Genomic DNA, 52,448 nt, shown 5'->3' with positions numbered 1-52,448 from the left:
GTAGTGAAACGATGCATCGCCGATGGTAGTGTGGGGTTTCCCCATGTGAGAGTAGGTCATCGTCAAGATTAAATTCCGAAACCCCATTTGCGAAAGCAGATGGGGTTTTGTTTTGGGCGGTCGAAAAGCGTTGAATGGTTTATCGCTGCTCCCTTCAGTTCAGTCCTGTGTCCGGCCTTTCTATGCAATGACCTTACGCATGGCTATCATGCGTGCCTCATTGTGAGGCGATACTTGCATGCTGACGTTGTTGAAACTACTGAAAGATGGTCGATTCCATTCTGGAGAGGCGCTAGGTGCTGCCCTTGGTATCAGCCGCAGCGCTGTGTGGAAGCAGCTCCAGCATCTCGAGGCCGAGTTAAATCTACCTATTCATAAAGTCCGCGGTCGTGGGTATCAGTTGGCTTCGCCTTTGGTATTTTTGAATGCTGAAGATATCGTTCTGCATGCGGCCTCTTTGCCTTGGCCTGTCCATATTTTCGATTCCATTGACTCTACGAATGCTGAGGCCTTGCGCCTTGTTGAGGCGAACTGCGCGGCACCTTTTATAGTGCTTGCGGAGCAGCAAGCAGCAGGTAGGGGAAGGCGAGGTCGTAAGTGGGTTAGTCCGTTTGCGCAAAATATTTATTACAGTGTTGTGTTGCGTATTGAAGGTGGTCTGCGGCAGTTGGAGGGGCTGAGTCTCGTTGTAGGGTTGGCGGTCATGCAGGCTTTGCGTGACGCTGGCGTACAGGGCGCAGCCTTGAAGTGGCCGAATGACGTCTTGGTTGGACAGAAAAAAATTGCCGGCATCTTGCTCGAGTTGGTGGGGGATCCTGCTGATATCTGTCACGTCGTCGTGGGGATAGGCATCAATGTGAATATGCAGAAGGCCGTTGATGTCGATCAGCAATGGACTTCGGTGCAGCTCGAAACGGGTATTCCGATTAATCGTAATTATCTGGTGGCTCAACTGAGTCTGAGGCTGCAAGGCTATTTGCATAAACATATGACTCTTGGTTTTGCTGGGCTCCAGGAGGAGTGGGAGCAGAATCATGCGTGGCAAGGAAGAGCTGTGTCGCTGATCGCCGGTGTCAATCGAATCGAAGGCGTGGTATTAGGCGTCGACCACCAGGGTGCGTTGCGTTTGAGTGTTGATGGCGCTGAGAAAATCTATAGCGGTGGTGAGCTAAGCCTGAGGTTGCGTGATGATTCTTGAACTCGACTGTGGGAATAGCTTTATCAAGTGGCGCGTACTTGATGTGAATAAGGTGGGTGCCTCTGCAGAGGGGGTTGTTGGTTCGGATGTCGCGTTGATTGAGACGCTGGAAGCGCTTCCAGGGTTGTTGCTGACACGCTGTCGAATGGTGAGTGTACGGGCCCCAGAGGAAACCAATAAGCTGATAGCGGCGCTGGAGGAGGCATTCGGCGTTACCGTATGCTGCGCTGTTTCTTCGCGAGAGATGGCTGGAGTGCGTAATGGTTACGAAGATTTCGAGCGTCTCGGGCTTGATCGTTGGTTGGCTATGCTGGGGGGATTCAAATTAGCAGCTGGCCCTTGCCTGGTTCTGGACTTTGGTACTGCGGCTACCGCAGATTTTATCGCTGCGGATGGTGAGCATCTAGGTGGTTTCATTTGCCCGGGCATGCCGCTCATGCGCAACCAGTTGCGTACCCATACCCGCAAGATACGTTACGACGATGCCGCAGCTGAGAGGGCGCTTGAGCGGCTCTCTCCAGGGCGCACGACCGTAGAGGCGGTTGAGCGTGGCTGTACGTTGATGATCAGAGGGTTTGTGCTGACGCAGTTGGAGTTGGCTCGAGCTTATTGGGGTGATGATTTCACTGTGTTTCTCACTGGGGGGGATGCCGACCTGGTCTGGGATGCCGTGCCGCAGGCTCGACTCGTTCCGGACCTGGTGTTTGTCGGCCTTGCAATGGCATGTCCTTTATCCTGAGGTGTTTATGCGTTGGCTGTTTTTGCTATTGCTCGTACTCAATGCTTTCTATTACGTCTGGCATCAGCAGGAGGCTCCTTTGCGCGCAAAGGATGTCACGCCTTTGAGTCTCTACCGAGGCTCGCAGCAAGATATTCGACTACTGAGTGAGTCCGCTGATGCGATGGTCCGGCGTGACCGGGCAAAGACGCCGGATGCACAAAATACCTGTTTATACATAGGCGGTTTTTCTGATCTGCATCAGGCTCAGACTCTCGAGCAGCGTCTGACGAGTCTGGATATAAAGGTCAAGGTTCAATTGTTGAGCGCTTCTGACGCCTCAGGCTATTGGCTTCGGGTGGCCCCTGAGAGTCGTCGCCTGGCTGACGATCTGCCGTTTGAAAACCTTGCTAAGGAATTCAATGAGTTAAAACATAAAATAATGCTGTGCGAAGGCATTGCAACTAGCGAATAGTTTGCATAGAATGGCGCCCGCTTCGCAGTGAAGACCTTTTAGGTCAACAGGGTGAAGCGAACGTCAACGCAGCTAACCTCATATTTTTACTGAGAAAATGCTTGACAGAAGGTCGGCGTAATGTAAAATGCCGGCTCGCTTAGGAGGGGTTCCCGAGCGGCCAAAGGGATCAGACTGTAAATCTGACGTCTACGACTTCGAAGGTTCGAATCCTTCCCCCTCCACCATTTTTAGCGTGAGCTGCAAGCTCCGCGGGTATAGTTTAGTGGTAGAACCTCAGCCTTCCAAGCTGATGATGCGGGTTCGATTCCCGCTACCCGCTCCAAGTTTGCAGGTTGTGCAAGGTGTTTCGCTCTTGTAGCTCAGTTGGTAGAGCACACCCTTGGTAAGGGTGAGGTCAGCGGTTCAAATCCGCTCAAGAGCTCCATATAACAAGGCAGATATGAAAATATCTGCCTTTGTTTTAATGGCTGCCTCGGCTTGATGGCGTCTGGCCTGACCTGGTTTGGTTTTCTTGGTCATTTCAAGTCTCTTGGGGTTGGTTGTTGTAAAGTCTTTTTCAGGCCTGCATAATGGTCGGCCTGATTTTGTTTTAGGTCAGTAGCTCAATTGGCAGAGCGACGGTCTCCAAAACCGTAGGTTGGGGGTTCGATTCCCTCCTGACCTGCCAGATTCACGTGGTGTGTCTGGCTTTCTTTTCACAGGATCTTCATAGATGACTCCTAAGGCTGAAGCTCAAAGCTCTCGTTTCGATCTGGTCAAGTGGCTTGCTGTAGTCGCATTGGTGGTCGTAGGCGTTGTTGGCAATCAGTACTATTCTGCTTCGCCGATCCTGTACCGCGTACTCGCTTTGCTCGCCCTTGCTGCTGTAGCTGCCTTTGTAGGCCTGCAGACTGCCAAAGGCAAGTCTTTCGCGGTCTTGGTAAAGGAAGCTCGCACCGAAATTCGTAAAGTCGTTTGGCCGACTCGCCAAGAAACCACGCAGACCACGTTGATTGTTGTGGCTGTTGTTCTGGTTATGGCGTTGCTGTTGTGGGGGCTTGATTCCCTGCTCGGCTGGCTTGTTTCCTTGATTGTTGGCTAAGGGTGTCCCGTGGCTAAGCGTTGGTACGTTGTGCATGCTTACTCGGGTTACGAGAAGCATGTTATGCGCTCTTTGCTGGAGCGCGTAAAGCTGGCAGGCATGGAAGATGGCTTCGGCGAAATTCTGGTTCCCACTGAAGAAGTGGTTGAAATGCGGAATGGCCAGAAGCGCAAGAGTGAGCGCAAGTTCTTCCCTGGCTACGTGCTGGTTCAGATGGACATGAATGAAGGTACTTGGCACTTGGTCAAGGATACCCCTCGTGTCATGGGCTTTATTGGTGGTACTGCTGATAAGCCTGCTCCGATCACCGACAAAGAGGCAGAAGCGATTCTGCGTCGTGTTGCTGACGGTAGCGACAAGCCCAAGCCGAAGACATTGTTCGAGCCGGGCGAGGTTGTTCGTGTCACCGATGGTCCGTTTGCTGATTTCAACGGTACTGTCGAAGAAGTTAACTACGAAAAGAGCCGGATCCAAGTGGCGGTGCTCATTTTCGGACGCTCTACTCCGGTAGAGTTGGAGTTCAGTCAGGTCGAAAAGGTCTAACTGAGCAATCATCCCAACCCCGCAGCCTAGGCTGTGGGGTTTTGTCGTCACTGGGATAAACGCGCAAGTAACCGGGGAGCCTTTCGAGGCGTTCGAACCCGTAATTGGAGTGCCTCATGGCCAAGAAGATTACCGCTTACATCAAGCTGCAAGTGAAGGCCGCTCAGGCCAACCCTAGCCCACCCGTCGGTCCTGCTCTGGGTCAGCACGGCGTGAACATCATGGAATTCTGCAAGGCCTTCAACGCCCGTACTCAGGGTCTTGAGCCAGGTCTGCCGACTCCAGTGATCATCACTGTATACAGCGACCGTAGCTTCACCTTCGAAACCAAGTCGACCCCGGCTTCGGTTCTGTTGAAGAAAGCTGCTGGTCTGACTAGCGGTTCCGCTCGTCCGAACACCGTTAAGGTTGGCACCGTGACTCGTGCTCAGCTGGAAGAAATCGCGAAAACCAAAAACGCGGATCTGACAGCAGCTGATATGGATGCAGCCGTGCGTACCATCGCCGGTTCTGCTCGTAGCATGGGCCTTAACGTGGAGGGTGTGTAATGGCTAAGCTGACCAAGCGCCAAAAGGCTATCGCCGGCAAAATCGAAGCAGGCAAGGCCTACAACTTTGTAGACGCTGCTGCCCTGCTGACCGAGCTGTCGACTGTAAAGTTCAGCGAGTCTGTTGACGTTGCTGTGAACCTGGGTGTTGACCCACGTAAATCCGACCAGGTCGTTCGTAGCGCAACTGTGCTGCCACACGGTACTGGCAAGACTGTACGTGTAGCTGTCTTCACCCAAGGTCCGGCAGCTGAAGCTGCTCTGGCCGCTGGTGCCGATCGCGTTGGCATGGATGACCTGGCCGCCGAAATGAAAGGCGGCGACTTGAACTATGACGTCGTTATTGCCTCCCCGGATGCAATGCGCGTTGTAGGTCAGCTGGGTCAGATCCTCGGTCCACGTGGTCTGATGCCTAACCCTAAAGTCGGCACTGTAACGCCAGACGTAGCTACCGCGGTTAAAAACGCCAAGGCTGGTCAGGTTCGTTATCGCACCGACAAAAACGGCATCATTCACACCTCCGTTGGCAAAGTCGGTTTTGATGCCGTCAAGCTGAAGGAAAACGTTGAAGCCCTGATCGCTGATCTGAAGCGTATCAAGCCAGCTTCTTCGAAAGGTATCTACGTCAAGCGCGTTACCCTGAGCACAACTATGGGCCCAGGTCTGGTCATCGACCAAGGCTCGCTGGACGTATAAGACATAAATTGGCACGAGAGATCGTGCCAATTGAAAAATTGGGGTCCCTGCCTGGCGGGGGCTATCCAAGACCGTAGGCGACGCAAGTCTTAAACCTCAAGCCTACGCAGATGGTGCTCCCGGTTCCTTACCGAATCAGACACCAAAACGACATCCGGCTCCGGCCAGATGAAACGGTAACAAGCAGGAGTTAAACCCGTGGCAATTAATCTCGAAGACAAGAAGGCCATCGTCGCTGAAGTCAACGAGGCTGCCAAAGCTGCTCTGTCCGCTGTCGTGGCTGATGCCCGTGGTGTGACAGTAGGCGCTATGACCGGACTCCGTAAAGAGGCTCGTGAAGCTGGCGTATACGTACGTGTTGTACGTAACACCCTGCTCAAGCGCGCAGTTGCTGACACTGAATACAGTGTTCTCAATGACGTGTTCACCGGCCCGACTCTGATTGCGTTCTCCAAAGAGCATCCAGGCGCTGCTGCCCGTTTGTTCAAAGAGTTCGCCAAGAGTCAGGAAAAGTTCGAGATCAAGGCAGCTGCGTTCGAGGGCAAGTTCCTCGCAGCTAACCAAATCGACGTACTGGCAACACTGCCGACCCGCAACGAAGCTATTTCGCAGTTGATGAGCGTGATTCAAGGCGCCACCAGCAAGCTGGCTCGTACTCTGGCTGCAGTTCGCGAGCAAAAAGAAGCTGCCGCAGCCTAAGGCTGAGCATTTTCTCTCGCGTATTTTTGTTTATTTCGATGGCCGCGTAGGCCGTCCCCCAATTCAGGAAATACAGTAATGTCTATCTCCCAAGAAGATATCCTCAACGCCGTAGCTGAAATGTCGGTTCTGCAGGTTGTTGAGCTGATCAAAGCTTTCGAAGAAAAATTCGGCGTTTCCGCAGCTGCTGCTTCCGCTGGTCCAGCTGTTGCTGCTGTCGCTGCTGAAGAGCAAACCGAATTCAACGTCATGCTGCTGGAAGCTGGCGAGAAGAAAGTAAACGTGATCAAGGCAGTTCGTGAACTGACCGGTCTGGGCCTGAAAGAAGCCAAGGCTGTAGTTGACGGCGCTCCTGCAATGGTTCTGGAAGCTGTTGCTAAAGACGCAGCTGACAAAGCCAAAGCAGCACTGGAAGAAGCAGGCGCTAAAGTCGAGCTGAAGTAAGCATCGACCTTGCGTCTCCAGCCCAAGCGTTAAGCTGAAGGCTGATGGCTGGTGGCTCTTGCCACCGGCCTTTTTCCGTTCTTGGCTGTCGACTCGGTCGCCGCCATTAACGCGCTGTAGCCACCCGAAGCGGTGGTGCAAACCATGGGGTTTGCAAGATTTTCTGGCTGCTCCCGTCGGGAGGGGCCAAACAAGCAGGTGACCAAGCTGGGGAACGCTGATGGCTTACTCATATACTGAGAAAAAACGTATCCGCAAGGACTTTAGCAAGTTGCCGGACGTCATGGATGTCCCGTACCTTCTGGCTATCCAGCTGGATTCGTATCGTGAATTCTTGCAGGCGGGAGCGACCAAAGATCAGTTCCGCGACGTGGGCCTGCATGCGGCCTTCAAATCCGTTTTCCCGATCATCAGCTACTCCGGCAATGCTGCGCTGGAGTACGTGGGTTATCGCCTGGGCGAACCGGCATTTGATGTCAAAGAATGCGTGTTGCGCGGTGTTACGTACGCCGTACCTTTGCGGGTAAAAGTCCGTCTGATCATTTTCGACAAAGAATCGTCGAACAAAGCGATCAAGGACATCAAAGAGCAAGAAGTCTACATGGGCGAAATCCCATTGATGACTGAAAACGGTACCTTCGTTATCAACGGTACCGAGCGTGTTATCGTTTCCCAGCTGCACCGTTCTCCGGGCGTGTTCTTCGACCACGACCGCGGCAAGACGCACAGCTCCGGCAAACTCCTGTACTCCGCGCGGATCATTCCGTACCGCGGTTCGTGGTTGGACTTCGAGTTCGACCCGAAAGACTGCGTGTTCGTGCGTATCGACCGTCGTCGCAAGCTGCCAGCCTCGGTATTGCTGCGCGCGCTTGGCTACACCACTGAGCAAGTGCTGGACGCTTTCTACACCACCAACGTATTCAGCCTGAAGGATGAAACCCTCAGCCTGGAGCTGATTGCTTCGCGTCTGCGTGGTGAAATTGCTGTTCTGGACATCCAGGATGAAAAGGGCAAGGTCATTGTTGAGGCTGGCCGTCGTATTACTGCGCGCCACATCAACCAGATCGAAAAAGCCGGTATCAAGTCGCTGGACGTGCCTTTGGACTACGTCCTGGGTCGCACGACCGCCAAGGTCATCGTTCACCCAGCCACAGGCGAGATCCTGGCTGAGTGCAACACTGAGCTGAACACCGAAATCCTGGCAAAAATCGCCAAGGCCCAGGTCGTTCGCATCGAGACTTTGTACACCAACGATATCGACTGCGGTCCGTTCGTTTCCGACACCCTGAAGATCGACTCCACCAGCAACCAATTGGAAGCGCTGGTCGAGATCTATCGCATGATGCGTCCTGGCGAGCCACCAACCAAAGACGCTGCCGAAACCCTGTTCAACAACCTGTTCTTCAGCCCTGAGCGCTATGACCTGTCTGCGGTCGGCCGGATGAAGTTCAACCGTCGTATCGGTCGCACCGAAATCGAAGGTTCGGGCGTGCTGTGCAAGGAAGACATCGTTGCGGTCCTGAAGACTCTGGTCGACATCCGCAACGGTAAGGGCATCGTTGATGACATCGACCACCTGGGTAACCGTCGTGTTCGCTGCGTAGGCGAAATGGCCGAGAACCAGTTCCGCGTTGGCCTGGTGCGTGTTGAGCGTGCGGTCAAAGAGCGTCTGTCGATGGCTGAAAGCGAAGGCCTGATGCCGCAAGACCTGATCAACGCCAAGCCAGTGGCTGCGGCGGTGAAAGAGTTCTTCGGTTCCAGCCAGCTCTCGCAGTTCATGGACCAGAACAACCCGCTCTCCGAGATCACCCACAAGCGCCGTGTTTCCGCACTGGGCCCGGGCGGTCTGACCCGTGAGCGTGCAGGTTTTGAAGTTCGTGACGTACACCCGACTCACTATGGTCGTGTATGCCCGATCGAAACGCCGGAAGGTCCGAACATCGGTCTGATCAACTCCCTGGCAGCCTATGCGCGCACCAACCAGTACGGTTTCCTTGAAAGCCCGTACCGCGTGGTGAAAGACGCCCTGGTCACCGACGAGATCGTATTCCTGTCCGCCATCGAAGAAGCTGATCACGTGATCGCTCAGGCTTCGGCCACGATGAACGACAAGAAAGTACTGATTGACGAGTTGGTAGCTGTTCGTCACTTGAACGAGTTCACCGTCAAGGCGCCGGAAGACGTCACCTTGATGGACGTATCGCCGAAGCAGGTAGTCTCGGTTGCTGCGTCGCTGATCCCGTTCCTGGAGCACGATGACGCCAACCGTGCGTTGATGGGTTCTAACATGCAGCGTCAAGCTGTACCTACACTGCGTGCCGACAAGCCGCTGGTGGGTACCGGCATGGAGCGTAACGTAGCTCGTGACTCCGGCGTTTGCGTCGTGGCTCGTCGTGGCGGCGTGATCGACTCCGTTGATGCCAGCCGTATCGTGGTTCGTGTTGCTGATGACGAAGTTGAAACTGGCGAAGCCGGTGTCGACATCTACAACCTGACCAAATACACCCGCTCGAACCAGAACACCTGCATCAACCAGCGTCCGCTGGTGCGTAAGGGTGATCGCGTTCAGCGTAGCGACATCATGGCCGACGGCCCGTCCACCGACATGGGTGAACTGGCGCTGGGCCAGAACATGCGCATTGCGTTCATGGCATGGAACGGCTTCAACTTCGAAGACTCCATCTGCCTGTCCGAGCGTGTTGTTCAAGAAGACCGCTTCACCACGATCCACATCCAGGAACTGACCTGTGTGGCGCGTGATACCAAGCTTGGGCCAGAGGAAATCACTGCAGACATCCCGAACGTGGGTGAAGCTGCACTGAACAAACTGGACGAAGCCGGTATCGTTTATGTAGGTGCTGAAGTTGGCGCGGGCGACATCCTGGTTGGTAAGGTCACTCCGAAAGGCGAGACCCAACTGACTCCGGAAGAGAAGCTGTTGCGTGCCATCTTCGGTGAAAAAGCCAGCGACGTTAAAGACACTTCCCTGCGCGTACCGACCGGTACCAAGGGTACTGTCATCGACGTACAGGTCTTCACCCGTGACGGCGTTGAGCGTGATGCTCGTGCACTGTCCATCGAGAAGACCCAGCTCGACGAGATCCGCAAGGACCTGAACGAAGAGTTTCGTATCGTTGAAGGCGCAACCTTCGAGCGTCTGCGTTCCGCCCTGGTAGGTCACAAGGCTGAAGGCGGTGCGGGTCTTAAGAAAGGTCAGGACATCACCGACGAAGTGCTCGACGGTCTTGAGCACGGCCAGTGGTTCAAACTGCGCATGGCTGAAGATGCTCTGAACGAGCAGCTCGAGAAGGCCCAGGCCTATATCGTTGATCGCCGCCGTCTGCTGGACGACAAGTTCGAAGACAAGAAGCGCAAACTGCAGCAGGGCGATGACCTGGCTCCAGGTGTGCTGAAAATCGTCAAGGTTTACCTGGCAATCCGTCGTCGCATCCAGCCGGGCGACAAGATGGCCGGTCGTCACGGTAACAAGGGTGTGGTCTCCGTGATCATGCCGGTTGAAGACATGCCGCACGATGCCAATGGCACCCCGGTCGACGTCGTCCTCAACCCGTTGGGCGTACCATCGCGTATGAACGTTGGTCAGATCCTCGAAACCCACCTGGGCCTCGCGGCTAAAGGCCTGGGTGAGAAGATCAACCGTATGATCGAAGAGCAGCGCAAGGTTGCTGACCTGCGTAAGTTCCTGCACGAGATCTACAACGAGATCGGCGGTCGCAAAGAAGAGCTGGACACTTTCTCCGACCAGGAAATCCTGGATCTGGCGAAAAACCTGCGCGGCGGCGTTCCAATGGCTACCCCGGTGTTCGATGGTGCCAAGGAAAGCGAAATCAAGGCCATGCTCAAACTGGCAGACCTGCCAGAAAGCGGCCAGATGCAGCTGTTCGACGGCCGTACCGGCAACAAGTTTGAACGCCCGGTTACTGTTGGCTACATGTACATGCTGAAGCTGAACCACTTGGTAGACGACAAGATGCACGCTCGTTCTACCGGTTCGTACAGCCTGGTTACCCAGCAGCCGCTGGGTGGTAAGGCTCAGTTCGGTGGTCAGCGTTTCGGGGAGATGGAGGTCTGGGCACTGGAGGCATACGGTGCTGCTTACACTCTGCAAGAAATGCTCACAGTGAAGTCGGACGATGTGAACGGTCGGACCAAGATGTACAAAAACATCGTGGACGGCGATCACCGTATGGAGCCGGGCATGCCCGAGTCCTTCAACGTGTTGATCAAAGAAATTCGTTCCCTCGGCATCGATATCGATCTGGAAACCGAATAACACGTGACGCGAATCGAGAGCGGGGTTGTTTAGCCCGCTCTCTGCTCCGCCAGGAGGAAAGGCCTTGAAAGACCTACTGAATTTGCTGAAAAACCAGGGTCAAGTCGAAGAGTTCGACGCCATCCGTATTGGGTTGGCATCGCCTGAGATGATCCGTTCGTGGTCGTTCGGTGAAGTTAAAAAGCCGGAAACCATCAACTACCGTACGTTCAAACCTGAGCGTGACGGCCTGTTCTGCGCCAAGATCTTTGGCCCGGTAAAGGATTACGAGTGCCTGTGCGGTAAGTACAAGCGCTTGAAGCACCGTGGTGTGATCTGCGAGAAGTGCGGCGTTGAAGTTGCATTGGCCAAGGTTCGTCGTGAGCGCATGGCGCACATCGAGCTGGCTTCGCCGGTTGCCCACATCTGGTTCCTGAAATCGCTCCCGTCCCGTATCGGCTTGCTGATGGACATGACCCTGCGTGATATCGAACGCGTTCTCTACTTCGAGAGCTATGTCGTTATCGATCCAGGCATGACCACTCTTGAAAAAGGCCAACTGCTGAACGACGAGCAGTACTTCGAAGCGCTGGAAGAGTTCGGTGACGATTTCGATGCCCGCATGGGTGCCGAAGCGGTCCGTGAATTGCTGCACGCTATCGACTTGGAGCACGAGATTGGTCGCCTGCGTGAAGAAATTCCGCAAACCAACTCCGAAACCAAGATCAAGAAGCTGTCCAAGCGTCTGAAGTTGATGGAGGCCTTCCAAGGTTCCGGCAACTTGCCAGAGTGGATGGTGCTGACCGTTCTGCCGGTTCTGCCGCCAGACCTGCGTCCGCTGGTGCCGTTGGATGGTGGTCGTTTCGCGACGTCCGACCTCAACGATCTGTATCGCCGAGTGATCAACCGTAACAACCGCTTGAAGCGCCTGCTTGATCTGTCCGCTCCGGACATCATTGTGCGCAACGAAAAGCGTATGTTGCAGGAAGCGGTCGATGCCCTGCTGGACAACGGTCGTCGTGGCCGCGCTATCACCGGTTCCAACAAGCGTCCTCTGAAATCCTTGGCTGACATGATCAAGGGTAAGCAAGGTCGTTTCCGTCAGAACTTGCTCGGTAAGCGTGTTGACTACTCCGGTCGTTCGGTAATTACCGTAGGCCCGACCCTGCGTCTGCACCAGTGCGGTCTGCCTAAGAAGATGGCTCTCGAGCTGTTCAAGCCGTTCATTTTCGGCAAGCTGGAAATGCGCGGTCTCGCGACCACCATCAAAGCGGCCAAGAAAATGGTCGAGCGCGAACTGCCAGAGGTCTGGGACGTTCTTGCTGAAGTGATTCGCGAACACCCGGTTCTCCTCAACCGTGCACCGACCCTTCACCGTCTGGGTATCCAGGCGTTTGAACCGGTACTGATCGAAGGTAAGGCTATCCAGCTGCACCCTCTGGTCTGTGCTGCGTACAACGCCGACTTCGACGGTGACCAAATGGCCGTGCACGTACCGCTGACACTGGAAGCCCAGTTGGAAGCGCGTGCGTTGATGATGTCGACCAACAACATCCTGTCGCCAGCCAACGGTGAGCCAATCATCGTTCCGTCGCAGGACGTTGTATTGGGTCTGTACTACATGACGCGTGAAGCGATCAACGCCAAGGGCGAAGGTCGTGTGTTCGCTGACCTGCAGGAAGTTGACCGTGTGTTCCGTGCCGGCGAAGCCGCACTGCACGCCAAGGTCAAGGTGCGGATCAACGAAACCGTCAACGACCGTGACGGCGGCAGCGTGACCAACACCCGTATCGTCGACACCACTGTCGGTCGTGCGCTGTTGTATCAAGTTGTGCCAAAAGGTCTGTCGTACGACGTCGTCAACCTGCCGATGAAGAAAAAGGCGATCTCCAAGCTGATCAACCAGTGCTACCGCGTGGTTGGTTTGAAAGAGACCGTGATCTTCGCTGACCAGTTGATGTACACCGGTTTTGCTTACTCGACTATTTCCGGCGTTTCCATCGGTGTTAACGACTTCGTTATCCCGGATGAAAAAGCTCAGATCATCGGCGCTGCTACCGATGAAGTGAAAGAGATCGAAAGCCAATACGCCTCCGGCCTGGTAACCCAGGGCGAGAAGTACAACAAAGTGATCGACCTTTGGTCCAAAGCCAACGACGAAGTGTCGAAGGCAATGATGGCTAACCTCTCGAAAGAGAAGGTTATTGACCGTCATGGTGTGGAAGTCGACCAAGAGTCGTTCAACTCGATGTACATGATGGCCGACTCGGGTGCGCGGGGTTCTGCTGCGCAGATCCGTCAGCTCGCCGGTATGCGTGGCCTGATGGCCAAGCCGGACGGTTCCATCATTGAGACGCCGATTACCGCGAACTTCCGTGAAGGTTTGAGCGTACTTCAGTACTTCATCTCGACTCACGGTGCTCGTAAAGGTCTGGCGGATACCGCGTTGAAAACCGCTAACTCCGGTTACCTGACTCGTCGTCTGGTAGACGTGGCGCAAGACTTGGTTGTGACTGAAGTCGACTGCGGCACCGAACACGGTCTGCTGATGACTCCGCACATCGAAGGCGGTGACGTTGTTGAGCCGTTGGGTGAGCGCGTACTGGGTCGAGTCATCGCCCGTGACGTATTCAAGCCAGGTACCGAGGAAATTATCGTTCCTGCTGGCACCCTGGTAGATGAGAAGTGGGTCGAGTTCATCGAGCTCAACAGCATCGACGAAGTGATCGTTCGCTCTCCGATCAGCTGCGAAACCCGCTATGGCATTTGCGCCAAGTGCTACGGCCGTGACTTGGCTCGTGGTCATCAGGTGAACATCGGTGAAGCGGTCGGCGTTATCGCTGCCCAGTCCATCGGTGAGCCGGGTACCCAGCTGACCATGCGTACGTTCCACATCGGTGGTGCGGCAAGCCGGACCTCCGCAGCCGATAGCGTTCAGGTGAAGAATGGCGGTACCGTCCGTCTGCACAACCTGAAGCACGTTGAGCGAGTGGATGGTCACCTGGTTGCCGTGTCCCGTTCCGGTGAGCTGGCAATCGCTGATGACTACGGTCGTGAGCGCGAGCGCTACAAGCTGCCGTACGGTGCTGTGATTTCGGTTAAAGAGGGTGACAAGGTCGACGCTGGCGCAATCGTGGCCAAGTGGGATCCGCACACTCACCCAATCGTTACCGAAATGAAAGGTACCGTGACCTACGTGGGCATGGAAGAAGGCATCACGATCAAGCGTCAGACTGACGAATTGACCGGTATGACCAACATTGAAGTACTCGACGCGAAAGATCGTCCAGCTGCCGGTAAAGACATCCGTCCTGCCGTGAAGATGGTTGATGACAACGGTAAGGATCTGTTGCTGCCAGGCACTGACGTAATCGCTCAGTACTTCCTGCCAGCCAACGCCCTGGTCGGTGTAGCGGATGGTGCGAAGATCGCGATCGGTGATGTTATCGCGCGTATCCCGCAAGAAACTTCGAAGACCCGTGACATCACCGGTGGTCTGCCGCGTGTTGCCGACTTGTTCGAAGCTCGTCGTCCGAAAGAAGCGTCGATTCTGGCTGAAGTCAGCGGCACCATCGCGTTCGGTAAAGAGACCAAGGGCAAGCGTCGTCTGGTCATTACCCCGAACGACGGTAGCGATCCGTATGAAGAGCTGATTCCGAAGTGGCGTCACCTGAACGTCTTCGAAGGCGAACAGGTAAACCGCGGCGAAGTTATCTCTGACGGTCCAAGCGATCCACACGACATCCTGCGTCTGCTGGGTGTAAGTGCGCTGGCCAAGTACATCGTTAACGAGATCCAGGACGTTTACCGCCTGCAAGGCGTGAAGATCAACGATAAGCACATCGAGACCATCCTGCGTCAGATGCTGCGTAAAGTTGAAATCGCTGAATCCGGCGATTCCAGTTTCATCAAGGGCGACCAGATGGAACTGACTCACGTGCTGGTAGAGAACGAGCGCTTGAGCGCGGAAGACAAGTTTGTTTCCAAGTTCACTCGCGTGCTGCTGGGTATCACCAAGGCGTCGTTGTCCACTGAGTCGTTCATCTCGGCGGCCTCCTTCCAGGAGACCACTCGCGTATTGACCGAAGCAGCGGTAACCGGCAAGCGCGATTACCTGCGTGGCCTGAAAGAAAACGTGGTTGTGGGTCGACTGATCCCGGCCGGTACCGGTTTGGCTTACCACAGCGAGCGTAAGCGCCGCCGTGAAGCTGACAAGCCGCTGCGCGTAAGCGCCAGTGAAGTGGAAGCTGCACTGACCGAAGCACTGAACTCAAGCGGTAACTGAGTTCAGCGATAAATAAGTCCGGGCCCTGGCAGCCCCCATTCGTCGGATCGAGGCAGTATTGCCCCGGTTCGATGAGAGGGGACGTCGGGGCCTTGCCTTGACTGGGGGCAAGATCCTCTTTAGACTCTTGTACCCCTAAATTTGGCGGGAATTCGTTCCTGCCATTTTGCTTTTCTTGTAAGACAATAGCGTCGCAAGACAACAGTGGAGCTAGTAGATGGCAACTATCAACCAGCTGGTACGTCAGCCGCGTAAGCGTATCGTCGAGAAATCCGACGTGCCTGCGCTGCAGAACTGCCCGCAACGTCGTGGCGTATGCACTCGCGTGTATACCACTACGCCGAAAAAACCTAACTCGGCACTGCGTAAAGTATGCCGTGTGCGTCTGACCAACGGTTTCGAGGTTTCCTCGTACATCGGTGGTGAAGGCCACAACCTGCAAGAGCACAGCGTGGTACTGATCCGCGGCGGTCGTGTAAAAGACTTGCCAGGTGTTCGTTACCACACCGTACGCGGCTCCTTGGATACTTCCGGCGTTAAAGGTCGTAACCAGGGTCGTTCGAAGTACGGTACCAAGAAGCCTAAGTAGTAGCGGCTTTTTGCAAAACTGAATCATCTTATTTTCTGAGTCGATAAGAGTAAGGTCGGAGGCGCCCCTGAAGGGCACCAATTCCGAGCGAACCTGAAGACCGTTTGAGGGCTTATCCATGCCAAGAAGACGCGTAGCAGCCAAGCGCGAAGTGCTTGACGATCCAAAATACGGAAGCCAGATCCTGGCCAAGTTCATGAACCACGTGATGGAAAGCGGCAAGAAAGCCGTTGCCGAACGTATCGTTTATGGCGCGCTGGAAAAGGTTAAAGAACGCAAGAACAGCGACCCCCTGGAAATCTTCGAGAAAGCTCTCGACGCCATCGCTCCGCTGGTCGAAGTGAAGTCGCGCCGTGTAGGCGGTGCTACTTACCAGGTTCCGGTTGAAGTTCGTCCGTCCCGTCGTAATGCTCTGGCAATGCGCTGGTTGGTAGACTTCGCCCGTAAGCGCGGCGAGAAGTCTATGGCTCTGCGTTTGGCTGGCGAACTGTTGGACGCTGCTGAAGGCAAAGGCGCTGCAGTTAAGAAGCGTGAAGACGTGCACCGTATGGCTGAAGCTAACAAAGCTTTCTCGCACTACCGCTTCTAAATCCAGCGTCACTAATTTTGCGAGGGCTTTATGGCTCGTACTACACCGATTAATCGCTACCGTAACATTGGTATCGTTGCTCACGTGGATGCTGGTAAAACCACCACCACCGAGCGCGTCCTTTTTTACACTGGCAAAAGTCACAAGATGGGCGAGGTGCATGACGGCGCCGCGACCACAGACTGGATGGTTCAGGAGCAGGAGCGTGGTATTACCATTACTTCTGCTGCTATTACCGCCTTCTGGAAAGGTTCCGAGAAGCAGTACAAGGACGAGCACCGCTTCAACGTTATCGATACCCCAGGCCACGTAGACTTCACTATTGAAGTTGAGCGTTCCCTGCGCGTACTCGACGGCGCTGTCGTTGTGTTTTGCGGTACCTCGGGTGTTGAGCCTCAGTCGGAAACCGTATGGCGTCAAGCCAACAAGTACGGCGTTCCACGTCTTGTTTATGTAAACAAGATGGACCGTGCTGGTGCCAACTTCCTGCGCGTGATCGGTCAGATCAAGCAGCGCCTGGGTCACACTCCGGTGCCTATCCAATTGGCTATCGGTTCCGAAGATAACTTCCAGGGTCAGATCGATCTGATCGCCATGGAAGCTGTCTACTGGAACGACGCTGACAAAGGTATGGTCCCTGTTCGCAAGCCTATCCCTGCAGAACTGCAGGAACTGGCTGACGAGTGGCGCAACAACATGGTGGAGGCTGCGGCCGAAGCCAGCGAAGAGCTGATGAACAAGTACCTCGAAGGTGAAGAACTCACCAACGTGGAAATCAAGGCTGCTCTGCGTCAGCGTACTATTGCTGGCGAGATCGTCTTGGCTGTTTGCGGTTCCTCGTTCAAGAACAAGGGTGTTCCCCTGGTTCTCGATGCTGTGATCGACTACCTGCCGGCTCCAACCGACATTCCTGCTATCAAGGGTACTAACCCTGATAACGAGGAAGAAGAGATGGAGCGTCATGCAGACGACAGCGAGCCTTTCTCGGCCCTGGCGTTCAAGATCGCTACCGACCCATTCGTGGGTACCTTGACCTTCGTCCGCGTTTACTCGGGCGTGTTGGCCTCCGGCGACGGCGTGATCAACTCGGTTAAAGGTAAGAAAGAGCGCGTGGGTCGTATGGTGCAAATGCACGCAAACGCCCGTGAAGAGATCAAGGAAGTGCGCGCTGGTGACATCGCGGCCTTGATCGGCATGAAGGACGTCACCACTGGTGAGACTTTGTGCGACGCTGCTAAGCCAATCATCCTGGTTCGCATGGACTTCCCGGAGCCGGTTATTTCGGTTGCCGTAGAGCCTAAGACCAAGGATGACCAGGAAAAAATGGGTATCGCTCTGGGCAAGCTTGCTCAGGAAGATCCATCTTTCCGCGTCAAGACTGATGAAGAGACTGGTCAAACGATCATCTCCGGCATGGGCGAGTTGCACCTGGACATCCTGGTTGACCGGATGCGCCGTGAGTTCAACGTCGAAGCCAACATCGGTAAGCCTCAGGTTTCCTATCGTGAGCGCATCACGAAGAACTGTGAAATCGAAGGCAAGTTCGTTCGTCAATCCGGCGGTCGTGGTCAGTTCGGTCACTGCTGGATCCGTTTTGCTCCTGCTGACGAAGGTCAAGAAGGTCTGCAATTCGTGAACGAAGTAGTCGGTGGTGTTGTTCCTAAGGAATACATCCCGGCTATCCAGAAGGGTATCGAAGAGCAGATGAAGAACGGTGTTGTTGCCGGCTATCCGCTGATCGGCCTGAAAGCAACCGTTTTTGACGGTTCTTACCACGACGTCGACTCCAACGAGATGGCGTTTAAGGTGGCTGCTTCCATGGCAACCAAGCAACTGGCCCAGAAGGGCGGTGGTGAGTTGCTTGAGCCAATCATGGCGGTAGAAGTTGTTACACCTGAAGACTATATGGGTGATGTCATGGGCGACCTTAACCGTCGTCGCGGCATGATCTTGGGTATGGAAGACACGGTTTCCGGCAAAGTGATTCGCGCCGAGGTTCCGTTGGGTGAGATGTTCGGTTATGCGACCGACGTTCGCTCCATGTCCCAGGGGCGCGCAAGCTACTCTATGGAATTCAAAAAATACAACACAGCTCCGGCGCACATCGCTGAAACTGTATCCAAAAAACAAGGCTGATTCAGTCCTTTAGGCAAGGAGTTAATTGTCGTGGCTAAAGAAAAATTTGATCGTTCCCTACCGCACGTCAACGTTGGCACCATCGGTCACGTTGACCACGGTAAAACCACTCTGACTGCTGCTCTGACTCGCGTTTGCTCCGAAGTATTCGGTTCCGCAATCGTTGATTTCGATAAAATCGACAGCGCACCAGAAGAAAAAGCTCGTGGTATCACCATCAACACCGCGCACGTTGAGTACAACTCTTCGATCCGTCACTACGCTCACGTTGACTGCCCAGGTCACGCTGACTATGTGAAGAACATGATCACCGGTGCTGCCCAGATGGACGGCGCTATCCTGGTTTGCTCGGCCGCTGATGGTCCGATGCCACAAACCCGTGAGCACATCCTGCTGTCCCGTCAGGTTGGCGTTCCGTACATCGTGGTTTACCTGAACAAGGCTGACCTGGTAGACGACGCTGAGCTGCTGGAACTGGTTGAGATGGAAGTGCGCGATCTGCTGAGCACTTACGACTTCCCAGGCGACGACACTCCGATCATCATCGGTTCTGCTCGTATGGCTCTGGAAGGCAAAGACGACAACGAAATGGGCACCACGTCCGTTAAGAAACTGGTTGAGACTCTGGACAGCTACATCCCAGATCCAGTTCGCGTTATCGACAAGCCATTCCTGATGCCGATCGAAGACGTATTCTCGATCTCTGGTCGTGGTACTGTTGTTACCGGTCGTATCGAGCGCGGTATCGTTAAGGTTCAAGATCCACTGGAAATCGTTGGTCTGCGTGACACTACCGTCACCACCTGCACCGGTGTTGAAATGTTCCGTAAACTGCTCGACGAAGGTCGTGCGGGCGAGAACTGCGGCGTTCTGCTGCGTGGTACCAAGCGTGACGACGTTGAGCGTGGCCAGGTTCTGGTTAAGCCAGGTTCGGTTAAGCCGCACACCAAGTTCGAAGCTGAAGTGTACGTGCTGAGCAAAGAAGAAGGCGGTCGTCACACTCCGTTCTTCAAAGGCTACCGTCCACAGTTCTACTTCCGTACTACTGACGTGACTGGTAACTGCGAACTGCCGGAAGGCGTTGAAATGGTAATGCCAGGCGACAACATCAAAATGGTTGTCACCCTGATCAAAACCATCGCAATGGAAGACGGTCTGCGCTTCGCTATTCGTGAAGGCGGCCGTACCGTTGGTGCTGGCGTTGTAGCTAAAATCATCGAGTAAGCTCTTTTTGACTTAGCTCCGATGCTTTGAGAAAGCCCCCGCTCAGCGGGGGCTTTTTTATTGGGTTGACACCTACTGGGGGCGTCTATAGAATTGCGCCTCCTTTTAACGGGCGTATTGCGCCCGGTGGGAATAGCAGCCGGAGTCTGAAATCCAATGCAAAATCAGCAAATCCGTATCAGGTTGAAGGCTTTTGACCATCGCCTGATCGACCAATCCACCCAGGAAATCGTGGAAACCGCGAAACGTACTGGTGCACAAGTGCGTGGTCCAATTCCACTGCCTACCCGTAAAGAGCGGTTCACCGTTCTGGTCTCCCCGCACGTCAACAAAGACGCGCGTGACCAGTACGAGATCCGTACTCATAAGCGCGTACTGGACATCGTCCAGCCAACGGATAAAACCGTTGATGCACTTATGAAGCTTGATCTGGCGGCCGGTGTGGAAGTACAGATCAGCCTCGGCTAAGACTTGGGTCTTAGTCGTGTAACGCTCTGAAATGGGCGGCCATAGCGGGTGAAAGCCCCGTACACTCATGAGGTTTACAACATGACTATTGGTGTAGTCGGTCGTAAATGCGGTATGACCCGTATTTTCACCGAAGAAGGTGTCTCCATTCCGGTCACGGTCATTGAGATCGAGCCGAATCGCGTCACCCAGTTCAAAACTGAAGAAACCGATGGCTATCGTGCAGTGCAAGTCACTGTCGGCGAGCGTCGTGCTTCGCGCGTGACTGCTGCTCAAGCAGGTCACTTCGCTAAAGCAAACGTTGCAGCTGGTCGTACTGTTATGGAGTTCCGTCTTGAAGAAGGCGACTACCAGGCAGGCGATCTGATCAACGCTGAAATCTTCGCCGCTGGTCAACTGGTTGATGTAACCGGTCAGTCCAAGGGTAAAGGCTTCCAGGGTACGATCAAGCGTTGGAATTTCCGTGGCCAAGACAACACTCACGGTAACTCCGTTTCCCACCGCGTCCCGGGCTCTATTGGCCAGTGCCAGACTCCTGGTCGTGTATTCAAGGGCAAAAAAATGTCCGGTCATATGGGCGCTGAGCGCGTGACCGTGCAGTCCCTCGAAGTAGTGCGCGTCGACGCTGAACGCAATCTGTTGTTGGTCAAGGGTGCTGTTCCTGGCGCTACTGGCGGCAACCTGGTTGTACGTCCAGCGGCCAAGGCTCGCGGTTAAGGGGAAGCTGACATGCAATTAAATGTAAATGACGCTCAAGCGATCGAAGTTTCCGAACTGACATTTGGCGGCGAATTCAACGAGACGCTGGTTCACCAAGCAGTCGTGGCCTACATGGCCGGCGGCCGTCAAGGTAGCAAGCAGCAAAAGACCCGTTCCGACGTTCGTGGTGGCGGTAAGCGCCCTTGGCGTCAGAAAGGTACTGGCCGTGCTCGTGCCGGTACTATCCGTAGCCCAATCTGGCGTGGCGGCGGTACCACTTTCGCAGCTCGTCCGCAGGATCACACTCAGAAGCTCAACAAGAAGATGTATCGCGCAGCACTGCGCTCCATCCTTGCTGAACTCGTGCGTACTGATCGTCTGGTCGTGGTTCAGGACTTCGCTGTTGAAGCGCCGAAAACCAAAGATCTGCTGAACAAGCTGAACGGCATGGGCCTGACTGACGTCTTGATCGTGTCTGAAGCTGTTGATCAGAACCTGTACCTGGCTGCTCGCAACCTGCCACACGTTGATGTACGTGACGTGCAAGGTTCCGATCCAGTTAGTCTGATCGCATACGACAAGGTGTTGATCACCGTGTCGGCCGTGAAGAAATTCGAGGAGCTGCTGGGATGAACCAGGAACGCGTATTTAAAGTTCTGCTTGGCCCGCACGTTTCCGAAAAGGCTACGGTTCTGGCTGACAAGAAAGGCCAGTTCGTTTTCAAGGTTGCGACTGACGCAACCAAGCTGGAAATCAAGAAGGCCGTCGAAAGCCTGTTCAGCGTGAAAGTAGAGCGTGTTACTACCCTGAATGTTCTGGGTAAGAGCAAGCGCACTGCTCGCGGTCTGGGCAAGCGTAATGACTGGAAGAAGGCAGTTATCTCCCTTCAACCAGGCCAAGATCTCGATTTCAGCAGCAGTGCTGAGTAAGGAAGGGGTGCATCATGGCAATCGTTAAATGCAAACCGACTTCCCCTGGCCGCCGTTTTGTGGTCAAGGTGGTCAACCAGGAGCTGCATAAAGGCGCTCCTCACGCACCGCTGCTCGAGAAGAAATCGAAGACTGGTGGTCGTAACAACAATGGTCGTATTACCACTCGTCACATCGGTGGTGGCCATAAGCAGCATTATCGTCTGGTCGACTTCCGTCGCAACGACAAAGATGGCATCGCTGCCACTGTCGAGCGTATCGAATACGATCCAAACCGTACTGCTCACATCGCTCTGCTGCTGTACGCAGATGGCGAGCGTCGCTACATCATCGCCCCTAAAGGCGTGAGCGCTGGCGACCAGCTGATCGCAGGTGCCTTGGCACCGATCAAGCCGGGCAACGCTCTGCAACTGCGCAACATTCCAGTTGGTAGCACCGTACACGGCATCGAATTGAAGCCAGGTAAAGGCGCGCAAATCGCTCGTTCCGCTGGTGCTTCGGCTCAGCTGATCGCTCGTGAAGGTGTCTACGTGACCCTGCGTCTGCGTTCTGGTGAGATGCGTAAAGTGCTGGCTGAATGCCGCGCGACCCTGGGTGAAGTCTCGAACTCCGAGCACAGCCTGCGTTCGCTGGGTAAAGCTGGTGCCAAACGCTGGCGTGGCGTTCGCCCAACCGTTCGTGGTGTTGCCATGAACCCGGTTGACCACCCACACGGTGGTGGTGAAGGTCGTACCTCTGGTGGTCGTCATCCGGTATCGCCATGGGGCTTCCCGACTAAGGGCGCGAAGACTCGTGGTAATAAGCGTACCGACAAAATGATCGTCCGTCGTCGCAAGTAAATAGAGGGATACGACAGTGCCACGTTCTCTGAAAAAAGGTCCTTTTATTGATCTTCACCTACTGAAGAAGATCGAAGTGGCGGCGGAAAAGAACGATCGCAAACCAGTTAAGACCTGGTCGCGTCGTTCGATGATCCTGCCACAAATGGTCGGCTTGACCATCGCAGTACACAACGGTCGTCTGCACGTCCCAGTTCTCGTTAACGAAGACATGGTCGGCCACAAACTAGGCGAGTTTGCCGGTACCCGCACTTATCGTGGGCACGTGGCAGACAAGAAAGCCAAGCGTTAAGGGGTAAGGAAATGGAAGTAGCCGCTAAGTTGTCGGGCGCTCGAATCTCCGCCCAGAAAGCCCGCTTGGTCGCCGACCAGATCCGCGGGAAGAAGGTGGGCGAAGCGCTCAACCTGTTGGCTTTCAGCAGTAAGAAAGCCGCCGAGATCATGAAGAAAGTGCTGGAGTCGGCCGTAGCCAACGCCGAGCATAACGAAGGCGCAGACGTTGATGACCTGAAGGTCAGCACCGTTTTCGTCAACGAAGGGCGTTCGCTGAAGCGTATCATGCCGCGTGCCAAAGGCCGTGCTGATCGCATCGTCAAGCGGTCTTGCCATATCACTGTCAAGGTTGCTGACAAGTAACGGAGTCGAAGAGATGGGTCAGAAAGTACATCCCATTGGCATTCGCCTGGGAATCGTCAAGGAGCACACCTCCGTCTGGTACGCAGACGGTCGGACTTATGCGGACTATTTGTTCGCTGATCTGAAGGTGCGTGAGTATCTCCAAGACAAACTAAAAAGCGCGTCCGTAAGCCGTATCGATATCCATCGTCCGGCGCAAACTGCACGTATCACCATCCACACCGCTCGTCCAGGTATCGTTATCGGGAAGAAAGGTGAAGATGTTGAGAAACTGCGTCAGGACCTGACCAAGCAAATGGGTGTGCCTGTGCACATCAATATCGAAGAGATCCGCAAGCCGGAGCTCGACGGTATGCTGGTTGCGCAGAGCGTAGCTCAGCAGCTGGAGCGTCGCGTAATGTTCCGTCGCGCTATGAAGCGCGCTGTACAGAACGCCATGCGCATTGGTGCCAAAGGCATCAAAATCCAAGTGAGCGGTCGTCTCGGCGGTGCTGAAATCGCACGTACTGAATGGTATCGCGAAGGTCGTGTGCCGTTGCACACCCTGCGTGCCGACATCGACTATGCCAACTACGAAGCTCACACCACTTACGGTGTGATCGGTGTAAAGGTTTGGATCTTCAAAGGCGAAGTAATTGGTGGTCGCCAAGAAGAACTGAAACCACAAGCACCAGCGCCTCGTAAAAAAGCTGCTAAGTAAGGGGTACGCCAAATGTTGCAACCAAAGCGTACGAAGTTCCGCAAGCAGATGACAGGCCACAACCGTGGTCTGGCTCAGCGCGGTAGCAAAGTCAGCTTCGGCGAATTCGCGCTGAAGTCTGTAGCTCGTGGTCGTCTCACCGCTCGTCAGATCGAGTCAGCGCGTCGTGCTCTGACCCGTCACGTAAAACGTGGCGGCAAGATCTGGATCCGTGTATTCCCGGACAAGCCGATTTCCAAAAAGCCCCTCGAAGTTCGGATGGGTAAAGGTAAGGGTAACGTGGAATACTGGGTAGCCCAGATTCAGCCAGGCAAAGTCCTGTATGAAATCGAGGGTGTAACTGAAGAGCTGGCGCGTGAGGCTTTTGCCCTGGCTGCTGCAAAGCTGCCGCTCGCCACCGCCTTTGTTAAACGGACGGTGATGTGATGAAAGCGAATGAACTTCGTGAAAAATCCGCACAGCAGCTGAACGAGCAACTGCTCGGCCTGCTGCGCGACCAGTTCAATCTGCGTATGCAGAAAGCAACTGGCCAGTTGGGGCAGTCTCATCTGCTCTCGCAAGTTAAGCGTGACATTGCTCGCGTGAAGACTGTGCTCAACCAGCAGGCAGGTAAGTGATCATGGCTGAAGCCGAAAAGACTGTCCGTACGCTGACTGGCCGTGTTGTCAGCGACAAGATGGACAAAACCATCACCGTTCTGATCGAGCGTCGCGTTAAGCACCCGATCTACGGTAAATATGTTAAGCGTTCGACTAAGCTGCACGCGCACGACGAAACCAATCAGTGCCACATCGGCGACAAAGTCACTATTCGTGAAACTCGTCCGCTGGCCAAGACTAAGTCTTGGGCACTGGTTGATGTTCTCGAACGCGCTGTGGAAGTCTAAGGACTAGGGGTCGGAGAAATTATATGATTCAGACTCAATCCATGCTCGATGTGGCCGATAACAGCGGCGCTCGCCGTGTTATGTGCATCAAGGTGCTGGGTGGCTCCCATCGTCGTTACGCTGGTATCGGTGACATCATCAAAGTTACCGTTAAGGAAGCAATTCCTCGCGGTAAAGTGAAAAAAGGCCAAGTGATGACTGCTGTTGTAGTCCGCACTCGTCACGGCGTACGTCGTGCAGATGGCTCCATTATCCGCTTTGATGGCAACGCTGCTGTTCTTCTGAACAACAAGCAAGAGCCGATCGGCACCCGTATCTTTGGGCCAGTGACCCGTGAACTTCGTACTGAGAAGTTCATGAAGATCGTCTCGCTCGCCCCAGAAGTGCTGTAAGGAGATCCGACATGCAAAAGATTCGTCGTGACGACGAGATCATCGTGATCGCCGGCAAAGACAAAGGTAAGCGCGGTAAGGTGCTGAAGGTTCTCGCTGACGACCGTCTGGTCGTTGGTGGTCTGAACCTGGTCAAGCGTCATACCAAGCCTAACCCGATGTCGGGCGTACAGGGCGGTATCGTCGAGAAAGAAGCGCCATTGCACGCTTCTAACGTCGCCATCTTCAACGGCGAAACCAACAAGGCTGATCGTGTTGGTTTCAAAGTAGAAGACGGTAAGAAAATTCGTGTCTTCAAGTCGACCCAAAAAGCGGTTGATGCTTGAACACTGCTAGGTAGATAAGACCATGGCACGACTACAAGAGATTTACCGGAAGGAAATCGCCCCCAAGCTTAAGGAAGAACTTAAGCTCGGGAACGTGATGGAAGTTCCGCGCGTTACCAAAATCACCCTGAACATGGGTCTGGGCGAAGCGATCGGCGACAAAAAAGTCATCGAGCACGCTGTTGCTGACTTGGAAAAGATCACCGGTCAAAAAGTCGTTGTGACTTACGCTCGGAAATCCATCGCTGGCTTTAAAGTCCGTGAAGGTTGGCCGATCGGCGTCAAAGTGACTCTGCGCCGTGAGCGTATGTACGAATTCCTGGATCGTTTGCTGTCGATCTCCCTGCCTCGGGTTCGCGACTTCCGCGGCCTGAATGCCAAGTCCTTCGATGGTCGTGGTAACTACAGCATGGGCGTGAAAGAGCAGATCATTTTCCCGGAAATCGACTACGACAAGATCGATGCTCTCCGCGGTCTGGACATCACCCTGACCACCACTGCCAAGAACGATGATGAAGGTCGCGCCCTGTTGCGTGCTTTCAAATTCCCGTTCCGCAACTGATTGGAGTAGGACCATGGCCAAGATGAGCATGAAAAACCGCGAGCTGAAACGTCAGCTCACGGTTGCCAAGTACGCCAAGAAGCGTGCAGCACTGAAAGCAATCATCGTTGATCTGAACGCAAGTCCAGAAGCGCGTTGGGAAGCTACAGTTGCTCTGCAGAAGCAGCCACGTGACGCAAGCGCCTCGCGCATGCGTAACCGCTGCCGCCTGACTGGTCGTCCACACGGCGTTTACCGCAAGTTCGGCCTCGGCCGTAACAAACTGCGTGAAGCGGCAATGCGTGGCGACGTACCTGGTCTGGTTAAAGCCAGCTGGTAAGTACTTTCAAAGTCCGGGTGGTCGGGATCGCAAGATACTGACCGCCGGTACCTTGAATCTGGAACAAGCCCCTTTTGGGGCTTGTTTCATTTCCGGAGTGTGTCTAGAATACCCGGCTCGCCTGAGCCCGTGTTTTCTATGCCCGGAGATACTCAGCGACATATGTAGCCGTAAGGCTAATTTTTTTGTATTAGGAGCGTCTAGCCCATGAGTATGCAGGACCCGTTAGCGGACATGCTAACTCGTATCCGTAATGCCCAGATGGCTGAAAAGTCCGTCGTAAGCATGCCATCTTCCACGTTGAAGGTAGCTGTTGCCAAAGTCCTGAAAGACGAAGGCTACATTGCGGGTTATCAGATCAGCAGCGAAATCAAGCCACTGCTGTCCATCGAGCTGAAGTACTTCGAAGGCCGTCCGGTCATCGAGGAAGTGAAGCGCGTTAGCCGTCCAGGCCTGCGTCAGTACAAGTCCGTTGAGGATCTGCCGAAAGTTCGTGGCGGTCTTGGCGTGTCTATCGTCTCCACCAACAAAGGTGTGATGACGGATCGTGCTGCGCGCGCTGCCGGTGTCGGCGGCGAAGTTCTTTGCACTGTGTTCTAAGGGGGGATAAGCATGTCTCGCGTCGCTAAGAACCCCGTTAAGCTGCCAGCCGGTGTCGAAGTCAAATTCGCAGGCCAACAGCTTTCGGTGAAGGGTGCCAAGGGTACTCTTGAACTGAACATCCATTCGTCCGTTGAGATCGTTGAAGAAGCTGGTGAGCTGCGTTTCGCTGCTCGCAATGGCGATCAACAAACTCGCGCAATGGCCGGTACCACGCGTGCGTTGGTAAACAACATGGTCCAAGGCGTAAGCCAAGGCTTCGAGCGTAAGCTCCAGCTGGTCGGTGTTGGTTACAAAGCGCAAGCAAAAGGCTCGGTTTTGAACCTGGCCCTTGGCTTCTCGCACCCAGTGGATTACGAACTGCCGGAAGGCATCACCGCTGAGACTCCTAGCCAGACCGATATCCTGATCAAGGGCATCGATAAGCAGCTGGTAGGTCAGGTGGCCGCTGAGATCCGCGACTTCCGTCCACCAGAGCCGTACAAAGGCAAAGGTGTGCGCTACGCGGACGAAGTCGTCCGTCGTAAAGAAGCCAAGAAGAAGTAGGGCATAGCAAATGACCGACAAAAAAGTTACTCGACTGCGTCGCGCTCGCAAAGCACGCCTGAAAATGCACGAACTAGAAGTCGTGCGTCTCTGCGTGTTCCGCTCGTCGCAGCACATCTACGCCCAGGTCATCTCGGCCGACGGCAACAAAGTCCTGGCCAGCGCCTCGACTTTGGATAAAGAACTGCGTGATGGTGCCACTGGCAACATCGACGCGGCCACAAAGGTTGGCCAGCTGGTCGCTACGCGTGCTAAGGCCGCTGGCGTCTCGCAAGTGGCTTTCGACCGCTCTGGCTTCAAGTACCACGGCCGCGTTAAAGCGCTGGCTGATGCTGCTCGTGAAGCTGGGCTGGAGTTCTAAGTTATGTCAAATAACGACCAAAAGCGCGACGAAGGCTACATTGAGAAGCTGGTTCAAGTTAACCGCGTAGCCAAAACCGTTAAAGGCGGCCGTATCTTCACTTTTACCGCGTTGACCGTGGTTGGTGATGGTAAAGGGCGTGTTGGCTTCGGCCGTGGCAAGTCACGTGAAGTGCCTGCTGCGATCCAGAAGGCAATGGAAGCTGCTCGTCGCAACATGATTCAAGTTGACCTGAACGGCACCACTCTGCAGTACGCAATGAAGTCTGCTCATGGCGCTTCGAAGGTGTACATGCAGCCTGCTTCTGAAGGTACCGGTATCATCGCTGGCGGCGCTATGCGTGCTGTCCTCGAAGTTGCTGGCGTTCAGAACGTTCTGGCCAAGTGCTACGGCTCGACTAACCCGGTAAACGTGGTTCACGCCACTTTCAAAGGTTTGAAAGCTATGCAATCTCCTGAATCCATTGCCGCCAAGCGTGGCAAAAGCGTCAAGGAGATCTTCTGATCATGGCTACCGTTAAAGTAACGCTGATCAAAAGCATGACCGGCCGCATCCCTAACCACAAATTGTGCGTTAAGGGTTTGGGTCTGCGTCGCATCGGTCACACTGTAGAAGTCCAGGATACTCCCGAGAATCGCGGGATGATCAACAAGGCTTACTACATGCTGCGTGTCGAGGGTTAATCGATGAAACTCAATGATCTGAGTCCAGCGCCGGGTTCCCGTCGCGAAAAGCATCGTCCGGGCCGTGGTATCGGTAGCGGTTTGGGTAAGACTGGTGGCCGTGGCCACAAAGGTCAAACCTCCCGCTCCGGTGGCACCATTGCTCCAGGCTTTGAAGGCGGTCAACAGCCGCTGCATCGTCGCCTGCCTAAGTTCGGTTTCGTTTCCCTGAAGGCCATGGACCGCGCAGAAGTGCGTCTGTCCGAGCTGGCTAAAGTGGAAGGCGACATCGTTACTGTGCAGACCCTGAAAGATGCCAACGTGATCAACGTCAACGTACAGCGTGTGAAAATCATGCTGTCCGGTGAAGTGACTCGCGCTGTCACTATCGGCAAGGGAATCGGCGCCACCAAAGGTGCGCGTTCGGCTATCGAAGCAGCTGGCGGCAAGTTCGAGGAATAAATGGCTAAGCAAGGTGCTCTCTCAGCGCTCGGCAAAGGCGGTATGTCTGAACTTTGGGCTCGTCTGCGTTTTCTGTTCCTGGCGATTATCGTCTACCGAATAGGCGCACACATCCCGGTTCCAGGTATCAATCCGGACCGACTCGCAGACCTGTTTCGACAGAATGAGGGGACCATTCTTAGCTTGTTCAACATGTTTTCTGGCGGCGCGCTGGAACGGATGAGCATTTTTGCACTGGGGATCATGCCGTACATCTCGGCATCGATCATCATGCAACTGATGACAGCCGTCAGCCCGCAGCTGGAGCAGTTGAAGAAGGAAGGTGAAGCTGGCCGTCGCAAGATTAGCCAGTACACCCGCTACGGCACTGTCATCCTCGCCCTGGTTCAAGCTATCGGCATGTCCGTTGGCCTGGCGGGGCAGGGTGTTGCGTTCACTGGTGACTTTGGCTTCCATTTCGTCGCGGTATCCACGTTTGTGGCTGGTGCGATGTTCATGATGTGGCTGGGTGAGCAGATTACTGAGCGTGGTGTTGGCAACGGTATCTCGATGTTGATTTTCGCAGGTATCGTCGCCGGTCTTCCGAGAGCAATCGGGCAGTCTTTCGAGTCTGCACGTCAGGGTGATATCAACATTTTCGCCTTGGTTGCCATCGGTTTGCTGGCAGTAGCGATTATCGGTTTTGTGGTGTTCATTGAGCGTGGCCAGCGTCGTATTGCTGTTCACTACGCCAAGCGTCAGCAGGGCCGCAAGGTTTTTGCTGCGCAGACCAGCCACTTGCCGCTGAAAGTGAATATGGCCGGTGTTATTCCGGCAATCTTCGCGAGCAGCATCTTGCTGTTTCCGGCTTCGTTGGGTACCTGGTTTGGTCAGTCTGAAAATATGGGCTGGCTGCAGGACCTCTCTCAGTCGATCGCTCCTGGTCAGCCGTTGAATATTCTGCTGTTTAGTGCAGGGATTATTTTCTTCTGCTTCTTCTATACGGCGTTGATGTTCAATCCGAAAGACGTAGCGGAAAACCTGAAGAAGTCCGGTGCCTTTATTCCGGGCATCCGTCCAGGTGAGCAGTCTGCACGCTACATTGATGGCGTTCTGACTCGTTTGACCCTGTTCGGTGCTCTATATATGACGGCCGTCTGCTTGTTGCCCCAGTTCCTGGTGGTTGCAGCAAACGTTCCGTTCTACCTTGGCGGGACCTCGTTGCTGATCGTGGTCGTGGTTGTGATGGACTTCATGTCCCAAGTACAATCGCACCTCGTTTCGCACCAGTACGAATCCCTGATGAAGAAAGCCAACCTGAAGGGTTACGGCAGCGGCATGTTGCGCTGAGTACCCATAAGGTTCGAGGAGTTGGTGATGAAAGTTCGTGCATCGGTGAAAAAGCTGTGCCGTAACTGCAAGATTATTCGCCGCGAAGGTGTTGTTCGAGTAATTTGCAGCGCGGAACCGCGTCACAAACAGCGCCAAGGCTGAGTGTGATCCGCTTGAAGCCCGGCAGCTAGTGCGCTGCCGGGTTGATTATTTGTTATTACAGCGATATTATCTCGCGCCCTATTTCTTGGCTTCCGGGGCGTAGGTAGCTGTCAATTGGAGTCCCACTGAATGGCCCGTATTGCAGGCGTTAACATTCCAGATAACAAGCACACTGTTATCTCGCTGACCTACATCTATGGTGTTGGTCGCACTACTGCGCAGAAAATTTGCGCAGTTGCTGGGGTAAACCCAGCCGCTAAGATCAAGGATCTGAGCGACGAGCAGATTGAATTGCTGCGTGGCGAAGTGGCGAAGTTCACCACTGAAGGTGACCTGCGTCGCGAAATCAACATGAAAATCAAGCGTTTGATGGACCTCGGTTGCTATCGCGGTCTGCGTCATCGTCGTGGTCTTCCAGTACGCGGTCAGCGTACCAAGACTAACGCGCGTACCCGTAAAGGTCCGCGTAAGCCGATCCGCAAGTAATCGCCCCAGCGAATCGACAGGAAAATTATCATGGCAAAACCTGCTGCTCGTCCTCGTAAAAAAGTTAAAAAGACAGTGGTTGATGGCATCGCCCACATCCATGCATCTTTTAACAACACCATCGTGACCATCACCGACCGTCAAGGTAACGCGCTTTCTTGGGCTACCTCCGGTGGTTCGGGTTTCCGCGGTTCCCGCAAGTCCACCCCGTTTGCTGCTCAAGTAGCTGCTGAACGTGCTGGTCAAGCTGCGCTGGAATATGGCCTGAAAAACCTCGACGTTAACGTCAAAGGTCCAGGTCCAGGTCGTGAGTCTGCTGTCCGTGCTTTGAACGGCTGTGGCTATAAGATCGCCAGCATCACCGACGTGACGCCAATCCCGCACAACGGGTGCCGTCCGCCGAAGAAGCGCCGCGTGTAATCCAGGAGATTGTAAAGAATGGCTCGTTACATTGGTCCAAAATGCAAACTCGCTCGTCGCGAAGGCACCGATCTCTTCCTGAAGAGCGGCGTGCGCGCGATCGAATCGAAGTGCAACATCGAAGCAGCACCTGGTATCCACGGCCAACGCCGCGGTCGCCAGTCCGATTACGGCACCCAACTGCGTGAAAAGCAGAAGGTCCGTCGTATCTACGGCGTTCTCGAGCGTCAGTTCAGCGGCTACTACAAAGAAGCTGCTGGCAAGAAAGGTGCAACCGGTGAAAACCTGCTGCAACTGCTCGAATGCCGTCTGGACAACGTTGTATACCGTATGGGCTTTGGTTCTACTCGTGCCGAATCCCGTCAGCTGGTATCGCACAAGTCGATCAGCGTTAACGGCCAGACCGTAAACGTTCCGTCCTACCAGGTTCGTGCTGGTGACGTGGTCGCAGTTCGCGAGAAAGCAAAAAACCAACTTCGCATTGTCCAAGCTCTCGATCTGTGTGCCCAACGTGGCCGCGTAGAATGGGTAGAAGTAGACACTGAGAAGAAGTCGGGCGTTTTCAAGAACGTTCCTGCTCGCAGTGATCTGTCCGCCGACATCAACGAAAGCCTGATTGTCGAGCTCTACTCCAAGTAAGGGCTAGAAAATAGGTGCATCCATGCAGATTTCGGTAAATGAGTTCCTGACACCCCGCCATATTGATGTGCAGGTTGTCAGTCCAACCCGCGCCAAGATCACTCTCGAGCCTCTCGAGCGTGGTTTTGGCCACACCCTGGGCAACGCGCTGCGCCGCATCCTGTTGTCCTCAATGCCCGGCTGTGCAGTAGTCGAGGCCGAGATTGACGGTGTGCTCCACGAGTACAGCGCCATCGAAGGTGTACAGGAAGACGTAATTGAAATCCTGTTGAACCTTAAAGGTCTGGCTATCAAGCTGCACGGCCGTGACGAAGTTACGCTGACCTTGTCGAAGAAGGGTTCGGGGGTGGTTACCGCTGCCGATATTCAGCTGGATCATGATGTCGAGATCGTTAACCCCGATCACGTAATCGCTAACCTGGCGTCTAACGGCGCCCTGAACATGAAGCTCACTGTAGCTCGTGGTCGTGGTTATGAACCGGCCGACTCGCGTCAGAGCGATGAAGACGAAAGCCGCAGCATTGGTCGCTTGCAGCTTGACTCTTCGTTCAGCCCGGTTCGCCGTATCGCATACGTGGTGGAAAACGCCCGTGTCGAGCAGCGTACTAACCTGGACAAGCTGGTTATTGATCTGGAAACCAACGGTACTCTGGATCCTGAAGAGGCTATCCGCCGCGCTGCAACCATTCTGCAACAGCAGTTGGCTGCGTTCGTCGACCTCAAAGGTGACAGCGAACCAGTGGTAATCGAGCAGGAAGACGAGATCGATCCGATCCTGCTTCGCCCGGTTGACGATCTGGAACTGACTGTACGTTCGGCTAACTGCCTTAAGGCGGAAAACATTTACTACATCGGCGACCTGATTCAGCGTACCGAAGTAGAACTGTTGAAGACTCCGAACCTGGGCAAGAAATCCTTGACTGAAATCAAGGACGTTCTGGCCTCCCGCGGTCTGTCCCTCGGCATGCGCCTCGACAACTGGCCGCCTGCAAGTCTTAAGAAGGACGACAAGGCGACTGCCTGATCGTCGTAATCACCGAACGTGAGTTTGGTAAGGAATGAACCATGCGTCATCGTAAAAGTGGTCGTCACCTGAGCCGTACCAGCTCGCACCGCAAGGCCATGTTCCAAAACATGGCGGTGTCGCTGTTCGAGCACGAGCTGATCAAAACTACACTGCCGAAAGCTAAAGAACTGCGTCGCGTTGCTGAGCCGCTGATCACTTTGGCTAAGACAGACAGCCTGGCTAACCGCCGTCTGGCTTTCGACCGTACTCGTTCGAAAGCTATCGTTGGTAAGCTCTTCAACGACCTGGGCAAGCGTTATGCTACCCGTGAGGGTGGCTACCTGCGCATCCTCAAGTGCGGTTTCCGCACTGGCGACAACGCGCCTATGGCGTACGTCGAGTTGGTTGATCGTGCTACTGCCGGCGAAGCTGTAAGCGCCGAGTAAGACGACAGTCTGTAACGAAGAACCGGGCCTAGTGCCCGGTTTTTTGTGCGCGCGACAAAAGCGCGATATGTACAAGTTTCCTGCTGTGGCGTTGGGCACTATGGGGCTTGGATTGTTGGTAGAAATTTTCTATTGAGGCTCACAATTTAATGAATTTGTAGCCGTCATGTTGATGATTAATACTTCCTCCAAGCCGATTAGCCTGTAGTTCCAAGTCCGACCAGAGGAAAACTGAACATGAGCCAGAACAAAATCCTTACCACCGCCAGCGGTGCACCCGTTGCGGACAACCAGAATTCCCGTTCCGCCGGCCCACGAGGCCCGTTGCTGCTCGACGACTTTCACCTGATCGAGAAGCTCGCCCACTTCAACCGCGAAAATATTCCAGAGCGTCGTGTGCACGCCAAGGGTTCGGGCGCCTACGGTACCTTCACGGTCACCCGAGACATCACTCAATACACCAGTGCCAAGCTGTTCGAGGCAGTGGGCAAGCAAACCCCGACGTTCCTGCGGTTCTCCACGGTAGGTGGTGAGCGTGGTTCGGCTGACACTGAACGTGATCCACGTGGTTTCGCCTTGAAGTTCTACACCGAAGAAGGCAACTGGGACATCGTCGGTAACAACACCCCGGTGTTCTTCATCCGCGATCCGTTGAAATTCCCTGACTTCATTCACACCCAAAAGCGCCTGCCGCAAAGCAACTTGAAGAGCGCGCAGATGATGTGGGACTTCTGGTCGCACTCTCCAGAGGCGCTGCATCAGGTCACTATCCTGTTTTCGGACCGGGGCATTCCTGATGGCTACCGTCACATGCATGGCTTCGGCAGTCACACCTACAGCCTGATTAATGCCAAGGGTGAGCGTCACTGGGTCAAGTGGCACTACAAAACCAAGCAGGGCATCAAGAACCTGGCGCCGGCAGAAGCAGCGCGGCTGGCAGGTACCGATCCTGATTATGCACAGCGTGATCTGTTCGGTGCGATCGAGCGCGGTGACTTCCCGAAATGGCGTGTGTGCATTCAGATCATGACCGAGGCCCAGGCCAACGCTCATTACGAGAACCCTTTTGACGTGACCAAGACCTGGTCGCAGAAGGAATTCCCATTGATCGAAGTCGGTGAATTGGAGCTCAACCGCAACCCGCAGAACTACTTCGCCGAAGTAGAACAAGCAGCGTTCGGTCCAAGCAACATGGTGCCAGGTGTTGGTCTGTCGCCAGACCGTATGCTTCAGGGACGTGTCTTCGCTTATGCAGATGCTCACCGCTACCGCGTCGGTACCAATCATCAGCAACTGCCGGTAAACGCCCCACGTAGCCCGGTGAACAGCTATCAGCGTGATGGTTCGATGGCATTCGGCAGTAATGGTGGCGCGGCTCCTAACTACGAGCCGAACAGCTACGTTGACGCACCGAAGCAAGCACCACAATACGCTGAGCCTGCCTTGGCCCTGAGCGGTGCGGCGGATCGTTACGATCACCGCGAAGACACCGACTATTACAGCCACGCCGGCGCGTTGTTCCGCCTGATGAATGATGAGCAGAAAGCGTTGCTCACCAGCAACATCGCCGGAGCCATGGCCGGTGTTTCCAGCGATGTCGTCCAGCGCCAATTGCAGCACTTTTTCAAGGCTGATCCTGCTTATGGAGAAGCAATCGCAAAGGCGCTCGGTGTATCGCTTAACTGACTCTAAACGATAAGCAGAACCGCCCTCATTTGGGCGGTTTTTGCGTTAATTCGACCACTTTTCTCAGTAAATCTGCACTTTTCTGCTGTTGATCCCGTGACCTGGGAGTCATCATGGTTCAAACTACAGACTTTCAAGCAGGGAGATGTAGGGCGATGCAAGGTCACCCCGACGTAATCGATTACCTCAACACGTTGCTGACGGGCGAACTGGCTGCTCGTGACCAATATTTCATCCATTCGCGCATGTATGAAGACTGGGGCTTTACCGAGCTCTATGAGCGTATCAATCACGAAATGGAAGAAGAGGCACAGCACGCCGACGCACTGATGCGCCGTATCCTGATGCTCGAAGGCACGCCACGTATGCGTCCCGATGACCTTGATGTGGGCACCACGGTGCCTGACATGCTCGCTGCCGACCTGCGCCTCGAGTACAAGGTGCGTGCCGCGCTCTGCAAGGGCATCGAGCTCTGCGAGCAGCACAACGACTATGTCACCCGGGAAATCCTGCGGGTGCAGCTGAATGACACCGAAGAAGATCACACCTATTGGCTGGAAAAGCAGTTGGGCCTGATCAAGTTGGTTGGCTTGGAGAATTACCTGCAATCGCAGTTCTGATTCCCGGCTACAAAAAAGCCCCCGTCACTGCTGAAGTGACGGGGGCTTTTTTATCGGGCTTGATAAATCAGGCCCGGTCGCGCGCCAGCAAGGGCTTGAGATAGTAACCCGTGTGGGACTGTGGCATTTCGGAGACCTGCTCCGGCGTGCCCACCGCAATGATCTGGCCACCCTTGGAACCGCCTTCCGGGCCGAGGTCAACCAGCCAGTCGGCCGTCTTGATCACATCCAGATTGTGCTCGATCACCACCACGGTGTTGCCGTGGTCGCGCAGGCGATGCAAGACATCCAGCAACTGTTGAATATCCGCGAAATGCAGGCCGGTAGTTGGCTCATCCAGGATATACAAGGTCTTGCCGGTATCGCGCTTGGACAGCTCGCGAGACAGCTTCACCCGTTGCGCTTCACCACCGGATAGAGTGGTAGCGGACTGCCCAAGTTTGATATAGGACAAGCCCACATCCATCAGCGTTTGCAGCTTGCGCGCCAGCGCCGGGACCGCATCGAAGAACACCCGCGCTTCCTCGATAGTCATTTCCAGGGTTTCGTGGATGCTCTTGCCCTTGTACTTGATCTCCAGGGTTTCGCGGTTGTAGCGCTTGCTCTTGCACACATCGCACGGCACATAGATGTCTGGCAGGAAGTGCATCTCCACCTTGATCAAGCCATCACCCTGGCATGCTTCGCAGCGCCCGCCTTTGACGTTGAACGAGAACCGGCCGGGCCCGTAGCCCCGCGAGCGAGATTCCGGAACGCCAGCGAACAGTTCGCGAATCGGCGTGAACAGCCCTGTGTAGGTTGCCGGATTGGAGCGTGGTGTGCGGCCAATCGGGCTCTGGTCGATATCGACCACTTTGTCCAGGTGCTCCAGGCCCTTGATGCTGTCGTGTGCCGCCGCTTCCAGGGTGGTCGCGCCGTTCAGGGCGGTGGCACTCAGTGGGAACAGGGTGTTGTTGATCAGCGTGGATTTGCCTGAGCCGGAAACACCGGTTACGCACGTCAGCAAGCCCAGGGGAATTTCCAGGTCGACATTGCGCAAGTTGTTGCCCCGCGCGCCCTTGAGGTGCAATGCCATCTTCTTGTTACGTGGCGTACGCTTGGCTGGCACTTCAATCTTCACTCGGCCAGACAGGTACTTGCCGGTCAACGAGTCAGGGTGAGCCATGACTTCGGCGGGCGTGCCCTCGGCGACGATATGACCGCCATGCACGCCAGCCCCAGGGCCGATATCGACTACGTAGTCCGCCAGGCGGATAGCGTCTTCATCATGCTCGACCACAATCACCGTGTTGCCGATATCCCGAAGGTGCTTCAAGGTGCCCAGGAGACGATCATTGTCGCGCTGGTGCAGACCGATCGACGGCTCATCGAGGATGTACAGCACACCCACCAGGCCGGCGCCAATCTGGCTGGCCAGGCGAATCCGCTGGGCTTCGCCGCCTGATAGCGTATCGGCGCTGCGATCCAGCGACAGGTAGTCCAAGCCAACGTTGACCAGGAACTGCAGGCGCTCGCGGATTTCCTTGAGGATCTTGTCGGCAATTTCCCCACGGCGCCCGGTCAGCTTGAGTGCACCGAAGTACTCGCATGCATCGCCGATTGGCAGGTTGGTGACTGCCGGCAGCGTCTTCTCGCCAACCCACACATGCCGCGCCTCACGGCGCAGGCGAGTGCCGCGGCAATCCGGGCAGGGTTGAGTGCTGAGGAACTTCGCCAGTTCTTCGCGCACGCTCGCCGATTCAGTCTCGCGGTAGCGCCGCTCCAGGTTCGGCACGATGCCTTCGAACGGGTGGGAGCGCTTGACGATATCGCCACGGTCGTTCAGGTATTTGAAATCGACGTTCTGCGAGCCACTGCCATTGAGGATGACTTTCTGCTGTTCTGCCGACAGTTGATTGAATGGCACTTCAAGGCTGAACTTGTAGTGGGACGCCAGCGACCCCAGCATCTGGAAGTAGTAGACGTTACGCCTGTCCCAGCCGCGTATCGCGCCCTCCGCCAATGTCAGCTCCCCGTTAACCAGGCGCTTGATGTCGAAGAATTGCTTCACGCCCAGGCCATCGCAGGTCGGGCAGGCGCCGGCCGGGTTGTTGAAGGAGAACAGCTTGGGTTCCAGCTCGCTGATGGCATGGCCACAGATCGGGCAGGCAAAGCGCGCGGAGAAGATGATCTCTTCGCCCGGCTCGTCATCCATCGGCGCCACCAGGGCTATACCGTCTGCCAGCTTCAACGCAGTCTCGAACGATTCTGCCAGACGCTGCTGCAGGTCGGCCCGCACTTTGAAGCGGTCGACCACCACATCGATCGAGTGCTTCTTCTGCTTGTCGAGCTTCGGCGCTTCGTCCAGTTCGTAGAGCTTGCCGTTGATGCGTGCGCGCACAAAGCCCTGCGCACGCAGCTCTTCGAATACGGAAAGGTGTTCACCCTTGCGTTCGCGAATCACCGGCGCCAGCAGCATCAGCTTGGCGCCTTCCGGTTGGGCCAGCACCAGGTCGACCATCTGGCTGACGGTCTGGGCTTCCAGTGGAATGTCGTGGTCCGGGCAACGGGGAATGCCCACTCGCGCGTACAGCAGGCGCAGGTAGTCGTAGATTTCGGTGATGGTGCCCACGGTGGAGCGCGGGTTGTGGGACGTCGACTTCTGTTCGATGGAAATCGCCGGCGACAGGCCTTCAATGGTGTCGACGTCGGGTTTTTCCATCATCGACAGGAACTGGCGGGCATAGGCCGACAGCGATTCCACATAGCGACGCTGACCTTCGGCATACAGCGTGTCGAACGCCAGGGAAGATTTGCCGGAGCCGGACAAGCCGGTGATGACGATCAATTTGTCCCGGGGCAGGGTCAGGTCGATGTTCTTCAGGTTGTGGGTTCTAGCCCCACGAATCAGGATCTTGTCCAAGATGGCCTCGCACGGCGGGCGTAAATAATGCAGGAGTATACGGCTAAAGACTGGATGAATATACACTGTCAAAGTGCCGGGTGCAGCCTTACATGAAAGCTGCGCGGCAAAGCGCCGCATATACCCTCTCAATCGATGGGACTGGTAGAATCGCCGCCGGTTCACACGAGGTTTTTCCATGCACGATCCCCACAGCGAACGCATGAGTAGCGGCGAGACCCGAGCAGCAAGCGGTCTGGCCCTGGTGTTCGCCTTCCGTATGCTTGGCATGTTTATGGTGTTGCCAGTGCTGGCGACCTATGGAATGGATCTCGCAGGAGCGACCCCCGCCTTGATCGGCCTGGCCATTGGCGCCTATGGCCTGACCCAGGCGATTTTCCAGATTCCATTCGGCATCATTTCCGACCGTATTGGCCGCCGCCCTGTGATTTACCTGGGGCTGATCGTGTTCGCTCTCGGCAGCGTGCTCGCGGCCCAGTCGGATTCGATCTGGGGCGTGATCGCCGGACGTATCCTGCAGGGGGCCGGGGCAATTTCCGCAGCGGTCATGGCCTTGCTGTCCGACCTCACCCGCGAGCAACACCGCACCAAGGCCATGGCCATGATCGGCATGACCATCGGTCTGTCGTTCGCCGTGGCGATGGTGGTCGGCCCGTTGCTGACGCGCGCCTTTGGCTTGCATGGCTTGTTCCTGGCCACCGGCGGCATGGCGTTGTTCGGGATCGTGATCGTGGCCTTCATGGTGCCGCGCTCCACCGGCACGTTGCAGCACCGTGAGTCGGGCGTCGCCCGCAAGGCCCTGTTGCCGACACTCAAGCATCCGGATTTGCTGCGCCTGGATTTAGGTATCTTCGTATTACACGCAATGCTGATGTGCAGTTTCGTCGCCTTGCCCCTGGCCCTGGTGCAAAAAGCCGGGTTGCCCAAGGAGCAGCACTGGTGGGTCTACCTGACTGCCCTCCTGATTTCGTTCTTCGCCATGATCCCCTTCATCATCTACGGCGAGAAGAAACGCAAAATGAAACGAGTTTTACTCGGCGCCGTCGCGACGCTGATGCTCACTGAGCTATTCTTCTGGCAGTTCGGCGACAGCCTGCGGGCACTGGTAATCGGTACGGTGGTGTTCTTCACCGCATTCAACCTGCTGGAGGCCTCGTTGCCTTCGCTGATCAGTAAAGTTTCACCGGCCGGTGGCAAGGGCACGGCAATGGGGGTGTACTCCACCAGCCAGTTCCTTGGTTCTGCACTGGGCGGCATCATGGGTGGCTGGATGTTCCAGCACGGCGGTTTGTCGGTTGTGTTCCTGGGATGTGCCGGGCTGGCTGCACTTTGGCTGGCCTTTGCTGTTACCATGCGCGAACCTCCCTACGTCACAAGTCTGCGTTTGCCGCTATCGCCCGAGGCGATCCGTGAAAGCGGTCTGGTAGAGCGCCTCAAGGCCGTCGTTGGGGTAACCGATGCAGTCGTGGTTGCTGAAGAAGCAGCCATTTACATCAAATTGGACACCGAATTATTGGATCGCGCGACGCTCGAGCAACTGGTCAACCCAGTGCCGACAGCGCGCCCAGCTTAGGAGAACGTTATGGCCCGTGGGGTTAACAAAGTCATATTGGTCGGTACATGCGGCCAGGATCCCGAAGTTCGCTACTTGCCTAACGGTAACGCCGTGACCAACCTGAGTCTGGCGACCAGCGAACAGTGGACCGACAAGCAGACCGGCCAGAAGGTCGAGAAAACCGAATGGCACCGCGTGTCGATGTTCGGCAAGGTGGCAGAGATCGCCGGTGAGTACCTGCGCAAAGGCTCGCAGGTCTACATCGAAGGCAAGCTGCAAACCCGCGAGTGGGAAAAAGACGGTATCAAGCGTTACACCACTGAAATCGTGGTCGACATGCAAGGCACCATGCAACTGCTGGGCGGCCGTCCACAGGGCGACCAACAGGGCCAGGGCGGCATGTCCAACTCGGCACCGCGCCCACAGCAGTCCCGTCCGCAGCCAAGCCAGCAGCCACAACGTGAGTCGCGCCCAGCGCCACAACAGGCCGCTCCGCAACCGGCTCCGGATTTCGACAGTTTTGATGACGATATCCCGTTCTAAGGTCGCAGACCCGCAACGAGCGATACTCAAGAACCCCCCGCTGGCGCAGGCCGCGGGGGTTTTTTATGGCTACTGATCAGGCGTCTGTTGCCGCCGTGGTCAGCACCATGTCCTTGAACCGCCGCAATACGGCCGAGTCATCACCGGCTCGCGTCGCCAGGTGGAGCGGCGCCACCAGGTTCTGGCAATCCGTCAGTGGTCGATAGACGATGCCGTCTCCACGCAGCCGTTGCATCGACGCCGGCACGATGGATACGCCAAGGCCCGCTGCCACCAGGCTCAAGGTTGCTGTCATGCGCGGCGCTTCCTGCACCACTTGCGGGCTGAACCCCGCTTCACGGCAGGCCACCAGGATTGCGTCATACAAACCCAACCCCACGCGCCGTCGATAGAGTACGAATGACTCAGTAGCCAGTGCCGCCAAAGGCAGGGGGGAGGCGGCGTCGAGTGCCAGGGGATGATCGGTGGGCAGTGCCAACAACATGGGCTCCACGAGGATCGGTTGGTCCTGCAGCGATTGAATCCCGCTGAGCGGTGAGCGGATAAAGGCTGCGTCGAGTTTTTCATGCACCAGCGCATCCAGCAGTTCGCCGGTACCTGCTTCCTCCAGCACCACCGAGACGCCCACGAAGGTTTCGCGAAACAGCCGCAGCACACTGGGCACGAATGGGTGCAGGGCGGCCGAACTGGTAAACCCGATGGCCAGCCGTCCGCGCTCACCTCGGGCAGCGCGACGCACGACCTCCGCCACACCGTCTACACGTGCCAAGACCTCGCGCGCTTCCTCCAGCAACGCCAGCCCGGCAGGGGTTGGGCGCACGCCACGGGGCAGGCGTTCCATCAGCACAACGCCCAGCTCGGCCTCAAGGCTTTGCAGCAGTCGCGTCAGCGGTGGCTGCTGCATCCCCAAACGTTCCGCCGCGCGGGTGATATAGCCTTCTTCGGCAATGGCGACAAAGGCTCTGAGTTGGCGCAACTCCAACATAGGGATACTTTCCAGGTATGGGAGGTCGTCAATCCTGGCATTTGTTCTCATGGCTCACAAGATTTAGGCTGTCTTCACCCTTTAAAAAGCCGCCTCTAAAAAAGAAGGAAAGCCGCGATGACCTGGTCTGCCAAGCAATACACGATGTTTGAACAACAGCGCACTCGCCCGGTTCGTGACTTGGTCGCGGCCATTCCCAATACCGAGGTGCGCACCGCTGTCGACTTGGGCTGTGGCCCTGGCAACTCCACTGAAGTGCTGGCTGGGCGTTTCCCACAAGCGCAGGTCACCGGCATGGACAGCTCCGATGACATGCTGGTCGACGCCCGTAAACGCCTGCCGGGGCTGAACTTCGAACGGGCGGATATCGGTGCCTGGAGCCCCGAGCATGCCTTCGACGTCATCCTGGCCAACGCCTCCCTGCAATGGCTGCCCGATCACGCCACGCTCTACCCGCACCTGGTCAACCAACTGACGCCCGGTGGCACGCTGGCGGTGCAAACCCCGGACAACCTTGATGAGCCTGCCCACCGGCTGGCACGAGAGGTAGCGGCAGACGGCCCATGGTCCGCGAAGATCGGTGCGGTCAAACACCATGAGCGGCACACCGCGAGCTACTACTACGAGCTACTCAGCCAGCACTGCAGCGTCGTCGACGTGTGGCGCACCACCTACCTGCATCCGTTGGCGGATCATGCGGCGGTGGTGGAGTGGTTTAAAGGTTCTGCATTGCGGCCATTTCTTGCGCCGTTGAGCGATGGGGAAAAGGCCGCATTCCTACGGGAATACCAGGCACGGATTACGCAGGCTTACCCAGCCCTGGGCGATGGCACCGTGCTGCTGCCGTTTCCGCGCCTGTTCGTCATCGCCACGCGCTGAAGCCAGCAGCATACGGGTGGCGGTCACGCGGCCGCCGTTTGTGTCTTGAGGTATTCATCCGCCGACACCACGCCTGCATAGCCGAATGCCAGCGATGCCATATAAGCGTCATGCACCTGCGCCGCCGGGATGACTTTGCCATTGAATTCCAGGTCGCGGGTGGCGCAGGCGTCATGGATCAGCGTGACCTTGTAGCCCAGGTCCGCCGCCGCTCGCACCACCGCATCGATGCACATGTGGCTCATGCTGCCGACCACCACCAGTTCGGTAATGCTGCGTTGTTCCAACAGCTCACGCAGGTTGGTTTCACGGAACGCATTCACGAAATGCTTCAGTACCACTGGCTCATTGCCCTCGTTCAACACCTTGGGGTGCAAGTGCGCCCCCTCGGAGTTCGGTGTAAAGAAGGGAGCATCCTGCGAGGTGAACTCATGGCGCACATGTATCACCGCATCCCCCACCTGGCGAAAGGCCTGGAGCACCTGTGCAGCCTTGTCCGCCGCGGCTTCCACGCCGCTGAGCGGCCACTTGCCCTGGGGGAAGTAGTCGTTCTGGATATCGATTAGGATGAGTGCTTGCTTGGCCATGGGTGTTGCCTCGTGATGGGTTGATGGGGCCAGTATCTTAGCTGGCGCCGCTGCCGAGGATTGGCTGCACCGACAATAACAGGGGGAAAACTGACAATGGCCGTGGAACGCTCGATCGTCGAGCTGGGTGTATTGATCTATCAAGGGGCGCAATTGGCTGCGGTGCATGGCTTGACCGACCTGTTCGGTGTGGCCAACCGGATCGCCGCCGAGCATCAATCCGCGCAACTGCCGCTGCTGCGGGTCAGCCACTGGCAGGTGGATGCCCAGGGTACCCCCGCGCGGGTATTCGACAGCCACCCCGGCCCTGACCTGCCGCTGATGGCCGTGCTGGTGCCGCCCTCGATTGGCGAGTTCACCGACGAGCAAGCGCCGCCCGCGTTGCTGGCGTGGATTCGCCAGCAACACGCGGCGGGCACGGTTCTCGGTGGCGTGTGCATTGGTTCGATCATGCTGGCGCGTAGTGGCCTGCTGGACGGGCGCAGCGCCACCACGCATTGGTCCTCCGCCACATCCTTCGCCGCTCGTTACCCAGCCGTACGCCTGGAAGCGGATAAACCGATTGTCGATGATGGCGACCTGATCACGACCGCCGGGCTGATGGCCTGGTCCGAACTGGGCCTGCGCCTGGTTGACCGCACCATGGGCCCGAGCATTGCGGCCCAGACCGCCCGGTTCCTGGTGATCGCGCACAGTGACAGCGCCAGCCACTGCGGCAGCAACTTTGCGCCGATCCTCGGGCACGGCGACAGCGCGATCCTCAAGGTGCAGCACTGGTTGCAGGCCAGTGGTGCGGTGGATGTCAGCGTGGCGGCAATGGCCCAGGAGGCGGGTCTGGAAGAGCGTACATTCCTGCGGCGCTTTCGCGGCGCAACAGGGTTGAAGCCCACCGAATACTGCCAGCACTTGAGGGTCGGCAAGGCTCGGCAGATGCTGGAGTTCACCAACGGCACCATCGACCATATCGCCTGGACCGTGGGTTATCAGGACCCCAGTGCCTTTCGCGCCACCTTCAAGAAAATCACCGGCCTGGCCCCCAGTGATTACCGCAGCCGGTTTGGGGTGTGAATCGTGCAGAACACCGCGTCCATCCGCGGCTGTCGTGCAGAATCAAACAGGCCAACTGCCATCGCTTTTCAGCTAACCACTTGATTTCCACGCCATCGCCTTGAGCCAGGCCTTGGCTTGATCCCTGCAACAGTGTCTGCACACACACATGGCGGGACAATCAAGGGGGACGCATGACCCCAACGCAGCGCAAAAAGCTGGTCGTTGCCCATTCCACGCGGGAGGGCGCGCCCCAGCATGAAGTCGAAACCAATCGCGCCCTAGCGCGCTGGCTGGCGCAGATCCTCGGCCTCAAGTTTGGCGGCAGCTACGACCCCAACCGGCACGCTGGGCGTGATCTGTATGTGCTGCCCACCCAAACCCTGGTCGGCCCGGACCAGGCTCGCCCATTCGGTATTAGTGGCCCTGACGACCTGTGGGGCGGCTATGTCGATCACGACTTCATCTGTACCAAGGCGATCAGTCACGGCGTGTTGGGCCCCGAAGCCGTCGCCCCGGAGGGCTGGTCGACGTTATTTGGTGAGCGCGTGCGCGATGTGGTGTTGGACGGCCTGAGCGTGTTTGCCCTCAAGGATGCGCGGGAAGCTGCGACACGCCTGCTCTACAGTGGGCCGATCCGGTTGAAACCTGTGCACGCCAGCGCCGGGCGTGGCCAGCAAGTGATCCGTAGCCTGGATGAGTTCGACGCGTTGCTGGCGCGCCCCGAAGCGGCGCAGCTATTCGACGACGGTGTGGTATTGGAACAGGACCTTCAGGATGTGGTCACTCATAGTGTGGGCCAGAGTTTCATCGGCGCGCACCGGTTCAGCTATTGCGGCGAGCAATACTTGACCCAGGACGGGCAGGGTGAAGAGGTCTACGGTGGCTCGAACCTGATCGTGGTCCCGGGTGACTACGACGACCTGCTCCAACTCGACCTGTCCGACGACGTACGCCTGGCCATCCGGCAAGCCCAGGTCTTCGACGCCGCCGCCCTTGAGGCCTACCCTGGTTTTTATGCCTCACGGCGCAACTACGACATCGCCCAGGGCGTGGACAGCAACGGCCAGCGTCGCAGCGGTGTACTTGAACAGTCCTGGCGCATGGGCGGGGCCAGCAGCGCGGAAGTCGCGGCGCTGCAAAGCTTCATCAACCACCCGGGCCTTAAAGCCATTCATGTGTCCTCGGTAGAAACCTACGTGGACCAGCCACTGCCGGCGGATGCCATCGAGGTTTACCGCGGCCCGGCCGAAAACAGCGACTTTCTTCTCAAGTACGTGACGGTTAAACCTTATGACGGCTAGAAGCGAAAGCATTGCGATCGACATCGACGGCGAACAGATGAGCGGCACGTTCTTGAGCCCCAAGTCCAAAGTGCCTGGGGTGTTGTTCGTGCACGGCTGGGGCGGTAGCCAGGAGCGTGATCTGGAACGGGCCAAGGGCATCGCCGGCCTGGGCTGCGTGTGCCTGACCTTCGACCTGCGTGGCCATGCGGGCACTGGCATTCCGTTGTCCCGCGTGACCCGCGAAGACAACCTGCTCGACCTGTTGGCCGCCTACGACCGCCTGCTGTCGCACCCGGCCATCGACACCTCGGCGGTGGCGGTGGTGGGCACCAGTTACGGCGGTTACCTCGCCGCCATTCTGACGTCGTTGCGCCCGGTGCGCTGGCTGGCGCTGCGCGTGCCGGCACTGTACCGCGACCAGGAATGGCTCAAGCCCAAGCGCGATTTGGACAAGGCGGACCTGATGGATTACCGCAGTACGCTGGTGCACGCGCAAACCAACCGCGCCTTGCATGCCTGCGCGCAATTTACCGGCGATGTGCTGATCGTCGAATCGGAAACCGACGACCATGTGCCCCACGCGACCATAATGAGCTACCGTGCGGCGTGCCAGCGGACACACTCCCTGACCCACCGCATCATCGACGGCGCCGACCACGCCCTGAGTGACCCAGTCTCCCAGCAGGCCTACACTTCGATCCTGGTGGACTGGATCACCGAGATGGTGGTGGGCGAACGGTTGAGCATCATCCAGTCTCAATAACCTGGCGCCCACGAATTGGGCACTCTGTGGCAAGCAAGCCCGCTCGCCACAAAAATTCGGTCGTTTAACTTAATAATCAAAAAGTTATTTTGTTTTTGATAAGAACAGGCCCGCTCGCGATCGCAATGGGCCGATCCTCCGCCTGTCAAGCCGCTGCCTTCTTCACCCGCAACGCCTTGGCCTTGGCTTCCACCGCGAGGTACATCACCAGCGCAATCAGCAACGGCAAGATAAAGTAGATCGCCCGATACGCAATCAACCCGGCGAGCAAGCTGCCCCGCGACGCCTCATGCTGCAACAGCGCAATAAACACCGCCTCCAGCACCCCAAGCCCGGCAGGGATATGGGTCACCACCCCGGCAATCGCACTGATCAGCAACACCCCCAGCACCAACGGGTAGTCCAGCTTCGCCGGCAGCAGGGTGAAAATCACCGCCGCCATCAATGACCAATTCAACGCACCGAGCGCCAGTTGCAAACACGCCATGCGCAGCGACGGCAGGTTGATCTCGATACCGCGAATCGCCCACGCGCGTTTTGTCGAAAACTGGCAGGCCGCCAAGTAGCCCAGGCTCGCCAGCACCAGCAATACTCCGACACCTTGCAGGGCGCCGCTGCTGAGCTTCCAGCCCGGTGGCATTGTCACCAACCCGCTGCTGAACACGACGCCGGCCAGTGCCATATAGCCGAACCAATTGGTCGCCAGGCTCAAGCCGAGGATCTTGGCAATATTGCCGGTGCTTACCCCCAGGCGCGAATACAGGCGGTAACGCATGGCGATACCACCGACCCACGCACTCAGGTTGAGGTTGAACGCATAGCTGATGATCCCCACCGGCAGGATCTGCTTCCAGCGCAGGGGCTGGCGGATGTAGGTGCGGCCGATCAGGTCGAAGCAGGCGTACACGATAAAACTGCACAACGTCAGCGTGCCGGCGATCAGCAAGGTGCGTAGCTTGAAGTCGCCCAAGGTCTGGAACACTTCGCTCCAGTCGATGCGCCGGGCGAGCAGGGTGAACAACACGATCAGCAAGAGGAAGAACGCGACAGTCAGCGGCTTCTTCCAGCGTGTAAAACGCGAGCGGTTGGCTTCAGCGGTCATGGGCCCGACTCTCAAAGGGTTTCAAACGCGGTTTGTGCGCCGGCAGCCAGCCCGTCAACGCCGGGAAATGGCGCATCACATGGAACACCAGGAAACCCACGGTCAAGCGCCAGAGCCACAGGCGCGGCGTGCGGTTTTCCGGCATGGTCTGGCAATGGTGCTTGCTGAGCACTTCGAGGCGTTCGTACAGCTGCTGGTTGAATGCCCGGTCGCGAATCAGCACATTGGCTTCCAGGTTCAGCGACAGGCTCAGCGGGTCCAGGTTGCTGGAACCCACGGTGCTCCAGTCGTCATCCACCAGCGCCACCTTGCCGTGCAGCGGGCGCTGGCAATACTCGTGGATCACCACGCCGTCCTTGAGCAGGTAGTCGTAGAGCATGCGCGCCGCCAGCTTGGCCAGCAGCACATCGGGCTGGCCCTGCATGATCAATTGCACGTGCACGCCCCGCCGCGCGGCGTTGCGGATCTCGCGCAGCAAGCGGTAGCCGGGGAAGAAGTAGGCATTGGCGATCACCGCGCGGCGCTGGGCTTTACTCAGGGCGTGGATATAAGCCTCTTCGATGTCATCGCGGTGCTGCACGTTATCGCGATAAATCAGGCGCACCAGGCCGTCGCCGTCTGCCGAGGTCCACGGTGAGGGGCGCCGGTCGCGGCGTCGCCAGCCGCGGCGGCTGCGTACTTTTCGGCCGCTTTGGGCCAGGGCAAAGTGATGCAGGTCGGCGACCGCCGGGCCGACCACCTGCACCGCGTAATCCTGCTTGGCCTCGGGGCCGTAGTCGCCCAAGTGGTCGGCAGAGAAGTTGATCCCGCCGATAAACCCCACGCGCGCATCCACCACTACGATCTTGCGGTGCAAGCGGCGGAACCAATTGGTGCGAATGCCGAGGGTCTTGGACGCCGGGTCGAACATCTGCACTATCACCCCGGCTTCGGCCAACTCAGCGAGGAAGGCCGGGCTCAGCTCGCCGCAGCCAAACCCGTCAAGGCTGGCGACGACTTTGACGCCGCGCCGTGCCGCATCGACCAGGATGTCCCGTAGCTCATGGCCAACCTTGTCTTCGAACAGGATGAAGGTTTCCAGCAGGATTTCCCGCTGGGCCTGGCGCATGGCGTCGAACACTTTCGGGAAGTAGGCCTCGCCGTTTTCCAGCAACTCGATCTGGTTGCCGCTCTGCCAGCCGTAATCCAGGTCCCGCGCCGAGGCTTCGTCCGGTGGCTGGTCGGTAGCGATATGGGCGACGGCGACTTTTTCCAGTGGGGCACTGTTCATAGCTCGATCTCCACTGACAGGGGCGCGTGGTCTGACAAATGCGACCAGGGGCGGCTGTTCAACACCTGGGGCGCATGCGCCTTCACATTGCGCACATAGATTCGATCCAGGCGCAGCAGGGGCAGGCGCGCGGGGAAGGTGCGCGGTGGTTTGCCATGGGCCTCGGTAAACACTTCGCGCAGGCCGCAATGGCGCAGGTCGGCGCGCAGGCGCCAGTCGTTGAAGTCGCCGGCGACGATCAGCGGTGCATCGGCGGGAATCTGCGCCACGCGCTCGGCGATCAGGCGCAGTTGCTGCTGGCGATGTTTTTCCTGCAAGCCCAGGTGCACGCAAATGGCATGCAGTTCCTTCTCCTGCCCGGGCAAGCGCATCACGCAATGCAGCAGCCCGCGACTTTCATGGCCGCTCTGGGAGATGTCGAGATTGTCGTAGCGCACGATCTGGAACTTCGACAGCAGCGCATTACCGTGATCGCCATCGGGGTACACCGCATTGCGTCCATAGGCGTACTGCGGCCAGATGCTGTCGGCGAGGAACTCGTACTGCGGCATCGCCGGCCAGTTGCTATAGCGCTTGGGGTGGCGTTCGTGGGTGCCGTGGATTTCCTGCAGGAACACGATGTCGGCCGCCACACTGCGTACCGCCTCGCGTAATTCCGGCAGGATGAAGCGCCGGTTGAGGGCGGTGAAGCCCTTGTGGGTATTGACCGTCAGCACGCGAAAACGGGTGATGGTGGTGGTGGGTGTCGGGGGGATCAGTTCCGAGTGAGTCATGCCAATCCCTCAGGTATCAGTCGTCTCCGGGAGGCGTTGCGTGACGCAATCAACCACGCGCGTTGCCGCCTGTAGTGCCCGCCGGAAATGCCGATATGAATCGCCGCCATGTTTGCTCCCGTGGATGTAGGGTCGAGTGACCTCCGTTTTGGGATGACTGCGATATTTGCGCGAAAGTTTCCGTGGGCCTACAGGCGGTACCCATCCCGGAAAGGCGCGCGGGTTGCCAGCGCGAGCAAAGCCATGGGCATGGCTGCAACTCCGATGGGTTTCAATCAGATGTGCAGTGTCTGGGTTCGGCTGGTGCGGAAAAAGGCAGGGAAGGGCATTTGATCTTTGCCTATAGGGCAAAGATGTCGACACAGGGGAACGATCAGGATTCAAACCCGTCAGTTCCTTACAGACCCTTCTGAAGGAGCTCGGAGTTTTGCTGAATCTCAAGACTGCATTACTGCTCGGCGCGCTGTTGTTTTGCACCAGTGGCGCACTGCAAGCTGCGGCCACTGCGCCTGAAGCCGAAGCGCCGGCCAAGCCGGAGTTGCTGGTCGAAGGCGGATTGCTCGGCGCCATCAGCTCCAGCATGGATGATGTGCAGCAGAAGCTCGATCTCAACCAGAACCTGATAGATGCGTGGCGGTTGCGTGCCGACCGGGCCGCGGATGAAGTCGGGCGCCTGGTGAACCAGACGGCGCAGCGTTCGCCGTGGAGCGTGGCCGGGGATTTCCTGTTGCTGTCCGGGGTGTGGATCGGCGCCTTCGCGTTGTTGACGCTGCTTGGGCGTTTTATCCTGCGGCGCCTTGGGCGGCGCACGTTCTTTGAGCAGCGTGGGCGGCTGCGTGCGGTGCTCGGGTATGTGCTGCCCTATACGATTCCCGCGCTGATCTGCCTGCCGCTGACCCTCTACTTCAGCCACTTCCTACCCACCTCGATAGGCCGCGCGCTGGCGCTGTGTTTTGCCTACGCCACCAGTAGCGGCATCTTCTCCACCTCCATGCTGCTGTGCGTCATCGTCATGTTCAACGTCGGCCACAAGCGCCCGGCGGTGCAGATTATTCGCGACTACTGCCCCAAGCCGCTGTTCCTGATTGGCTTTCTCGCCGCCCTCAGCGACGCCCTGACCAGCCCGCAAATCGCCCGTCAGTTGGGCGGCAATATCACCAGCAGTATTGCGGTGTTGACCGGCTTGTTGGCGGCAGTGATTTTCGCTGTGCTGGTGATACGCCTGCGGCGCCCGGTCGCGCATCTGATCCGCAATCGGCCCCTGGCCCAGCGTCTGAAGCATCCCGCGTTGCAGCAGTCGCTACGGGTGTTTTCCGGGCTGTGGTACTGGCCGATCCTGTTGATGGTGTTGGTCTCGGCGATCAACCTGATCGGTGCCGGCGACGACAATCAAAAAGCCCTGCGTTGCGCGCTGTTTACCACGATCCTGCTGATCGGCACGGTATTCCTCAGCACCGTGCTGCAACACCTGTTCAAATCCCGTAGCCAGGTGGCGATCCAGCGCAGCAGCGCCTACAAGGAGCGCTTCCTCAGCCTGTTGCACGCGATCTTGCGCATCATCATGGCCATCGCGTTTATCGAAATCCTCGGGCGTATCTGGGGTGTGTCGCTGTTCGAATTTGCCCAGCGCAACTCGGTGGGGCGCGCCATCAGTGACTCCCTGAGCAGCATCGGCCTGATCCTGCTGATGACCTGGCTGTTCTGGGTGGTGCTCGACACGGCGATCCAGGAAGCCTTGAAACCGCCGCTAAACAAACGCTCCAGCCGCCAGCCCAGTACGCGGGTGAAAACCATCCTGCCCCTGCTGCGCAATGCGGTGAAAATCATATTGGTGGTGATCTGCGCGATCACCACCATGGCTAACCTCGGTATCAACGTCGCGCCGCTGCTGGCGGGGGCCGGGGTGGTGGGGCTGGCGATTGGTTTTGGCTCGCAGCAACTGGTGCAGGATGTGATCACCGGCCTGTTCATCATCATCGAAGACACCCTGTCGATTGGCGATTGGGTGGTGCTCGACTCCGGTCACGCGGGCACTGTCGAGGGCCTGACCATCCGTACTCTGCGCCTGCGCGACGGCAAGGGTTTCGTGCACTCGGTGCCGTTCGGGCAGATCAAGGCGGTCACCAACCAATCGCGGCAATTTGCCTATGCGTTCTTCTCCGTGCAGTTCACCTACGACACCGATGTGGATAAGGCCGTGGAGCTGATCCGCGAAGCCGGGCAGTCGATCCGGGATGACGTGTTCCTCAAGTACAACCTGCAAGGGCCGCTGGAGGTGTTCGGCGTCGACAAGATGGACCTCAACGGCGTGGTGCTCACGGCGCAGTTCCGTACCGTGTCGGGCGGGCAATATGCGGTGAGCCGTGCGTTCAACCAGCGTTTGAAAAAGCTTGTGGATAACTGTGATGAGGTGCACTTCGCGCAAACTTATCCACAGCAGGTTTTGCTGCCGAAGCGTACATCCCAGGTGGATGAGCCGGATGAAGAGGTGCCGGCGTCGGTGGTGTTGACGGAGCAGCCCAGGTCTCAATGAGGGAGGACTGTTCTGGCCTCATCGGGGGCAAGCCCCCTCCCACATTTGATTGTGTTCACAGATCAAGCTGGGGGAGGGGCCTTCAAAGTCACTATGACTCAATGCCTGATCAACTTCTCCAGCACCGCCTGCTGATCCACCTCCAACAACACCTGCTGCTTGCCGGCGACCATCACCGCCGCTGGCAACCCGTCCCGGTACACAAGCCGATTCCCACTCACCGCCGGCACCTTGCTGCCCGGCAACAGCGTGCCCACCAGGTTCAACGGGTCGGCGCCGCACACTGCGATCAAGCTACCGTCATGGGGCCGCCGCCGCACTTCGCGCAGTAACGGGATCGCCTCCGGCAAGGCAAACTGTTCCCCGGCCAAGCCACTGACAAACCGTCCGCCGCGAATCTCACCCCGCGCCTCGAGCCGATGGAACGTGCGCAGCAATTCGCGCCAGCTCGGCAACCAATCCGCCTCGCGCTCCAGCAATCGCCAGAACACCACGCCATAACGCCGCAGCAGGGTCATCGCCACATGTTCCAGCGTCTCGGCGGAGTGCGGTGCGGCCGC

At 56.9% G+C, this 52,448-nt stretch carries 59 protein-coding genes and 4 tRNA genes (1 of these 63 running past the window's edge); 56 read left to right on the top strand and 7 right to left on the bottom strand.

Annotated features, from left to right (window positions below; translation table 11 throughout):
• Positions 1-238 precede the first annotated feature (238 nt).
• The 49 genes from birA (at position 239) to bfr (ending at position 35,663) form a co-directional block, all read left to right on the top strand.
• Complete coding sequence (gene birA, locus AC1Q6I_RS17320) at positions 239-1,198, top strand: bifunctional biotin--[acetyl-CoA-carboxylase] ligase/biotin operon repressor BirA (RefSeq protein ID WP_102624518.1); 960 nt, start codon at positions 239-241, stop codon at positions 1,196-1,198.
• Entirely contained in the window at positions 1,188-1,937 is a 750-nt protein-coding gene (locus tag AC1Q6I_RS17315) for a pantothenate kinase (protein ID WP_024077684.1), read from the top strand. The genes birA and AC1Q6I_RS17315 overlap by 11 nt, the downstream gene beginning before the upstream one ends.
• A gap of 7 nt (positions 1,938-1,944) precedes the next feature.
• Complete coding sequence (locus AC1Q6I_RS17310; protein ID WP_024077683.1) at positions 1,945-2,391, top strand: hypothetical protein; 447 nt, start codon at positions 1,945-1,947, stop codon at positions 2,389-2,391.
• Positions 2,392-2,533: 142 nt separating this feature from the next.
• A tRNA-Tyr gene (locus tag AC1Q6I_RS17305) sits at positions 2,534-2,618 on the top strand.
• Between the two features lie 24 nt (positions 2,619-2,642).
• Positions 2,643-2,716 (top strand) — tRNA-Gly (locus AC1Q6I_RS17300).
• A 26-nt stretch (positions 2,717-2,742) separates the two neighbouring features.
• A tRNA-Thr gene (locus AC1Q6I_RS17295) sits at positions 2,743-2,818 on the top strand.
• Between the two features lie 167 nt (positions 2,819-2,985).
• Positions 2,986-3,061, top strand: a tRNA-Trp gene (locus tag AC1Q6I_RS17290).
• A gap of 45 nt (positions 3,062-3,106) precedes the next feature.
• Complete coding sequence (gene secE, locus AC1Q6I_RS17285; RefSeq protein ID WP_003194658.1) at positions 3,107-3,475, top strand: preprotein translocase subunit SecE; 369 nt, start codon at positions 3,107-3,109, stop codon at positions 3,473-3,475.
• A gap of 9 nt (positions 3,476-3,484) precedes the next feature.
• Entirely contained in the window at positions 3,485-4,018 is a 534-nt protein-coding gene (gene nusG / locus AC1Q6I_RS17280) for a transcription termination/antitermination protein NusG (protein ID WP_003176436.1), read from the top strand.
• Between the two features lie 116 nt (positions 4,019-4,134).
• Positions 4,135-4,566 (top strand): 50S ribosomal protein L11, encoded by a 432-nt coding sequence (rplK, locus tag AC1Q6I_RS17275; protein ID WP_003176435.1) that lies wholly within the window; start codon positions 4,135-4,137, stop codon positions 4,564-4,566.
• The gene (gene rplA / locus AC1Q6I_RS17270; RefSeq protein ID WP_003232403.1) at positions 4,566-5,261 is read left to right on the top strand and encodes a 50S ribosomal protein L1; all 696 of its coding nucleotides are present in this window, start codon (positions 4,566-4,568) and stop codon (positions 5,259-5,261) included. The genes rplK and rplA overlap by 1 nt, the downstream gene beginning before the upstream one ends.
• Positions 5,262-5,459: 198 nt before the next feature.
• Positions 5,460-5,960 (top strand): 50S ribosomal protein L10, encoded by a 501-nt coding sequence (gene rplJ, locus AC1Q6I_RS17265; RefSeq protein WP_024077682.1) that lies wholly within the window; start codon positions 5,460-5,462, stop codon positions 5,958-5,960.
• A 78-nt stretch (positions 5,961-6,038) separates the two neighbouring features.
• Entirely contained in the window at positions 6,039-6,404 is a 366-nt protein-coding gene (gene rplL / locus AC1Q6I_RS17260) for a 50S ribosomal protein L7/L12 (RefSeq protein WP_024077681.1), read from the top strand.
• A gap of 220 nt (positions 6,405-6,624) precedes the next feature.
• Positions 6,625-10,698 carry a DNA-directed RNA polymerase subunit beta gene (gene rpoB, locus AC1Q6I_RS17255; RefSeq protein WP_024077680.1) on the top strand — a complete coding sequence of 1,358 codons (4,074 nt, stop codon included), beginning with the start codon at positions 6,625-6,627 and terminating at the stop codon, positions 10,696-10,698.
• A gap of 64 nt (positions 10,699-10,762) precedes the next feature.
• Entirely contained in the window at positions 10,763-14,962 is a 4,200-nt protein-coding gene (gene rpoC, locus AC1Q6I_RS17250; protein WP_024077679.1) for a DNA-directed RNA polymerase subunit beta', read from the top strand.
• Between the two features lie 217 nt (positions 14,963-15,179).
• Positions 15,180-15,551, top strand: a complete 372-nt coding sequence (gene rpsL, locus AC1Q6I_RS17245) for a 30S ribosomal protein S12 (protein WP_002555494.1) — start codon at positions 15,180-15,182, stop codon at positions 15,549-15,551.
• A 118-nt stretch (positions 15,552-15,669) separates the two neighbouring features.
• The gene (gene rpsG / locus AC1Q6I_RS17240) at positions 15,670-16,140 is read left to right on the top strand and encodes a 30S ribosomal protein S7 (protein WP_002555493.1); all 471 of its coding nucleotides are present in this window, start codon (positions 15,670-15,672) and stop codon (positions 16,138-16,140) included.
• 30 nt (positions 16,141-16,170) lie between these two features.
• Positions 16,171-18,276 (top strand): elongation factor G, encoded by a 2,106-nt coding sequence (fusA, locus tag AC1Q6I_RS17235; RefSeq protein WP_024077678.1) that lies wholly within the window; start codon positions 16,171-16,173, stop codon positions 18,274-18,276.
• A 30-nt stretch (positions 18,277-18,306) separates the two neighbouring features.
• Positions 18,307-19,500, top strand: coding sequence for an elongation factor Tu (tuf, locus tag AC1Q6I_RS17230; RefSeq protein WP_010566854.1), 1,194 nt, complete (start codon positions 18,307-18,309; stop codon positions 19,498-19,500).
• A 156-nt stretch (positions 19,501-19,656) separates the two neighbouring features.
• Positions 19,657-19,968, top strand: a complete 312-nt coding sequence (rpsJ, locus tag AC1Q6I_RS17225) for a 30S ribosomal protein S10 (protein WP_003186070.1) — start codon at positions 19,657-19,659, stop codon at positions 19,966-19,968.
• An 81-nt stretch (positions 19,969-20,049) separates the two neighbouring features.
• Entirely contained in the window at positions 20,050-20,685 is a 636-nt protein-coding gene (gene rplC / locus AC1Q6I_RS17220; protein ID WP_007253310.1) for a 50S ribosomal protein L3, read from the top strand.
• Positions 20,686-20,697: 12 nt separating this feature from the next.
• Positions 20,698-21,300 carry a 50S ribosomal protein L4 gene (gene rplD / locus AC1Q6I_RS17215; protein WP_003210082.1) on the top strand — a complete coding sequence of 201 codons (603 nt, stop codon included), beginning with the start codon at positions 20,698-20,700 and terminating at the stop codon, positions 21,298-21,300.
• Entirely contained in the window at positions 21,297-21,596 is a 300-nt protein-coding gene (rplW, locus tag AC1Q6I_RS17210; RefSeq protein WP_002555488.1) for a 50S ribosomal protein L23, read from the top strand. The genes rplD and rplW overlap by 4 nt, the downstream gene beginning before the upstream one ends.
• A gap of 14 nt (positions 21,597-21,610) precedes the next feature.
• On the top strand, positions 21,611-22,435 hold the full coding sequence (gene rplB, locus AC1Q6I_RS17205) for a 50S ribosomal protein L2 (protein ID WP_003210080.1): 825 nt from the start codon (positions 21,611-21,613) through the stop codon (positions 22,433-22,435).
• 16 nt (positions 22,436-22,451) lie between these two features.
• Complete coding sequence (gene rpsS, locus AC1Q6I_RS17200; RefSeq protein ID WP_003232420.1) at positions 22,452-22,727, top strand: 30S ribosomal protein S19; 276 nt, start codon at positions 22,452-22,454, stop codon at positions 22,725-22,727.
• An 11-nt stretch (positions 22,728-22,738) separates the two neighbouring features.
• Complete coding sequence (gene rplV / locus AC1Q6I_RS17195; protein WP_003103908.1) at positions 22,739-23,071, top strand: 50S ribosomal protein L22; 333 nt, start codon at positions 22,739-22,741, stop codon at positions 23,069-23,071.
• Positions 23,072-23,084: 13 nt separating this feature from the next.
• On the top strand, positions 23,085-23,771 hold the full coding sequence (rpsC, locus tag AC1Q6I_RS17190) for a 30S ribosomal protein S3 (protein ID WP_003176422.1): 687 nt from the start codon (positions 23,085-23,087) through the stop codon (positions 23,769-23,771).
• Between the two features lie 12 nt (positions 23,772-23,783).
• Entirely contained in the window at positions 23,784-24,197 is a 414-nt protein-coding gene (rplP, locus tag AC1Q6I_RS17185) for a 50S ribosomal protein L16 (protein WP_003232424.1), read from the top strand.
• Complete coding sequence (rpmC, locus tag AC1Q6I_RS17180; protein ID WP_002555481.1) at positions 24,197-24,388, top strand: 50S ribosomal protein L29; 192 nt, start codon at positions 24,197-24,199, stop codon at positions 24,386-24,388. The genes rplP and rpmC overlap by 1 nt, the downstream gene beginning before the upstream one ends.
• 2 nt (positions 24,389-24,390) lie before the next feature.
• A complete protein-coding gene (rpsQ, locus tag AC1Q6I_RS17175; RefSeq protein WP_003176419.1) occupies positions 24,391-24,657 on the top strand; it encodes a 30S ribosomal protein S17 in 267 nt (88 codons plus the stop codon).
• A gap of 23 nt (positions 24,658-24,680) precedes the next feature.
• Positions 24,681-25,049, top strand: a complete 369-nt coding sequence (gene rplN, locus AC1Q6I_RS17170; RefSeq protein ID WP_002555479.1) for a 50S ribosomal protein L14 — start codon at positions 24,681-24,683, stop codon at positions 25,047-25,049.
• 11 nt (positions 25,050-25,060) lie between these two features.
• Positions 25,061-25,375, top strand: a complete 315-nt coding sequence (rplX, locus tag AC1Q6I_RS17165) for a 50S ribosomal protein L24 (RefSeq protein WP_007896770.1) — start codon at positions 25,061-25,063, stop codon at positions 25,373-25,375.
• Positions 25,376-25,397: 22 nt separating this feature from the next.
• Entirely contained in the window at positions 25,398-25,937 is a 540-nt protein-coding gene (gene rplE / locus AC1Q6I_RS17160; RefSeq protein WP_003194642.1) for a 50S ribosomal protein L5, read from the top strand.
• Between the two features lie 13 nt (positions 25,938-25,950).
• The gene (rpsN, locus tag AC1Q6I_RS17155; RefSeq protein WP_003176414.1) at positions 25,951-26,256 is read left to right on the top strand and encodes a 30S ribosomal protein S14; all 306 of its coding nucleotides are present in this window, start codon (positions 25,951-25,953) and stop codon (positions 26,254-26,256) included.
• A gap of 207 nt (positions 26,257-26,463) precedes the next feature.
• The gene (gene rpsH / locus AC1Q6I_RS17150; RefSeq protein WP_017848802.1) at positions 26,464-26,856 is read left to right on the top strand and encodes a 30S ribosomal protein S8; all 393 of its coding nucleotides are present in this window, start codon (positions 26,464-26,466) and stop codon (positions 26,854-26,856) included.
• A gap of 12 nt (positions 26,857-26,868) precedes the next feature.
• The gene (rplF, locus tag AC1Q6I_RS17145) at positions 26,869-27,402 is read left to right on the top strand and encodes a 50S ribosomal protein L6 (RefSeq protein WP_024077677.1); all 534 of its coding nucleotides are present in this window, start codon (positions 26,869-26,871) and stop codon (positions 27,400-27,402) included.
• Between the two features lie 10 nt (positions 27,403-27,412).
• Complete coding sequence (gene rplR / locus AC1Q6I_RS17140) at positions 27,413-27,763, top strand: 50S ribosomal protein L18 (protein WP_003186037.1); 351 nt, start codon at positions 27,413-27,415, stop codon at positions 27,761-27,763.
• Positions 27,764-27,766: 3 nt separating this feature from the next.
• Positions 27,767-28,267, top strand: coding sequence for a 30S ribosomal protein S5 (rpsE, locus tag AC1Q6I_RS17135; RefSeq protein ID WP_003186035.1), 501 nt, complete (start codon positions 27,767-27,769; stop codon positions 28,265-28,267).
• A 2-nt stretch (positions 28,268-28,269) separates the two neighbouring features.
• A complete protein-coding gene (gene rpmD / locus AC1Q6I_RS17130) occupies positions 28,270-28,446 on the top strand; it encodes a 50S ribosomal protein L30 (RefSeq protein WP_003176408.1) in 177 nt (58 codons plus the stop codon).
• A 3-nt stretch (positions 28,447-28,449) separates the two neighbouring features.
• On the top strand, positions 28,450-28,887 hold the full coding sequence (rplO, locus tag AC1Q6I_RS17125) for a 50S ribosomal protein L15 (protein ID WP_003176407.1): 438 nt from the start codon (positions 28,450-28,452) through the stop codon (positions 28,885-28,887).
• Positions 28,888-30,216 (top strand): preprotein translocase subunit SecY, encoded by a 1,329-nt coding sequence (secY, locus tag AC1Q6I_RS17120; RefSeq protein ID WP_003176406.1) that lies wholly within the window; start codon positions 28,888-28,890, stop codon positions 30,214-30,216.
• Between the two features lie 27 nt (positions 30,217-30,243).
• Positions 30,244-30,360: a 50S ribosomal protein L36 gene (gene rpmJ, locus AC1Q6I_RS17115; RefSeq protein ID WP_002555468.1), complete on the top strand. Its 117-nt coding sequence runs from the start codon at positions 30,244-30,246 to the stop codon at positions 30,358-30,360.
• Between the two features lie 129 nt (positions 30,361-30,489).
• Entirely contained in the window at positions 30,490-30,846 is a 357-nt protein-coding gene (gene rpsM, locus AC1Q6I_RS17110; protein WP_024077676.1) for a 30S ribosomal protein S13, read from the top strand.
• Positions 30,847-30,876: 30 nt separating this feature from the next.
• Complete coding sequence (rpsK, locus tag AC1Q6I_RS17105; RefSeq protein ID WP_002555466.1) at positions 30,877-31,266, top strand: 30S ribosomal protein S11; 390 nt, start codon at positions 30,877-30,879, stop codon at positions 31,264-31,266.
• 18 nt (positions 31,267-31,284) lie between these two features.
• Positions 31,285-31,905, top strand: coding sequence for a 30S ribosomal protein S4 (rpsD, locus tag AC1Q6I_RS17100; RefSeq protein WP_003176404.1), 621 nt, complete (start codon positions 31,285-31,287; stop codon positions 31,903-31,905).
• Positions 31,906-31,927: 22 nt separating this feature from the next.
• Positions 31,928-32,929, top strand: a complete 1,002-nt coding sequence (locus tag AC1Q6I_RS17095) for a DNA-directed RNA polymerase subunit alpha (protein ID WP_003176403.1) — start codon at positions 31,928-31,930, stop codon at positions 32,927-32,929.
• Positions 32,930-32,970: 41 nt separating this feature from the next.
• Positions 32,971-33,357 carry a 50S ribosomal protein L17 gene (gene rplQ, locus AC1Q6I_RS17090; protein ID WP_007918448.1) on the top strand — a complete coding sequence of 129 codons (387 nt, stop codon included), beginning with the start codon at positions 32,971-32,973 and terminating at the stop codon, positions 33,355-33,357.
• Between the two features lie 237 nt (positions 33,358-33,594).
• Positions 33,595-35,043, top strand: a complete 1,449-nt coding sequence (locus AC1Q6I_RS17085; RefSeq protein ID WP_024077675.1) for a catalase — start codon at positions 33,595-33,597, stop codon at positions 35,041-35,043.
• 155 nt (positions 35,044-35,198) lie between these two features.
• On the top strand, positions 35,199-35,663 hold the full coding sequence (gene bfr / locus AC1Q6I_RS17080) for a bacterioferritin (RefSeq protein WP_015886133.1): 465 nt from the start codon (positions 35,199-35,201) through the stop codon (positions 35,661-35,663).
• Between the two features lie 67 nt (positions 35,664-35,730).
• Here the strand turns inward: bfr and uvrA are convergent, their stop codons facing one another.
• Positions 35,731-38,565 carry an excinuclease ABC subunit UvrA gene (uvrA, locus tag AC1Q6I_RS17075; protein WP_069077106.1) on the bottom strand — a complete coding sequence of 945 codons (2,835 nt, stop codon included), beginning with the start codon at positions 38,563-38,565 and terminating at the stop codon, positions 35,731-35,733.
• Between the two features lie 178 nt (positions 38,566-38,743).
• Between uvrA and AC1Q6I_RS17070 the strand changes: the two genes are divergently transcribed.
• Both AC1Q6I_RS17070 and AC1Q6I_RS17065 read left to right on the top strand, forming a co-directional pair.
• Positions 38,744-40,138, top strand: a complete 1,395-nt coding sequence (locus AC1Q6I_RS17070; protein ID WP_024077673.1) for an MFS transporter — start codon at positions 38,744-38,746, stop codon at positions 40,136-40,138.
• A 9-nt stretch (positions 40,139-40,147) separates the two neighbouring features.
• Positions 40,148-40,663 carry a single-stranded DNA-binding protein gene (locus AC1Q6I_RS17065; RefSeq protein WP_003232445.1) on the top strand — a complete coding sequence of 172 codons (516 nt, stop codon included), beginning with the start codon at positions 40,148-40,150 and terminating at the stop codon, positions 40,661-40,663.
• Between the two features lie 76 nt (positions 40,664-40,739).
• Here AC1Q6I_RS17065 and AC1Q6I_RS17060 read toward each other — a convergent pair whose 3' ends face one another.
• On the bottom strand, positions 40,740-41,648 hold the full coding sequence (locus tag AC1Q6I_RS17060) for a LysR family transcriptional regulator (protein WP_173903815.1): 909 nt from the start codon (positions 41,646-41,648) through the stop codon (positions 40,740-40,742).
• 117 nt (positions 41,649-41,765) lie between these two features.
• Between AC1Q6I_RS17060 and tam the strand changes: the two genes are divergently transcribed.
• Positions 41,766-42,527: a trans-aconitate 2-methyltransferase gene (gene tam, locus AC1Q6I_RS17055; RefSeq protein ID WP_102624516.1), complete on the top strand. Its 762-nt coding sequence runs from the start codon at positions 41,766-41,768 to the stop codon at positions 42,525-42,527.
• Positions 42,528-42,550: 23 nt separating this feature from the next.
• On the opposite strand, the gene AC1Q6I_RS17050 is transcribed toward tam, so the two are convergent.
• The gene (locus AC1Q6I_RS17050) at positions 42,551-43,114 is read right to left on the bottom strand and encodes a cysteine hydrolase family protein (protein ID WP_102624515.1); all 564 of its coding nucleotides are present in this window, start codon (positions 43,112-43,114) and stop codon (positions 42,551-42,553) included.
• Positions 43,115-43,210: 96 nt separating this feature from the next.
• Here AC1Q6I_RS17050 and AC1Q6I_RS17045 point away from each other — a divergent pair, with 96 nt between their 5' ends.
• The 3 genes from AC1Q6I_RS17045 (at position 43,211) to AC1Q6I_RS17035 (ending at position 46,210) form a co-directional block, all read left to right on the top strand.
• The gene (locus AC1Q6I_RS17045; RefSeq protein ID WP_041161034.1) at positions 43,211-44,182 is read left to right on the top strand and encodes a GlxA family transcriptional regulator; all 972 of its coding nucleotides are present in this window, start codon (positions 43,211-43,213) and stop codon (positions 44,180-44,182) included.
• Between the two features lie 173 nt (positions 44,183-44,355).
• Positions 44,356-45,465, top strand: coding sequence for a DUF3182 family protein (locus AC1Q6I_RS17040; protein ID WP_024077668.1), 1,110 nt, complete (start codon positions 44,356-44,358; stop codon positions 45,463-45,465).
• Complete coding sequence (locus AC1Q6I_RS17035; RefSeq protein ID WP_102624514.1) at positions 45,455-46,210, top strand: alpha/beta hydrolase family protein; 756 nt, start codon at positions 45,455-45,457, stop codon at positions 46,208-46,210. Before AC1Q6I_RS17040 ends, AC1Q6I_RS17035 begins: the two co-directional genes overlap by 11 nt.
• A gap of 145 nt (positions 46,211-46,355) precedes the next feature.
• Here the strand turns inward: AC1Q6I_RS17035 and AC1Q6I_RS17030 are convergent, their stop codons facing one another.
• Genes AC1Q6I_RS17030 through AC1Q6I_RS17020 form a run of 3 tightly spaced genes read right to left on the bottom strand, consistent with a single transcriptional unit; the run spans position 46,356 to position 49,355 of the window.
• Positions 46,356-47,312 (bottom strand): lysylphosphatidylglycerol synthase domain-containing protein, encoded by a 957-nt coding sequence (locus AC1Q6I_RS17030; protein WP_069077101.1) that lies wholly within the window; start codon positions 47,310-47,312, stop codon positions 46,356-46,358.
• Positions 47,302-48,582 carry a cardiolipin synthase ClsB gene (gene clsB, locus AC1Q6I_RS17025; protein ID WP_102624513.1) on the bottom strand — a complete coding sequence of 427 codons (1,281 nt, stop codon included), beginning with the start codon at positions 48,580-48,582 and terminating at the stop codon, positions 47,302-47,304. The genes AC1Q6I_RS17030 and clsB overlap by 11 nt, the downstream gene beginning before the upstream one ends.
• The gene (locus AC1Q6I_RS17020) at positions 48,579-49,355 is read right to left on the bottom strand and encodes an endonuclease/exonuclease/phosphatase family protein (RefSeq protein ID WP_024077664.1); all 777 of its coding nucleotides are present in this window, start codon (positions 49,353-49,355) and stop codon (positions 48,579-48,581) included. The genes clsB and AC1Q6I_RS17020 overlap by 4 nt, the downstream gene beginning before the upstream one ends.
• A gap of 427 nt (positions 49,356-49,782) precedes the next feature.
• On the opposite strand from AC1Q6I_RS17020, the gene AC1Q6I_RS17015 reads away from it, so the two are divergent.
• Entirely contained in the window at positions 49,783-51,888 is a 2,106-nt protein-coding gene (locus tag AC1Q6I_RS17015; protein ID WP_069077103.1) for a mechanosensitive ion channel family protein, read from the top strand.
• A gap of 98 nt (positions 51,889-51,986) precedes the next feature.
• Here AC1Q6I_RS17015 and AC1Q6I_RS17010 read toward each other — a convergent pair whose 3' ends face one another.
• Positions 51,987-52,448: the 3' end of a DNA glycosylase AlkZ-like family protein gene (locus tag AC1Q6I_RS17010; protein WP_102624511.1), read on the bottom strand. Its footprint extends 3,786 nt past the window's final position; 462 of the gene's 4,248 nt are visible here — the last part of the coding sequence; the start codon falls outside the window, past its right edge — the gene reads right to left on this strand; it ends in the stop codon at positions 51,987-51,989.

This window comes from Pseudomonas sp. MPR-R2A5 (assembly GCF_058793055.1).
This window is presented reverse-complemented; position numbering and strand designations above follow the sequence as displayed.

Coding starts and splice junctions, on each gene's coding strand:
- birA (WP_102624518.1), top strand. CDS start 239: ATGCTGACGTTGTTGAAACTACTGAAAGATGGTCGATTCCATTCTGGA.
- AC1Q6I_RS17315 (WP_024077684.1), top strand. CDS start 1,188: ATGATTCTTGAACTCGACTGTGGGAATAGCTTTATCAAGTGGCGCGTA.
- AC1Q6I_RS17310 (WP_024077683.1), top strand. CDS start 1,945: ATGCGTTGGCTGTTTTTGCTATTGCTCGTACTCAATGCTTTCTATTAC.
- secE (WP_003194658.1), top strand. CDS start 3,107: ATGACTCCTAAGGCTGAAGCTCAAAGCTCTCGTTTCGATCTGGTCAAG.
- rplK (WP_003176435.1), top strand. CDS start 4,135: ATGGCCAAGAAGATTACCGCTTACATCAAGCTGCAAGTGAAGGCCGCT.
- rplA (WP_003232403.1), top strand. CDS start 4,566: ATGGCTAAGCTGACCAAGCGCCAAAAGGCTATCGCCGGCAAAATCGAA.
- rplL (WP_024077681.1), top strand. CDS start 6,039: ATGTCTATCTCCCAAGAAGATATCCTCAACGCCGTAGCTGAAATGTCG.
- rpoB (WP_024077680.1), top strand. CDS start 6,625: ATGGCTTACTCATATACTGAGAAAAAACGTATCCGCAAGGACTTTAGC.
- rpsL (WP_002555494.1), top strand. CDS start 15,180: ATGGCAACTATCAACCAGCTGGTACGTCAGCCGCGTAAGCGTATCGTC.
- rpsG (WP_002555493.1), top strand. CDS start 15,670: ATGCCAAGAAGACGCGTAGCAGCCAAGCGCGAAGTGCTTGACGATCCA.
- fusA (WP_024077678.1), top strand. CDS start 16,171: ATGGCTCGTACTACACCGATTAATCGCTACCGTAACATTGGTATCGTT.
- rpsJ (WP_003186070.1), top strand. CDS start 19,657: ATGCAAAATCAGCAAATCCGTATCAGGTTGAAGGCTTTTGACCATCGC.
- rplC (WP_007253310.1), top strand. CDS start 20,050: ATGACTATTGGTGTAGTCGGTCGTAAATGCGGTATGACCCGTATTTTC.
- rplD (WP_003210082.1), top strand. CDS start 20,698: ATGCAATTAAATGTAAATGACGCTCAAGCGATCGAAGTTTCCGAACTG.
- rplW (WP_002555488.1), top strand. CDS start 21,297: ATGAACCAGGAACGCGTATTTAAAGTTCTGCTTGGCCCGCACGTTTCC.
- rplB (WP_003210080.1), top strand. CDS start 21,611: ATGGCAATCGTTAAATGCAAACCGACTTCCCCTGGCCGCCGTTTTGTG.
- rplV (WP_003103908.1), top strand. CDS start 22,739: ATGGAAGTAGCCGCTAAGTTGTCGGGCGCTCGAATCTCCGCCCAGAAA.
- rpsC (WP_003176422.1), top strand. CDS start 23,085: ATGGGTCAGAAAGTACATCCCATTGGCATTCGCCTGGGAATCGTCAAG.
- rplP (WP_003232424.1), top strand. CDS start 23,784: ATGTTGCAACCAAAGCGTACGAAGTTCCGCAAGCAGATGACAGGCCAC.
- rpmC (WP_002555481.1), top strand. CDS start 24,197: ATGAAAGCGAATGAACTTCGTGAAAAATCCGCACAGCAGCTGAACGAG.
- rpsQ (WP_003176419.1), top strand. CDS start 24,391: ATGGCTGAAGCCGAAAAGACTGTCCGTACGCTGACTGGCCGTGTTGTC.
- rplN (WP_002555479.1), top strand. CDS start 24,681: ATGATTCAGACTCAATCCATGCTCGATGTGGCCGATAACAGCGGCGCT.
- rplX (WP_007896770.1), top strand. CDS start 25,061: ATGCAAAAGATTCGTCGTGACGACGAGATCATCGTGATCGCCGGCAAA.
- rplE (WP_003194642.1), top strand. CDS start 25,398: ATGGCACGACTACAAGAGATTTACCGGAAGGAAATCGCCCCCAAGCTT.
- rpsN (WP_003176414.1), top strand. CDS start 25,951: ATGGCCAAGATGAGCATGAAAAACCGCGAGCTGAAACGTCAGCTCACG.
- rpsH (WP_017848802.1), top strand. CDS start 26,464: ATGAGTATGCAGGACCCGTTAGCGGACATGCTAACTCGTATCCGTAAT.
- rplF (WP_024077677.1), top strand. CDS start 26,869: ATGTCTCGCGTCGCTAAGAACCCCGTTAAGCTGCCAGCCGGTGTCGAA.
- rplR (WP_003186037.1), top strand. CDS start 27,413: ATGACCGACAAAAAAGTTACTCGACTGCGTCGCGCTCGCAAAGCACGC.
- rpsE (WP_003186035.1), top strand. CDS start 27,767: ATGTCAAATAACGACCAAAAGCGCGACGAAGGCTACATTGAGAAGCTG.
- rpmD (WP_003176408.1), top strand. CDS start 28,270: ATGGCTACCGTTAAAGTAACGCTGATCAAAAGCATGACCGGCCGCATC.
- rplO (WP_003176407.1), top strand. CDS start 28,450: ATGAAACTCAATGATCTGAGTCCAGCGCCGGGTTCCCGTCGCGAAAAG.
- secY (WP_003176406.1), top strand. CDS start 28,888: ATGGCTAAGCAAGGTGCTCTCTCAGCGCTCGGCAAAGGCGGTATGTCT.
- rpmJ (WP_002555468.1), top strand. CDS start 30,244: ATGAAAGTTCGTGCATCGGTGAAAAAGCTGTGCCGTAACTGCAAGATT.
- rpsM (WP_024077676.1), top strand. CDS start 30,490: ATGGCCCGTATTGCAGGCGTTAACATTCCAGATAACAAGCACACTGTT.
- rpsK (WP_002555466.1), top strand. CDS start 30,877: ATGGCAAAACCTGCTGCTCGTCCTCGTAAAAAAGTTAAAAAGACAGTG.
- rpsD (WP_003176404.1), top strand. CDS start 31,285: ATGGCTCGTTACATTGGTCCAAAATGCAAACTCGCTCGTCGCGAAGGC.
- AC1Q6I_RS17095 (WP_003176403.1), top strand. CDS start 31,928: ATGCAGATTTCGGTAAATGAGTTCCTGACACCCCGCCATATTGATGTG.
- rplQ (WP_007918448.1), top strand. CDS start 32,971: ATGCGTCATCGTAAAAGTGGTCGTCACCTGAGCCGTACCAGCTCGCAC.
- AC1Q6I_RS17085 (WP_024077675.1), top strand. CDS start 33,595: ATGAGCCAGAACAAAATCCTTACCACCGCCAGCGGTGCACCCGTTGCG.
- bfr (WP_015886133.1), top strand. CDS start 35,199: ATGCAAGGTCACCCCGACGTAATCGATTACCTCAACACGTTGCTGACG.
- AC1Q6I_RS17070 (WP_024077673.1), top strand. CDS start 38,744: ATGCACGATCCCCACAGCGAACGCATGAGTAGCGGCGAGACCCGAGCA.
- AC1Q6I_RS17065 (WP_003232445.1), top strand. CDS start 40,148: ATGGCCCGTGGGGTTAACAAAGTCATATTGGTCGGTACATGCGGCCAG.
- AC1Q6I_RS17060 (WP_173903815.1), bottom strand. CDS start 41,648: ATGTTGGAGTTGCGCCAACTCAGAGCCTTTGTCGCCATTGCCGAAGAA.
- tam (WP_102624516.1), top strand. CDS start 41,766: ATGACCTGGTCTGCCAAGCAATACACGATGTTTGAACAACAGCGCACT.
- AC1Q6I_RS17050 (WP_102624515.1), bottom strand. CDS start 43,114: ATGGCCAAGCAAGCACTCATCCTAATCGATATCCAGAACGACTACTTC.
- AC1Q6I_RS17045 (WP_041161034.1), top strand. CDS start 43,211: ATGGCCGTGGAACGCTCGATCGTCGAGCTGGGTGTATTGATCTATCAA.
- AC1Q6I_RS17040 (WP_024077668.1), top strand. CDS start 44,356: ATGACCCCAACGCAGCGCAAAAAGCTGGTCGTTGCCCATTCCACGCGG.
- AC1Q6I_RS17035 (WP_102624514.1), top strand. CDS start 45,455: ATGACGGCTAGAAGCGAAAGCATTGCGATCGACATCGACGGCGAACAG.
- AC1Q6I_RS17030 (WP_069077101.1), bottom strand. CDS start 47,312: ATGACCGCTGAAGCCAACCGCTCGCGTTTTACACGCTGGAAGAAGCCG.
- clsB (WP_102624513.1), bottom strand. CDS start 48,582: ATGAACAGTGCCCCACTGGAAAAAGTCGCCGTCGCCCATATCGCTACC.
- AC1Q6I_RS17020 (WP_024077664.1), bottom strand. CDS start 49,355: ATGACTCACTCGGAACTGATCCCCCCGACACCCACCACCACCATCACC.